Raw genomic sequence first — 56,763 nt, 5'->3', positions numbered from 1 at the left:
CACGATCTTGCCTTCCTTGTAGCTCGGCGTGCCGGTGGGGCGGCCGGTGTACGGCGAATGCGGCTCGCCGTCGACGGTTTCCGCTTCGCAGGCGATCAGCGCGTCGACGCCGAATGCGTGCGCGATCGGGCGGGTGATGAATTCGTTGGTGGCGGTGACCACGCAGCACAGGTCGCCGGCTTCCTGGTGCTGCTTCACCAACTCCTGCGCAACGGGGAAGATCGCCGGCTTGATGACTTCGTGCATGTACTGCGCGTGAAAGTCGGCGAGCTGCGCGCGCGTGTACTTCGACAGCGGCGTGAGCATGGCGATCAGATAGGCGTGAATGTCGAGCCGGCCGGCCTTGTAGTCGGCGAAAAAGCGGTCGTTTTCACGGGCGAAGTTTTCGGCGTCGACCATGCCGTGTTTCACCATGAAGCGGCCCCATTCGTGGTCGCTGTCGGTGGGGATGAGCGTGTGGTCGAGGTCGAAGAGTGCGAGGTTAGCCATGGGGGCCTATTTTACTTGAAGCGGCGGGTGAAGCGGATGCGGCGGGCGCGGCGCGCCGTTCTTCGGCGTCGGGTGAAGCCAGCATGGTACGCAACAGCGGCAGCGTGACCGCGCGTTTCTGTTCGAGCGAGAAGCGGTCGAGCGCGTCGAGCAGCGCCATCAGACTGGGCATGTCGCGGCGAAAATGCGTGAGCAGGTAAGCCGGCACGTCGTCGGCGAGCATGATGCCGCGCTCGCGCGCCGCGTGTTTGAGCACCGCGGCCTTGCCTTCGTCCGGCAGCGGCGCGAGATGGAACACGAGGCCCCAGCCGAGGCGCGTGCGTAAATCCTCGCGCACCGTCATGCCGATGGGCGGCGCGTTGCCCGCGGCGACCAGTGCGCTGGTGGGATGCGCGCGCACTTCGTTGAACAGGTTGAAGACGGCGATCTGCTGCGCGGCCGACAGGCCGTCGCAATCGTCGATTGCGTAGAGGGCGACGCGCGGGTCGAAGCTGAAGGCGGCAAGACTGCTCTGCGGTCCGGCGAAGCGCGCGTGTCCCGGCGACGCCTCGTGCACAAGCGCCTGCAGCAGGTGCGTGCGGCCGCTGCCGGACTCGCCCCAGATATAGAAGGTGCGATCGGCGACCGGCCCGGCGGCGAGCGCGTTCTCGAGCTCGCGCAGGCGCGTGACCAGTTCGGCGTTGGCGCCGGCGAAGAAATTGTCGAATGTCGATGGCGGCGGGGTGCCGAGATCGAGCGTCAGTTGACGAAGCACAGTAGGTTAATGCCGAAAATGAGGCTAAGCCGCAAATGGCCCGTATCTCGGGCCGGAATAGTCAACAAGCAGTCAGTTCTTATAGAGCGTGCTCGCCAGATAGCTTTGCCGCAACTCTCGCATGGCGACCGACAGAATCGCGCTGACCGGCAACGCCATCAATACGCCGAAAAAGCCGAACAGTTGCCCGAAAGCGAGCAACGCGAAAATCACCGCGAGCGGGTGCAGGCCGATCCGCTCGCCCACCAGGCGCGGCGTGAGAAAAAAGCTCTCCAGGATCTGACCGACACCGTAGATCACCGCGACCGCGCCGAAGCCGTACCAGTCGCCGAATTGCAGCAGCGCCGCGAGCAGCGCCAGCGCGAGGCCGATCGCAAAACCGATGTACGGGATGAACACCGCGAGCCCCGTAAAAATACCGACCGGCAACGCGATCTCGAAGCGCGCGAGGCTCAGCGCAATCGCGTAGTACGCGGCGAGCACGCCCATCACGAGCAACTGGCCGCGCAGGTACTGCGACAGCATCTGGTCCATGTCGCGCGCGAGCTGCAGCGTCTTGTCGAGCCAGCGGCGCGGCACCACGCTCTGCGTGCGGGCGAGCATGCGGTTCCAGTCGTACAGCAGGTAGAACAGCACGAGCGGCACGAGGACCACGTTGCCGATCACCGTCATCATCACGTTGCCGCTCGTGCGAATGGAGGTCCACACATACAGCGCCACGGTCTGAGCGCTGCCTTCGAGCTGCCCCGTGACGAGATCGCGGATGCTGGCGAAGTCGAGCGAATCGGCGAGTCCCAGCACGGCCAGCTTGGGTTGCAGCCACCCGTTGACGTGCGCGAACAGCACGGGCACCTGCTGCCGCAACTGCGGTCCTTCTTTCTGCACGACGGCCAGCACCAGCAGGACGAGCAGCGTCATCAGCAGCGTGAAGAGCAGCATCATCAGCAAGGCGGCCACCGCGCGCGGCACGCGCCGGCGCACCATCCACGCCACGCCCGGCTGCAGAATGTACGCGAGAATCGCACCGAGCAGAAACGGCGTGAGAACCGGACTGAGCAGCCACAGCAGAATGCCGATGCCCAGCGCGATCGCCACCCACGTGAAGGCGCGGCGCTGGACGGGCGTCAGAATCGAGGAGTTCTCTTGCAAGGTTGTTTCCCAGGTGTCGTCGGGACCGGATGATTCAAATTCCAGCCAGACGGCCGGCATCGGGTAAAATCGCATTTTACCGACCTTCGAGCTCGTCCCCATGAATCAACCGAAATCCGCCCCGAATTCAACTGGTTCGGCCCAAGGTTTGTCGTATCGCGACGCCGGCGTGGACATCGACGCGGGCGACGCCCTTGTCGATGCGATCAAGCCCTTTGCCAAAAAGACGATGCGCGACGGCGTGCTGGGTGGCATCGGCGGGTTCGGCGCGCTGTTCGAAGTGCCGAAGAAGTATAAGGAGCCGGTGCTGGTGTCCGGCACCGACGGCGTCGGCACCAAGCTGCGCCTCGCCTTTCAGCTGAACAAACACGACACCGTCGGCCAGGATCTGGTGGCGATGAGCGTGAACGACATTCTCGTGCAGGGCGCCGAGCCGCTGTTCTTCCTCGACTATTTCGCGTGCGGCAAGCTGGACGTGGCCACCGCGGCAACGGTCGTGAAGGGTATCGCGCATGGCTGCGAACTGTCGGGCTGCGCGCTGATCGGCGGCGAGACGGCGGAAATGCCGGGCATGTACCCTGACGGCGAATACGATCTGGCCGGTTTCGCGGTCGGCGCGGTGGAAAAGAGCAAGATTATCGACGGCAGCACGATCGCCCCCGGCGACGTGGTGCTGGGTCTCGCTTCGAGCGGCATCCATTCGAACGGTTTTTCGCTGGTGCGCAAGATCATCGAGCGCGCACAGCCTGATCTGAACGCGGATTTCGACGGCCGCTCGCTCGCCGACGCGCTGATGGCGCCCACCCATATCTACGTGAAGCCGCTGCTGGCGCTGATGCAGCAGATCGCGGTGAAGGGTATGGCGCATATCACGGGCGGCGGGCTGGTTGAAAATATTCCGCGCGTGTTGCGTGAAGGTTTGACGGCCGAGCTGGATCATCGCGCGTGGCCGCTGCCGCCGCTGTTCTCGTGGCTGCAAAAGCACGGCGGCGTGGCGGATGCGGAAATGCATCGCGTGTTCAACTGCGGCATCGGCATGGCCGTGGTGGTGTCCGCTGCGGATGCTGACGCTGCAATCGGTTTGCTGTCCGCCGCCGGTGAGCAAGTCTGGAAGATCGGCGTGATTCGCGAAAGCGCGGCCGGTGAAGCTCAGACCGTCGTGGTCTAAAGTCTTCAGGACCTGCGCGGCGGGCGCGTTCAGCATGCGCCGCGCGGGTTCGAATTTCAAAGTTTCAAAGCAACACTTCAATCGCTTCAAGCACCCGCGCCGTTGCGTGCGGATCGCAGCAGTCCACCACCATCCGCTCCGTCATGCTTCGCAGCCATGTGAGCTGCCGCTTGCACAATTGCCGCGTCGCAAAGACGCCCTTGTCGCGCATGGTCGAATAATCGACCGCGCCATCCAGATATTCCCAGACCTGCCGGTAGCCCACGCAACGCATGGACGGCATCTCGGGCAATAAGTCGCCGCGTTCGCGCAACCTCACCACTTCCTCGACGAAACCGCCGGCCAGCATCGCATCGAAGCGCTTCTCGATGCGTGCATGCAGCACGCCGCGATCGGACGGCTCCAGCGCGATCGGCACGAAACGCCACGCGGCTGCGGCGTCATCCACTCGGGCCGGCGCGGCCAGCAACGCGGACATGGCTTGCCCGCTCAGCATAAAAACCTCGAGCGCCCGCTGAATCCGCTGCGAATCGTTCGGCGCGAGGCGCGCGGCCGTCACGGGATCGACCGCCGCAAGCCGCGCATGCATGGCCGGCCAGCCTTCGCGTGCGGCGTCCGCATCGAGCGTGGCGCGCAGCTCGGCGTCGGCGGCGGGCAGATCGTTGAGGCCTTGGGTGAGCGCCTTGTAGTACAACATGGTTCCGCCGACCAGCAACGGCACGCGCCCGCGCGCGTGGATCTCGCCGGTGAGCCGCAAGGTGTCGGCGCGAAATTGCGCGGCGGAATAGGCGTCGGTCGGATCGACGATATCGATCAGATGATGCGGCGCCACCGCGCGCTCTTCAGCGGTTGGCTTGGCGGTGCCGATATCCATCTCGCGATACACCAGCGCCGAATCGACGCTGATGATTTCCACCGGGCGCCGCGCGGCCAGCGCGAGCGCGGCGGCCGTCTTGCCGGAGGCGGTCGGGCCGAGCAGGCAAGGCACGGTCGTGGGCATGCGTGATTTCATAGGCAAGCGGGCGCGCGGCGCAGCGTCACGTCACTGACCACGCATGAACAGCCGATCGAGATCGGACAGCGTCAACTGATACCACGTGGGGCGCCCGTGATTGCATTGATCGGCGCGCTCGGTTGCCTCCATCTGACGCAGCAGCGCGTTCATTTCGTCGAGCGTCAGACGCCGGTTCGCACGCACCGCGTGATGGCACGCGAGCGTGCCGAGCAGTTCGTGCTGACGTTCGGTCAACACGCGCGAGCCGCCGAAGGCATGCAGGTCGGAGAGCACCGCGCGCGCCAACGCCTGCAGATCCGCGTCTTTCAGCAGCGCCGGCACGGCGCGGATCGCGAGCGTGGTCGGCGACAGCACGGCAAGGTCGAAACCGAGTGCGTCGAGCGTGTCGCGCTCTTCTTCCACGGTGCCGATTTCGATCGGGTCGGCCTGCATCGACAGCGGGATCAGTAGCGGTTGCACGGCGATCGTGCGATCGGCCAGCGCGTTCTTGAACTGCTCGTACAGAATGCGCTCGTGCGCGGCGTGCATGTCGACGATCACCAGACCGTGCGCGTTCTGCGCCAGCACGTAGATGCCGTGGATCTGGCCGAGCGCGAAGCCGAGCGGTTGCTCGTCTGCGGCATGGAAAGCGGGTGCCGGGTAGGGCGCGGACGCGTTGTACGGCGACTGCGGGTCGGCGGCCGAATCGCGGACTTCGAACAGCGTGGCGCCTTCGGCCGTGCCCGCATTCGTGTCTTTGCGGCCGAAGAGCGCATCGTAAAACGCGAGCGGCTGGGCAACCGGCAGCGTGCCTTGCGTCATGCGTGCCTGGCGCATCCACGTATTGCCGGGCTGCGAGGACGATCCGAATCCGCCCGATGCACCGCCCGATGCACCGCCCGAGCCGCCACCGAGACCTCCCGCACCGATGCTCCCTGCGCCGACGCCCGCACCGCCCAGCGGCGTCGCGCCGAACGAAGCCGGCCCGCTACCGGACGGCGCCAGATGCGCCGCATGCCCGCCCGCGGTCGTTTCCGGCGATGCGCCCGCATGCCGCGCCAGCGCGCGCTGCACGGCATGGAAGACGAACTGGTGGATCGAACGCGAATCGCGAAACCGCACTTCGATTTTCGACGGATGCACGTTCACATCGACCGCTTCAGGCGGCAGATCGAGGAACAGCACATAGGACGGATACCGCTCGCCGTGCAGCACGTCTTCATAAGCGGCGCGCACGGCGTGCGTGAGCAGCTTGTCGCGCACAAAGCGGCCGTTGACGAAGAAGTACTGCTGATCGGCACGTCCGCGGCTCGCAGTCGGCAGGCCTGCGCAACCATAGACCGCAAGCGGTCCTGCGGATTCGTCGAGTGGCAGATGAGCTGTGGCAAACGTGTCGCCGAGAATCTTCGCGACCCGCACGGGAGGCTCGCTTGCGTTCCAGTGTTCGACCGCCTTGCCGTTATGCAGCACCGAGATCGCGACATCCGGCCGCGCCAGCGCCGCACGCCGGATCTGTTCGAGACAGTGGCCGAGTTCGGTCTGCTCGCTCTTCAGGAATTTGCGGCGCGCCGGCGTGTTGAAGTACAACTCGCGCACTTCAATCGTGGTGCCCTGGGTGCCGGCCGCGGGGCTCAGCACGCCGGTTTGCGCGTCCACGCGCACGGCGTGCGCCGCATTGGCCGTGCGGCTCGTGATGGTCATCTGTGCGACTGACGCGATCGAGGCCAACGCCTCGCCGCGGAACCCCAGCGTGGCCACCGCCTCCAGTTCGGCGAGCGAGCGGATTTTGCTGGTCGCGTGGCGCATCAGCGCTAACGCGAGTTCGTTCTCGGGAATGCCGCAACCGTCGTCGGTGATCGAAATGCGCTTCACGCCGCCTTCGTCGAGCAGGATGCGAAGCGACTGCGCACCGGCGTCGAGCGCATTTTCCAGCAGTTCCTTGACGACCGAGGCCGGCCGCTCGACCACTTCGCCGGCGGCAATCTGACTGATCAGCTGATCGGGAAGGGGTTGGATCGCGCGCAACGGGCGTGGAGCGGGCGCGGCGGCGGATGCCGCGGTCGCGGCATCGAGGCCGGCAGGCGTTTCGGAGAATTCGGACATGGCGAAATTATAGCGATTCGGCGCGACAGGCTCGCGGCGCGGGCGAGCGCGCCTGAGCACGGCAGATTTTTAATCGCCGCCGGGCACTTTCTGTATCATGACGCGGTCAATTCGCGGCGGCGAGCGAGCGCTTGCCGCCATCGCTGCAGGCCTGCCGATACGGCCGTTTCCGCCACCGTCACATTCGCTTAATAAAGGACTCTCTTTGGACACGTTGCTACATTTCGTCAACCTTGTCTTGCACATCGACAAGTTCCTCGGAGACTTTATTCACGTGTACGGCGCCTGGGTCTATGCGGTGCTGTTTCTGATCGTGTTCTGCGAAACCGGGCTGGTCATTCTGCCGTTTCTGCCGGGCGATTCGCTGTTGTTCATCGGCGGCGCTTTTTGCGCGACCGGGGAGATGAACATCGGTTTGTTGATTGTGTTGCTGCTTGTGGCGGCCATTAGCGGCAATACCGTCAATTACATGATCGGGCGGGCCATCGGGCCGCGGGTGTTCAATTCGCACATTCCTTTTCTCGAACGCTTTCTCGACCGCAGCGCGCTGCAGAAGACGCATAACTTCTATGAAAAGCATGGCGGCAAGACCATCGTGCTGGCGCGTTTCATTCCGGTGGTGCGCACCTTCGCGCCGTTCGTTGCGGGTGCATCTGAAATGACGGTGAGCCGGTTCCAGTTGTTCAATTTTGCCGGCGCGCTTTTCTGGGTGTTGCTGTTGACGTTGCTCGGCTATTTCTTCGGCAACATTCCGTTTATCCGTCAATACCTGAATGTGATCGTGCTGGTGGGTATCGGCGCGGCCGTTGTGCCGGTCGTACTCGGCGCGTTGTGGAAGATGATGCGCAAGAATGCGTCGAATGCAGGCGGTCGCTAAGGTCTTGCCGCAAGACTAGCCGGACAAAAAACGGCGTCGCGAGATTCGCGACGCCGTTTTCGTTGGCGCTTCCGAATCCCGCGGATTTGACAATGAACAATTGGCGATGCGATGAATCCGCGCCGTGTCAGCCCGCGGCGATTCCCGTCACGCGAGATGCTTGGCTCAGCTCACCGCACGCGGCGCGAGCGGCGTTTCCGGTGTCGGGTAGCCGGCTTCCTTGAAGGTCTGGATGATCGCGCGATTGGTGTCGAAGTAGACCTGCCAGTAGTTCTCGTTGTGCGCGTACGGCCGCACGCAGAGCAGCGGGCCTTCCGGCGTGAAGCCCAGCACTTCGATGTCCGGCGCGGGACTCTCGGCCACGTTCGGAATCTGCGTGACGGCTGCCTTCAACCGGTTCATCGCATCGGTCGGATCGACGCCGTTGGCGATCTTCGCCGTTAGCTCGACGCGGCGCACAGGCAGAAGGCTGTAGTTCGAGATCGTGTCGGAAAAGATCTTGTTGTTGCCGACGATCGTCGTCACGTTGTCCGGCGTCACGATGGTGGTGCCGAACAGGCCCAGCTCCGAGACTGTGCCGGTGACCCCGCCTGCGGTGACGAAATCGCCGACCTTGAACGGCCGCAGCACCTGCATGAACACGCCCGCGGCGAAGTGGGCCAGCAGACCGCCCCAGGCGGTACCGATCGCGAGGCCAAGGCCGGCCAGCAGCGCGGCGAACGACGTGGTTTGCACGCCGAACACCTGCAGGATCGCGAGGATCAGAAGCAGGTTCAGCAATGCGCCGAGAATCGAGCCGAGATAATGCGCCAACGTGGGATCGACCCGGCCGTTGCGCGCCAGCATCTTACGCAGAAAGCCGGTGATCAGGCCAATGAGCCAGCGGCCGACAATCCACAGGACGATCGCCCCGACGACCTTGGTGCCGAGGTCGATACCCCGGGTCATGATGAAGACGCGAACTGTATCGAGATCCAAGATGTTCCTCGTTGAGTGAATTGCCTTCGACTGATTGAACTGCGGTGGTGCAATACAGCGGCAAATGCCCGGCGATGGGCGCAAACGGTAACATCGGTCTTCGGAAGTTATAGGCGACGGGGCGCGCATGCGCAAGGAGCGTTCCCGTTGCCTGATGGCTTGTCTGGCGGGAAAAGTCGGCCGCGTGGCGGACGCGTTCGAAGCGATGGTGACGGGGACGCGACTACATCGGCAGATGCGATTTCGAGTACGGCGAAGTGTGGATGACGAGCGGCGCGCCGGTACTTGCCTTCGCGATGTGCGAGCGGCGCGCTGCGCGGCGCCAGGCGAGCGCGGCGATGATCGCGAGCCAGTACGCGCAGGCGCGCTCGAAGAACGCCGTTGATGTGCTGAGGTGGCCGTAGCGGTTCTGCGAGTCGGCGAACACCAGAAAGGTCAGCGCTGCATCGAGCAGAAATGCGATACACGCCAGCACGGCGAAAATATGCGAACCATTGAGCGAAGCGCCGGGTATGCGGCGATTGCACAGACGACAAACGGCCAGCACGAAGGCCAGCAAAGCCAGGTTCGAGAGGAGATCGAACAGAAAATTGGTCATATGGGTGGAATGAAAGCGCGGGGCTGCGGCATTGGCAAAGCGTTTGCTTACGCAGCGGTCTCAGCGTGTCTCGCTGGACTGGCGGCGATCATTGCACGTCTTTATGTCTCAATAAATGTTCAGATTCGGAGTCCGTTGTTTCCTGTCCATGCCAGGAAGATGTGCCCAGGAAATTGCCGGTTGCGTCGAGCGAAATGGTGGAACGCGTCGCGAGAAAATTCTGGTGACAGCGTTCTCTCGTGAATGTCTGCATTGCCCGACTTCATCGCCTAGTCTCGATCGGCACGGCATTTCGATTATCGCGTCACCGGTCCAGCGCAGCGGCGAGAGGCGGCGTTTCGCAGCGCGCGCGGCCAGACGCCGGAAGCGCGCCTTCCTATGCTTTTCGTCGAAATGGGCTGTGTCTGAGGCGCGGTTACGAGGTTCTGCTGATTGAAGGTCGGGCGACCGAAAAATACTTGGACGACGCTTCTGTAGAGGCGCTTGATCTCGGAAAACTCACCGATTCGATATCGGCGAAGAGCGTCCGCGTTTCTTCTGCCCGGGGGGGGGGTTGCGGAGCGCGTCAGGAATTGCGGAGCAAAGAAAAAGGGCCTAGCGCGAACGCTAAGCCCTTGAATCTTTTGGTAGGCCGTACGGGATTCGAACCTGTGACCAACGGATTAAAAGTCCGCTGCTCTACCAGCTGAGCTAACGACCCAAAAGAGAAGCGAAATTATAGCGATAGCGTTACCGGGCTGTCAACCCATCGCGCCCATCCGGGCTATGGGCACTTCAGATAGTGAAAAGCCCGGGTAGCGATACCCGGGCTTTTCAGCGAGAGGCGCGCGTGGCTATAACATCGGACACTGCGCGTTACTGCCAGCTACTTGATCTGCGACAGCTTGCTCTGGGCCGATTGCGCGACGTCCGAGCCGCCATACTGCGCGACGATCTGCTCCAGCGTCTTCTTGGCCGCGGCCTTCTGACCCTGTTCGAGCTGATTGTTCGCAATGGCCAGCAGCGCTTCCGGCGCACGCGGATGCTGCGGATAGTTCTTCACCACACCTTGCCAGGTCGCCGTCGAGCCCTTGTAGTCGCGCAACGCATACAACGCGTTGCCCAGCCAGTACTGCGCGGTCGGCTGGTAAGGGCTGTTTGGGAACTTGGAGATGAAGGTGCGGAACGACGCCGCCGCATTCTTGAAGTCGCCGTTGCGGAACTGCTGCGAAGCCGCGTTGAACGACTCGGTCTCACCCGGCTGCACCTCGCCCTGGACGCCGTCCACCGTTTGCTGCTGCGGCTCGAATTTCTTCAGGCGCGTATCCAGGTCGGTGTAGTAGTCCTTTTGCTGCTTTTGCAGCGTGGCGAGCTGATTGCCCATGTCCTCGTTCTGTCCACGCAGCGTTGCGACCTGCTGATTGAGCTGGTCGAGACGATTGGACTGATCGAGGATCGTGCGTTGGGCGGCCGACAACTGACTCGACAGGCTATCGGTCTTCGAACGCAGATCGAGAATGGCCTGGCGGGCCTGATCGTCGTCGAAGATGCCCGCATGCGCAGGCACAGCCGCGAGGGCCGTGCCTGCGACGCAGGCCGCTGCGGCAAACCGCAGCCAGGAGAAACGATGCGTCATTCGGCTCATCACCCGTTACTTACTGTTGGTACACGAGGTCGGCGCGGCGGTTTTGTGCCCACGACGATTCGTCATGACCCGTAGCTTGCGGCTTTTCCTTGCCGAGGCTCACGGCTTCCATTTGCGAGTCCGTCACGCCCATCAGCGACAGCGAACGGCGCACAGCTTCAGCGCGCTTCTGGCCGAGTGCCAGGTTGTACTCGCTGGTGCCGCGTTCGTCGGTGTTGCCCTGGATCAGGACGTGGCGTTGCGGATGGCTCTTCAGGTATTGCGCGTGTTGTTGCAGCAGCGATTGGTAGTCGTCCTTCACCGAGTAGCTGTCGAAGTCGAAGTAGATGCTGCGCTTGGCGAGCGGGCTGTTCGGATCGTTCAGCGGATCGACATTGACCGTTGCGACATCGTTCGGGTTCGGCTGTGCCGAGACCGAGCCGCCCTTGTTAGCGTTTTCGTCGAGCTTGACGCCCGAGTGACATGCGGCCAGCGCACCGACCATCAATACAGCAAAAGCGAAGCGAAGTTTTGACATCATTTGGTTACTCTCCTTGTGTTATTGCATCAACGTTATTGCATAAACGGGCCCCAGGACGGCTCGCGTACGCTGCCACCCTGAACGGACAGGACCTGCCGAGTGCGACCGTCGGTCGATACTGCGGCCAACACGCCACGGCCGTTCACCTGTGTGGCGTAAAGAATGTACTGACCGTTCGCCGCGAAGCTCGGCGATTCGTCATGTGTCGTGTCCGTCAGGCCTGTGGCCGTGTTGCCTTGCAGGTCCTGGATATAAAGCTTGAACCCGCCGCCGACGCGGGAGATATAAGCGAGCTGTTTGCCGTCCGGGCTCACGCGCGGGCTGGTGTTGTAGCTGCCCGTGAACGTGACGCGCTGTGCGGCGCCGGCGTTTTCGCCTTGGGCCGACATCTTGTAGATTTGCGGCTGGCCGCCACGGTCGCTGGTGAAATAGATCGACTGGCCGTCAGGCGAGAAGCACGGCTCGGTGTCGATCGAGCTGCCTTGCGTGAGACGGCGCAGGCCGCTGCCGTCCGCATTGACGGCGAAGATCTGCGTGTTGCCGGTGCGCGAGAGCGCGACGGCCAGCGTGCGTCCGTCCGGCGACCACGCCGGCGCACTGTTGTTGCCCTTCTGGTCCGAAACCACGATGCGGCGACCCGTGGGCAGATCGTGAATGTAGACGATCGGCTTTTTCTTTTCGAACGAAACGTAAGCGACCTTGGTGCCGTCAGGCGACCATGCCGGCGAGATGATCGGCTCGGGGCTCGACAGCGCGATGTGCGCGTCCTGGCCGTCCGAGTCGGAGATCTGCAACTGATAACGGCCGCCCGTCTTGATGACGTACGACAGGCGTGTGGCGAACACGCCGCGGCCGCCCATCAGCTTCGCGTAGATGTAGTCCGCGACCTTGTGCGCGCTCATGCGCAAGCCGCTTTCCGGGCTCACGAGTACGAGACCGCCGAGGCTTTCGCCCTTGACGGTGTCGTACAGCTTGAAGCGCACTTCATATTGGCCGTTCGGCAAACGGTTCACGCTGCCCGACACGAATGCGTTGGCGCCCTTGGCCTTCCAGCTGCCGAGGTCGACGGAATCCGTTTCGGCAACCGGCGTGGAGCCCGCGTCGATGTTCGTGAATTTGCCGCTGCGCTGCAGATCCTGACGCACGATCGTGCTGACCTGCTGTGGCGAGTTCGCTTCATTGGCGAAATTCGCCGTGGCGATCGGAAACTGGGTGGACCCGACGCCCGTTACGAGGACGTTGAGTTGTGCGTTGGCAGCGCCGCCGACGGCGATCAGGCACGACGCTACAAGTGTCCGCAGGCCTAGCTTGGTCATCAAACTCATGCTGTATGGATTCCCCAAAAACGGTTTTACTAACGCTTCAAGACAGCAGACAGACCCGAAAAGAACTAATTCGTTCCCAAGCGCGCCCCGGTGGGCGAAGCGCTGTGTCTGCCGTCAACTGACTGTCAAACTGCTGGAATCAACTGGCCGGGCGCAACGTGATCAGGAAGCTGGTCGGTGTCTTGCCATTGATGTCCTGAGGCATCGGATCAGTACGCTGGACGGCCCGCAGCGCTGCGTCGTCCCACGCCGCATTGCCGCTGCTGCGCGAAATCGATGCGCCAAGCAAGGTGCCAGTCGGCGAGCAGCGCACGGAAACGACCGTCTCCAGACCGCTGGTCTCACCGCCCCACGTGATGTTCGGGCGCACTGCGCGACGCACCTTGTCCGAGTAGCCCGGCGAGGTCGCCGTGCCACCCGAGCCGCTGCCCGTGCCACTCTTTCCAAGCCCGTCGCTGGTGGTCGAGCCGGTGCCGGCGGCGGCGAGGCCCTGCATCTGCGCGAGCCGCGCGCGACGCTCCGCATCCAGTTTCTTCGCTTGCGCCGCGGCGTCGGCTTGCGCCTTTGCCTTCGCGGCTTTCTGCGCGTCGGCCTTCTTCTGCGCTTCAGCCTCGGCTTGCTTCTGTTGCTGTTCCTGCTGCTGTTCTTTCAACTGCTGCTGCTTTTGCTGTTCGGCCAGTTGCTGTTGCTTCAGCTTGCTGGCTTCCTGTTGTTGCTGTTGTTGCTGCAGTTGTTTCTGTTTGGCTGCCGCAGCTTTCTGCGCGGCGAGTTGCGCGGCCTGTTCCGCCGCTAGCTGCTGCTGGCGCCTGGCCTCGGCTTCCTGCTGGGCCTGCAGCTTCTGTTGACGTTGCTGTTCGGCCAACTGAGCCTGGCGAGCCGCTTCCTGTTGCTGCCGTTTCTTCTCCTGCAACGCAATGTCGGCCTGTTCGTCGCGCACCGGCGGAGCGGGGGCGACCGGCACGGGCGGTGGCGGAACGGGACGCGGGATTGCCGTATCGGGCACTTCGGTCCACAGCTCCGCTTCCGCGCCTTCGGGCGTACTGTTTTGCCACTGAATGCCGTGATACAGAAAGAACCCGAGCAGCGCGTGCATCACCAGCGCGAACGCAAAGGCTCGCCCGGTGCCGCGTTCACGCGGTGGCTGGAGCGGGTATTCGGAGTTCTTGCGGATCATTGCGATTTGACGAGCAATCCAACGCGCTTGACGCCGCGAGCCTTGAGCTCGGACATCACGTTCATCACGACTTCGTATTTGACCGTCTTGTCGGCGGCGATGACGACGGGCTGATCAGGATGCGACTGCGCGCGCTCGGCGATGAAGCCGTTCAGATCGGCCTTCGTCATGTCTTCCTGCTGCTGCGCACCCGAATCGTCCTTATATTTGACGCTCATGTTGCCGTCCGCGCGAATATTCACGATGACGGGCGGTGTTTGCTGCTGCGGCGCGGCGCCACCGACGGTCGGCAGATTGACGATCGACGGAGCGACGAGCGGCGCGGTCACCATGAAGATCACGAGCAGCACGAGCATCACGTCGATATACGGCACGACGTTGATGTCGGCCATCGCGCGGCGCGAGCGGCTGCCGCGCATGCTGGAGGAGCGAGAGCCTGCCATCGTGAACTCCTTACTGTGCCTGACGCTGCAAGATGTTCGAGAATTCTTCGATGAAGGTCTCGAAGCGGATCGCCAGACGGTCGATGTCGTGCGCGTAGCGATTGTAGGCAACCACGGCCGGAATCGCAGCGAACAGGCCAATTGCGGTAGCGGTCAGCGCTTCGGCGATGCCCGGCGCGACGTTCGCCAGCGTGGCCTGCTGTACGTTGGCGAGGCCGCGAAACGCATTCATGATCCCCCATACCGTGCCGAACAGACCGATATACGGGCTGACCGAACCGACCGACGCGAGAAAGGCGAGATTGGCTTCGAGCACGTCCATTTCACGCTGGAACGCCGCACGCATGGCGCGCCGTGCGCCGTCGAGAATCGCACCGGAATCGTTCAGGCGCTTTTCCTTGCCTTTCAGGAATTCGCGCATGCCGGACTCGAAAATCCGCTCCAGCGCGCCGATCGTGTGACGGTTGTTCGCGGCGCTCTGATAAAGCGCCTGCAGGTCGCCACCCGACCAGAAATCGCGTTCGAAGCGTTCAGTTTGCGCGCGCGCCCGGCGGATCGCAAACCACTTGCGGAAGATGAAGGTCCACGACAACAGCGACAACAACAGCAGCAGCGCCATCACGGCCTGCGCCAGCAGGCTCGCATTGAGTACGAGGGAAACGATCGACAGATCTTGTGTAGTGTTCATAAAGGTTCGTTTTAACGTCCCGGGAAGGGGGCGTCCGGCTGCAAGGCCAATCGAAGCTTGCCGTGAGCAAAACGGAAGCGTCGGCGATATTGCAAGCCGAACCATGCTTTGTGTTGCTGGATCGTTACGAGTTCACTGGCCCCTTAACAACGGGGTTCAGTCATGGTCCGTTGACACCGCCGGCGCTCATGCCCGGCCCGCGCCGCAAAGCGGCGAGGACCGGTGGAGGAATCGCGGCCGGCCGCAGCGCAATGCGGTCGACGCAACCTACGCGGATGGAACCGGTAGCAAGCAGCGTGCCGTCGCGCCACGCTTCCTGCGCGAAATCGACCGATGCTCTGCCAAGACGCTCGATCCGGCTGACCACGTTGACCACGTCGTCGAGCCGGGCCGGCGCCCGATAATCGACCGCGGTGCTGCGGACGATGAAGATCGCGCCCGATTCTTCCACGAGCCGATTCTGGTCGACGCCACATGCGCGCAGCCATTCGGTGCGCGCCCGTTCAAAAAATTTCAGATAGTTCGCGTAAAACACGATGCCGCCGGCGTCGGTATCTTCGTAGTACACGCGAATGGGCCACGTGTAGCCGATTTCCGTGCCGGGCTGGCTGGTCGACATATTCATGCGGCGCATTTTACCGGAACGCACACTCGGAGGTCTGTTTCAAGATGTGCGCCCCGTCTGGCGGCCTTTAGCCGCGATAAACGGACAAAGCGGCGAACGATTGAGCCACCGGCATCAGCTCGATCGTGTTGATATTCACGTGCGCCGGGCGAGTGGCGATCCAGTAGATCGAGTCCGCGATGTCTTCGGGCGTCAGCGGCTGGACGTTCTCGTACATTTTGGCGGCTTTGCCGTCGTCGCCGCGAAAACGGACGTTCGAGAACTCGGTGCCGCCGCACAGGCCGGGTTCGACGTTGGTCACCCGCAGCGCGGTGCCGGCCACGTCGGCGCGCAGATTCAGGCTGAACTGATGCACGAACGCCTTGGTGGCCCCGTAAACGTTGCCACCCGCATACGGCCAGCTGCCGGCCGCCGAGCCCAGATTGAAAATGTGGCCGCGATTGCGCTCCACCATGCCGGGCAGCAACGCATGCGTGACCTGCACGAGGCCCGTGCAATTGGTCTCGATCATGGTGTTCCATTCGTCGAGACTCGCTTTCTGCGCCGGCTCGATGCCGAGCGCGAGGCCGGCGTTGTTGACCAGCACGTCGATTGCGGCGAAATCCGCCGGCAGCGAGGCCGGAACGGCTTCGACGGCGGCGCGGTCGCGCACGTCGAGCTCATACGGCAGAAGTGCGTCGCCGAGCTCGTCGGCAAGTGCCTGCAGGCGGTCCTTGCGGCGTGCCGTGGCGACGACACGGTGGCCACCCTTGACAAAGGCACGAGCGATAGCGGCGCCGAATCCCGCGGACGCTCCGGTGACGAACACGATCATTGCAGTGGTTCCCTGGCTGGTAGGAGAGAAAGGTCCCAAGCCTACTTCCATTGTGGCGCTGCGGCAAGGGTAAACCAGCTGTACGAGGGGCCTTGGCAGGGATGCGCAGCGGCCCTGCGCAAGCTTTCCGACAGACTTTTGCGCGCCGCACAAGGTGCCGCGGGCGGTGCGGAGGGCCGGCGGGCGGGCAGCCGCGGCAGTGCCCGGAAGCCGGTTGCCTATTCGACCCTCTTCCAATAAACTAACGCGCTCACCCCTGCGTGACTGGCGATAGAACCGGTTCAAACAATCGGATTCAAGGTGGAGCAACCCACCGTGAAGCGCAGGGTGCCGTTTTGCCGTTCGCCTGGGCAGCCGTGATCCGCGCGCATTGATCTGCGCTGACGGTGGCTGTCCTGCCTCGCGTGTGCGGCGACTCTCCATCCGCCACGTCAGGGCTGGCCCAGCCGCCAGCAGCGCTGCGTACCCTCTACGCAAGATTCGGCGCACGATCCGGTCAACCTGAACACATTCAACGGAATCCGTATGTTTGACAGAGCCCAAAGCACCATCGCCAACGTCGATCCTGAACTCTGGAAGGTCATCGAGCAGGAAAACCGCCGTCAGGAAGAGCATATCGAACTGATCGCGTCGGAAAACTACACGAGCCCGGCTGTCATGGCTGCGCAAGGCTCGCAACTCACGAACAAGTACGCCGAAGGGTATCCGGGCAAGCGCTACTACGGCGGCTGCGAGTACGTGGACGTCGCCGAGCAGCTGGCGATCGACCGCGTGAAGCAACTGTTCGGCGCGGAAGCCGCCAACGTGCAGCCTAACTCCGGCTCGCAGGCCAACCAGGGTGTGTTCTTCGCCATGCTCAAGCCGGGCGACACGATCATGGGCATGAGCCTCGCGCACGGTGGCCACCTCACGCACGGTTCGCCGGTCAACATGTCGGGCAAGTGGTTCAACGTGGTCAGCTACGGTCTGAACGAGGCCGAAGACATCGACTACGATGCCGCGGAGAAGCTCGCTCAGGAGCACAAGCCGAAGCTGATCGTGGCGGGCGCATCCGCGTTCGCGCTGCGTATCGATTTCGAACGCTTCGCGAAAATCGCCAAGTCGGTCGGCGCGTACTTCATGGTCGACATGGCGCATTACGCCGGTCTGATCGCCGCCGGCGTGTATCCGAACCCGGTGCCGCACGCCGATTTCGTCACCACCACCACGCACAAGAGCCTGCGCGGCCCGCGTGGCGGCGTGATCCTGATGAAGGCCGAGTTCGAAAAGCAGATCAACTCGGCCATCTTCCCGGGTATTCAGGGCGGACCTCTGATGCACGTGATCGCCGGCAAGGCTGTCGCGTTCAAGGAAGCGCTGTCGCCGGAGTTCAAGGCATACCAGCAGCAAGTCGTCGAAAATGCGCGCGTGCTGGCGGAGACGCTGGTCAAGCGTGGTCTGCGTATCGTGTCGGGCCGCACGGAAAGCCACGTGATGCTCGTCGACCTGCGCGCGAAGAAGATCACCGGCAAGGCTGCGGAAGCCGCGCTGGGCGCCGCTCACATCACGGTCAACAAGAACGCGATCCCGAACGATCCGGAAAAGCCGTTCGTCACGAGCGGCGTGCGCCTCGGCTCGCCGGCCATGACCACGCGCGGCTTCGGCGCGAAGGAAGCCGAGCAGGTGGGTAACCTGATCGCCGACGTGCTGGACAACCCGGAAGACGCCGCCACGATCGAACGTGTGCGCGCGCAGGTGGCCGAGCTGACCCAGCGCTTCCCGGTTTACCGTTAAGCCGCCATGCACTGCCCCTTCTGCCGTCACGCCGATACGCAGGTTGTCGACTCGCGCGTATCCGAAGACGGCGCAACGATTCGCCGGCGCCGCCGCTGCCCAGCCTGCGACAAACGTTTCACGACGTATGAGCGGGTCGAGCTGGCGTTGCCGTCGGTCGTCAAGAAGGATGGCAGCCGCACCGAATTCGACCGCCGCAAGATCGTCGCGAGCATGCAACTGGCGCTGCGCAAGCGCCCGGTGGCAGCAGACGCGATCGACGCGGCGGTTGCCCGCATCGAGTATCAGTTGCTCGGCAGCGGCGAGCGCGAAGTGCGCAGCGAGCGCCTCGGCGAACTCGTGATGAACGAGTTGCGGGCGCTCGATACCATTGCCTACGTGCGTTTTGCTTCTGTTTACCGGCGCTTTGAAGACGTCTCCGAATTCGAGGACGTGATCGAAGAATTCCGCCGCGCCTCTTCTCCCCCCAAGCCTTCCCGCAAACGCTAAACGCAGTCGCATCTCGCGTTGCGTTTGAGTTGCCGTTTTCCCCTGCGTGGTTTCGCGCATCCGTATCTCCCGCTGCCGTTATGGTTCGTCGCGTGCATTTTTGCGCGGGATAACGTCTGAGTGCCACCTGGCCATTCGGCCGATTGTTGAGGGATCCGCGAATCGTTAGATTGGCTGCATTCTTCGAATCGATCAGGGATGCAGATGAAATGGAATGCCGTTCGCCCGCCGCGATGCCGCGGCTTCACGCTTGTCGAAATGCTGGCCGTCGTCGCGCTGCTGGCCGTGATCGCTGTAATGGGTACGCCGTCGTTCGTAGCGTGGTACGTGCGCGATCAGGTCGACGCCCGCGCGAGGGTGCTTGCTTCGACGCTTGCTTATGCGCGCAGTGAAGCATTGCGCCAGGGCGCACGTGTCACGGTGTGCCGGACCGACACGGCACGGCATTGCCTTGCCGCAGGGCAGCCGTGCGGCAATGGCGTGGCTGACTGGTCCTGTGGTTGGGCTGTGCTGGCCGAGCGAGGCGGCACGTTATCGCTATTGCGCGCGCAGCCTTTGCTCGCGGCCGTGAGCATTACCGGCACACAGACGAATCTCACGTTCACGCCACCGGCGGGGCAATTGATCGGCACGTTTCGCAGTTTCGATGTCGCGCCGCGTGCACCGTCAAGGGCCACCCAAGGGGCCAAGTGGCGGCGCTGCATTCGCATTGCAGCGGGCGGCCGGGCGCGGACGACCGAGGGCGCGTGCGGAGCGGCGTCATGAGCCAATCCACGCAGAAGCGGCACTCGCGCCGCTGCGAGTCGACGTGTGGCGGCAGCTCACTGATCGAGGTCATGCTGGCTGTCGCCTTGATGGCGGTCACGGCGTTAGGCTTGATCGGCGGTCAATTGTGGACCGCGCGTGAAGCCCGTGCGATGTCCGTGCGCGAACACGCCGTGTGGATCGCCGATTCCGTCGCGGAAGCGGCGTGCGCGCCCTCCGCGGCGGACTCTGCAATCAGGCAATGGAGCGCGCGGGCAACACTGGTTCTACCGCATGGCGTTGCCGCGGTGCGCGAGAACGCCGGTGTGTCCGCCGCACGCGTCACGTGGGCCGCGTTGCCCGATATGCCGCGTCCCGACGACGTGATCGACAAGCCAGCACCCTGCGGCGGAGCGGATATTCCCGTGGGCGCGTCGTGCGTAGCACTGGCGTTTGCAAAATGAGGCGGCGACCGAATCGTGCTCGCGGCCACACGCTGGTCGAATTTGCGATTGCTATGGCGCTTGGGCTGCTGGTGAGCGCGGGTGCCGTCTCGCTTTATACGACGCAGCGCAGCGCATTCGAACATGCGAGCGATGCAATGCGGATCCGCGAAGCCGGTCTGATTGCGCTGACGCTGATCGGCCAGCAATTGCAAATGGCCGGCTTCGTACCCGCGGATGTCGCACGGTACACCCGTCCCGCGCCGTTGTTCGGCTGTTCGGGTGGCCGCCCGGTCGGCGCCGACGACAGCCTTGCCTGCGAGACCCTGCCCAGTCATTCGGACGGTGTCGCGGTTCGCTATGTCGGTGACAACGTCTCCACATGGCCATCCGCCAGCGGACAGACAACCGACTGCCTCGGGCAGGCCGTGACCGGCGCCAGCGCGGCGCTCGGCGACAAGGGCGTGCAGGTCGTGAATCGGTACTTCGCCAGAGTCAGCGGTTCGTCCGGTGAGCCGGAGCTTTACTGTGAAGGCAACGGTAAGACCGGGTCCGCGCAGCCGCTGGTCGAAGGTGTCGAGCGCGTGCGGATCAAGTACTGGGTGGCCGGCGCGCTGGCTGCGCTCGACGCGTCGGCTGTGTCTGCCGATCAATGGGCGAGGATCGTCGCGGTCGATCTCTGCGTGCTCGTGCGCGGCGCGCCACAAGGACAGCGTTCGCGCTACGTCGATTGCGACGGCGTGAGCGCTTCAGCCGCCGATTTCCGGCCGCGCCAGGCGTTCTCACGGCGTGTGGCGATACGCAATCACGCGGAGGACTCGCCGTGAGGAAACGACGAACCGGAAAGCGGAAGCATCATCCAATTGGGCAATGCGCCACATGCCGCGTTCACGTGGAGAACTTTCCATGGCGCGGTCGACAGGACCGCCACCGCTCAAGCACACGCACCCGGCAACTCGGCGTGGTCCTGCCAATCGTCCTGTTGATTTCAGCGATGATGTTGGCTACTTCCGCGGTCTGGTTCGAGACATCGCTCGCTGCGGCGCGCAGCGCCACCAACGTTCGCGAATACCTGCAAGCTTTTCATGCCGCGGATTCGGCGTTGACATTGTGTGCCCGCAATGTAATTGCAGCGGCAGCCGTCCAGAGCGCACCGTTGCCGTACGCATCGGGCGAGCCGACCCAGTGGAAACTCGAAGCCGCGTTCGACGCCGGCGCCATGACGCCGGTGGCGCAATGGCCCGACTCGTTACGCGCGCCGCAATGTCTGATCGAGGCCTGGCGTCTTGCCGCTCGCGCCGATGCTCGGGCGTATTTATTGACTTCGCGCGGCTTCGGCCGGACGAAGGAGTCACAGGTGTGGTTGCAGATGGAACTGGTAATCGATGGCGAGAAGATCGAACGTCATTGGCGCCGCGTCGCCGCCAGGCCTTTTTGATGGAGGTGTCATGAAGCTGTCGTCTACATCCGGCTTTACGTTGCTCGAATTGATGATCGCGCTGGCGATCACGGCCGCGCTGGCGGTGTTTGCAGTGCCTTCGTACCGTAGCCATGTCGCGCGAACTCATCGAATCGATGCAGCCTCCGCGCTCTATCGCGCAGCCCAATTCGTCGAGGGAGTGACGAGCGACAGCGTCCCGGTATTGCCGCCGGGCCTCGACCAGGCGCCGCAATTCGGCACGCCAGTCTACCGCCTGCACGTACTGCCCGCGGACGATGCTAATGGCGGCTATGCCATAGAGGCGGCGCCGAGTGACTCCGGCCCGATGCACGATGATCCATGCGGCATTTTCACACTCGATGCGACAGGATTACGCGGCAATAAAAGCGAGGCAAATGGCGGGGTGAGCGGCGGGGCAAACGGCGGGGCAAACAGCGAGAAAAGCGTTTTGCCACCCGCGAGCGGCGACTGCTGGAACACAAGCTAGCGAATCGCCCCGATCGCGGCCAGCGTCACGCTTCAATAACCGCTGTCCGTCGAGTCGGCCTTATCGCCTGGCGCCGCGGCGGAGTCCCGTTTCATCTGTTGCCAGATTCGATACGCTTCCCAGCCGGCCAGGGCGAGACTGCCCCACTTGAACACGGGTTTGGCGCCGGCTGCGACCGTTGCGCGCAGCGGCTTGGCGAGGATGATCGAAACGATAGAACTGATGAGCGGATACTGCTTGAGCAGGGCGCCGATGCTCCCCGCGTTGAGAAAGCTTGTCTTCGAGCCGTGGCCCACGCGCATGCCGCCAAAACCCGGCAGGATGAACTTGAGCCAGCTGAAGTGCGTGACCGCTTGCCGTAGATCCATGGTCGCCTGAGCAAGTTCCATACGCTCGACGTCCGCGCGCACCAGCAGCAGTTCCTTGCGCAGCGCTCGCAGATGGGGTGCGCTCAGATCTTTGGCCTGGTGGCGCTTGTTACGGAATGCGGTATCGGAATGGGTCTGGCTCATGGCGTGTCGGCGGCAGTGAAGGTGGAGCAGTAGAGCGACGCTGCAAATCGCGCGAGATTCTCAAGGAAGACGCAGGGCACGCCGTTGCGTCTTCCGGATCACGGTTTGCGGAACACGTCGCGGTCTTTTTCGAACTCGGCAATGGTCGCTTCGAACACCATCGGCGCATTGCGCAAGCCGCTGCGGGCTTTCAGCGCACAGGCCAGTCCCGCAATCGCATAGACCGCGGTGATGCTGGCAAGCGCCTGCCAGCGGTAGGTGTCCCAGAATGCGATGGCGATCAGCGCTGTGAGCGCGATCAAGGCCATGGTGGCGAGCATCATGGCGGCAAGGCCGAGGAACAGCACGCCTAGCAAACGGTCCTTTTCTTCGGCGAGTTCGATGCCAACCAGTTCCAGCCGCGTTTGCAGAATGGCAAACACGGAACCGATGATGCGGCGTAACGGACTATGTTCTCCGCGCTGCGATTGTGTGTCGATCGTCATGGCTGTGGGCGTTGCGCGTGAAGGCCTAACCGGCGCGCGCACGCGCCAGAAGAAGCGGACCGGCCAGGCCTGCGCCGGTCAACTCGTTTCGCTGGTGCGCCGGGCGTGATGTGCCCGGCGCCGTCGCCAGTGTTACTTGCGGTTGATCAACAGCCCGAGCAGCACACCGGCGCCCGCGGCGATGCCGATGGATGCCCACGGATGCTCGTGCACGTAGTCGTCGGTGGCGCGGGCCGCTTTCTTGCCTTTTTCGACCACGACGACCTGAACGTCAGCCGCCTTTTCTTTAGCCTGCTTCAGGCGCGTCAGCGCCGTTTCACGAAGTTCCGAAGCGCGCTCGCCGGTGGCGCTCGCGGCCTGTTTCAGCAGATCTTCAGCGTCCGCGAGGACGGTTTTGATATCCGACATCAATCTCTCCTTGTTGATTTCCGACATTGACAGCTCCCCTTCGTCTCACGCCACGCGTGAATCGTAACCAAAGAAACGGCCGCTGGCGAGCGCAGGGCTCGGTTGGTTGACAACTTCGCACGAACCGTTCCCGGGTGAAGCATAGCCACAAAAACCCCGCCGCCTGCAAAATGTGCGACAAAGTTTGCTTAAGATGGAGTTGATCTGTCCCGCAAAGTTTCCACTAAATCGGCGAAAATTACAAAAACGCATAAAGTAGTGACGCGATGTTCGTTCGTCATATACCGTCGCTCCCGTATGCTTTATCTTTGCGGGGCGCCGTGGATGAATGCTCGCGCGGCAATGTCCAAACCTTTAGGAGATGCATGATGAGTCTACGTCTTGGCGATATCGCGCCGGATTTCGAGCAACAATCGAGTGTCGGCCCGATCAAATTTCATGAATGGCTGGGCGATAGTTGGGGCGTGTTGTTTTCGCATCCCGCTGACTTCACGCCGGTCTGCACGACCGAACTCGGCTTGACCGCGAAGCTGGCTAGCGAATTTGAGAAGCGAAATGTGAAGACCATCGCGTTGTCGGTCGACAGCGCCGAGTCGCACAAGGAGTGGATTAAAGACATTAACGAGACTCAAGCCGCCAATGTCGGCTTTCCGATTCTCGCGGATGGCGACCGCAAGGTTTCCGAACTGTATGACATGATCCACCCGAACGCGAACGAAACGCTGACCGTGCGCTCGCTGTTCGTGATCGACCCGAACAAGAAGGTGCGTCTCATCATCACCTATCCGGCCAGCACGGGCCGTAACTTCGACGAAGTGCTGCGCGTGATCGATTCGCTGCAATTGACCGACAATCACTCGGTCGCCACGCCCGGCAACTGGAAGCAGGGCGATGACGTGGTGATCGTCCCGTCGCTGAAGGACGAGGAAGTCATCAAGCAGAAATTCCCGAAGGGCTACAAGGCGCTGCGCCCCTATCTGCGCATGACGCCGCAGCCGAACAAGTAAGCGGCAGTTGAGCCAGGAAGTGCGCCGTTGACTGCGGCGCGCCGCGCCGCGTCGGACGACAAAAAAGCCAGTTCACCTATGAACTGGCTTTTTTTATCGTGCTGCGCAGACCCCGGCACAGGTCGGCGGTGCCCGCGCATTACAACTTTCAGAAGAAAGCCTGAATGCCCGTCTGCGCGCGCCCGAGAATCAGCGCGTGAATGTCGTGCGTGCCTTCATAGGTGTTCACCACTTCCAGATTCACGAGATGTCGCGCGACGCCGAACTCGTCCGAGATGCCGTTGCCGCCGAGCATGTCGCGTGCGAGCCGCGCAATGTCCAGCGCCTTGCCGCATGAATTGCGCTTCATGATCGAGGTGATCTCGACAGCCGCGGTGCCTTCGTCCTTCATGCGGCCGAGACGCAGCACGCCTTGCAGTCCGAGCGTGATCTCGGTCTGCATGTCGGCGAGCTTTTTCTGAATCAACTGGTTCGCGGCGAGCGGCCGGCCGAACTGCTTGCGATCCAGCACATACTGACGCGCGGTGTGCCAGCACGCTTCGGCCGCGCCGAGCGCGCCCCAGGCAATGCCGTAGCGCGCCGAGTTCAGGCAGGTGAACGGGCCGCGCAAACCGCTGACTTCCGGGAAACGGTTCTCTTCCGGCACGAACACTTCGTCGAGCACGATTTCGCCGGTGATCGACGCACGCAAACCCACCTTGCTGTGGATGGTCGGCGCCGACAGTCCTTTCCAGCCCTTCTCGAGAATAAAGCCGCGAATCGCGTCCTTGCCGTCTTCTTCGAGCTTCGCCCACACGACGAACACGTCGGCGATCGGCGAATTGGTGATCCACATCTTCGAGCCGGACAGCGAATAGCCGCCGTCAACCTTTTTCGCCCGCGTCACCATGCTGCCGGGGTCTGAGCCGTGGTTCGGCTCAGTCAGGCCGAAGCAGCCGATCCATTCGCCGGTGGCGAGCTTCGGCAGGTACTTCTGCTTCTGCGCTTCCGATCCGAATGCGTGGATCGGCACCATGACGAGCGACGACTGCACCGACATCATCGACCGGTAGCCGGAATCGACGCGCTCCACTTCGCGCGCAATCAAGCCGTACGCCACGTAGTTCAGGCCGGGGCCGCCGTATTGTTCGGGAATCGTCGGGCCGAGCAGGCCGAGTTCGCCCATTTCGCGAAAGATCTCGATGTCGGTCTTTTCGTGGCGGAACGCCTCGAGCACGCGCGGCTGCAACTTGTCCTGCGCGTAAGCCGCGGCAGCGTCGCGCACCATCCGTTCGTCTTCGGTGAGCTGCTGATCCAGCAGCAGTGGGTCTTCCCAGTGAAACTGCGCGGCCTCGGCCATGACTTATCTCCTGATTCCTTGCTCGGCTAAACAGCCGTAAGCTTGACTTAAGTTCCGCTATGCGAAACAATGTTTTGCAAACCACGTCCGAGTGTATCACCCCATGACGCCTGCATCCACTCCCACAGAACCGCTGGACGAGCGCAAATTCGTCGTCGCCCTCGCACGGGGGCTGGATTTACTGCGCGCGTTCAAGCCGGGAGACACCCTGCTCGGCAACCGCGATTTCGTCGAACGCACCGGCTTGCCGAAGGCGACCGTCAACCGGCTTGCCTACACGCTGACCGTGCTCGGCTATCTGCGGCTCGACGAAACCCTGGGTAAATATGCGCTCGACGCGGGTGTGCTGTCGCTCGGTTTCGCGCTGCTCTCGGGCACGGACACGCTCGAACTGGCGCGCCCGCACATGCGCACGTTCGCACGCGAGGTGGGCGCGGCGGTCTCCCTCGGTTGCCGCGACGGGCTGGACATGATCTATCTCGAGACGATCCGCAGCGAGACCGCGTTGACGCTGGGGCTGGCTTCCGGTTCGAAACTGTCGATGCTGACGAGTTCAATGGGGCGCGCCTATCTCGCCGTGCAACCGCTCGACGTGCGCGCGGCGCTGCTGGCCGAACTGAAGAAGGCCGCGGGTGAGGATGGCGCGCAGCTGGTCGCCGACGCGCAGAAGGAGATCGCCGCCTTTGCCGCGCAGCGCTGCTGCTATTCGTTCCGCGCGTGGCACGACGATGTCAATGCGGTCGCAGTGCCGTTTCGCGAGCCGCGCGAAGGCCGCTGGCTGGTGCTGAGCTGCAGCGGGCCGGCTTCGTCGATGGGAGAGGAGGTGTTTCGTGACAATGTCGCGCCGCGGCTGAAAGCGCTCGCGCGGCGTTTGGGCGATACGGGCTGAAGCGGCGGCGCGGGGTTGCTATATCAACCGGCTCACGCCTACGCAACCGGCTCGGCCAGGTCAAGCCGCTCAAACCGCCCGGTCGTGATAATGCGCGTTGAACAACGGCCCTTGCACGAAGCGCACGTCATACTGCTGCAACGCATCGAACTGCGCTTCGTCCACCACACGGTTGAAGATCAGCGGAATCCGCAACCGGCCGGCATAACCGACTAGTGGTTTAACCGTTGCATCGCGCAAAGCGGTTCCCGCATCCATCTTGATGAAGTCGAGCCGCGCGGTTTCCGACACCGACAGAATCTGCCCCGCGTTGGACAGATTGCCTGCCACCTTGAAGCCATAGTGCTGATAGCTCTTGGTCAGATAGCCGAGAAAGGTTTTGTGCGCGACCGCCGCCGCCGGCAACTCGATCACCACCCGCGACGGGTTCAATCCGAGCGACACCAGCACCGTCGAAAAATGCCGCCCGTGGTCGTACTTCACACTCTTGAGCAGCCGCTCGTGCACGCGCAGAAAGAGCAACCCATGCCGCTGCGCGCCGAAGAAATTGATGGCATGCAGCGCGCGCGACATGCGGTCGAGTTCAACGAGATCCCGATCGTCGGCGATCCGGTCGAACGGATCGAACGCGTCGGACGGCGGACCGTCGAGCAGATGCGTGACCGCCTGAAAGCCGAGTTCGTCGCCGAAACGGTCCACTCCCTCGGCACCCGATGAAAGCGACTGCGCCAACGCATGCACGCTGATATCGAAGATCGGTTCGTAGGTGCTGGCGAGTTCCAGACCGTCGAATCTCGCCAGCGCGACGTCGTGATGCAGGCCTTGCCCCATCGCCAGATGCGCGCCGAGAAACGGATGATCGGCGGCGCGGGCAATCAGGGCGGGGATGGTCGGCGGAATCATGTAGACGTATGGATGGCGAGAGAGAGGCGCTCGGCAACGCTATTCAATTGCCGCATCCATTGATGGTAGCAGTCCGCCAGGCGCTCACATGAACAAATTGCTCATAACGTTATCCGCCATACGCTCGTATCCACGAGCCACAGCGGGCGGCTGAGTCATTCTCTAGGGTATACGTTAATTTCACTATACGTAATTAGTTTTACTATACGTAAATCCTGGCGCAGCTGCCATGGCGGGACTGTGTGTGCCGCCGCGGGCCGCATGCGCCGAACAGGCGGCGGTTTCGGTCGCATCGCCGCCAAACCAACCAGTCAGGAAGAGGGGACGACCCATTGAGCGCGACACCCACCGCAGCCGCCGCCAACGTAATCGAAGTCGAGCGTGTGCTCGCCGAAACGCATCACCCGGCATTTCAGTGGATGCTGCTCATGCTATGCGGGCTGTGCCTCGTGATCGACGGGTTCGACGCGCAGGCCATGGGCTACGTCGCGCCGAGCGTGATCGCCGAATGGCGCGTATCGAAGGCAGCGCTCGGTCCGGTGTTCAGCGCCAGTCTGTTCGGCATGCTGCTCGGCGCACTGGGGTTGTCGGTGCTGGCCGACCGCGTTGGCCGCCGCCCGGTGCTGATCGGCTCGACGTTCTTCTTCGCGCTGTCGATGCTCGCCACACCTTTCGTCACGACCGTCCCCGCTTTGATCGCGCTGCGCTTCATCACCGGTCTCGGGCTCGGTTGCATCATGCCGAACGCAATGGCGCTGGTCGGCGAATTCTCCACGCCGGCGCATCGCGTCAAGCGCATGATGCTGGTGTCGTGCGGCTTCACGCTGGGCGCGGCGCTCGGCGGCTTTATCAGCGCCGCGCTGATTCCGGTCTACGGCTGGCGCGCGGTTTTCTGGGTAGGCGGCGCGGCGCCGCTGCTGCTCGCGCTGGCGATGCTTGCCGTGCTGCCCGAGTCGCTGCAATTCCTCGTCCTCAAGGGCCGCAGCGAGCGCGCATTGCGCTGGCTCGCGAAGTTCAACCCGGCGCTGCCGATCGATGCGAACACGCGTCTCGTCGTGCGGGAGAAGGGTAACGAAGGCGCGCCGGTCGCTGAATTGTTCCGCGCGGGCCGCGGCCCGGTGACGTTGATCCTGTGGGCGATCAGTTTCATGAACCTGATCGATCTGTATTTCCTGTCCAACTGGCTGCCTACCGTGATGCGCGACGCCGGCTATTCGCCGGGCACGGCCGTGATCGTCGGCACCGTGCTGCAGACGGGCGGCGTGGTCGGCACCTTGCTGCTCGGCTGGTTCATCGAACGCTTTGGCTTTGTCCGCGTGCTGTTCGTCTGTTTCGTGGGCGCGGCGCTGGCGGTCGGCACGATCGGCACGGTGGCGCATGCATTGCCGTGGCTGTTGATCGTCGTGTTCGCGGGCGGTTTCTGCGTGGTCGGCGGACAGCCGGCGGTCAACGCGCTGGCCGGCCATTTTTATCCGACCACGCTGCGCTCGACAGGGATCGGCTGGAGCCTCGGCATCGGCCGGATCGGCTCGGTAATCGGGCCGCTGATCGGCGGTGAACTGATCGCGCTGAACTGGTCGAACGCGTCGCTGTTCCATGCGGCGGCCGTGCCGGTGCTGTGCTCCGCGCTGCTGGTGATCGCGCTGGCCGCGGCGACGCGCCAACGCCGCCGCCCGTCCGAGCCGCGGACCGCGTGAGATGACGAGATCGAGTATCAACGGAGAACTTTGCATGGATACCCAAACACGTACGCCGAACACCGCCAGTTCGCGGCTTGAAATCGAGCCGGGCTACCAGTCGGGCTTCGCGAACGAATTCGCCACGGAGGCCTTGCCGGGCGCATTGCCGGAAGGGCGCAACTCGCCGCAACGCGCGGCCTATGGTCTGTACGCCGAACAGGTGTCGGGCACGGCGTTCACCGCGCCGCGCGGCCACAATCGCCGCTCGTGGCTGTACCGGATTCGTCCGGCGGCCGTGCATAAGCCGTTCACGCTGCTGCCTTCGGAGCGGCTCGTCGCCAACTTCGCCGAGGTGCCGCCGACACCGCCAAACCAGTTGCGCTGGGACCCGCTGCCGATGCCGGCCGAGCCGACTGACTTCATCGACGGCTGGGTGACGATGGCGGGCAACGGCGCGGCGGAATCGATGAGCGGTTGCGCGATTCATCTGTACGCGGCGAACCGCTCGATGCAGGACCGCTTCTTCTACAGCGCCGACGGCGAATTGCTGATCGTGCCGCAGGAAGGGCGTCTCCATATCGCCACCGAAATGGGCCGGCTCGAAGTCGAGCCGTTCGAGATCGTGGTGATTCCGCGCGGCATACGCTTCGCGGTGAGCCTGCCGGATGGTGACGCGCGCGGTTATATCTGCGAGAACTTCGGGGCGTTGCTGCGTTTGCCGGATCTTGGCCCGATCGGCTCGAACGGCCTCGCCAATCCGCGCGATTTCCTCACGCCGCATGCGGCCTACGAGGATCGTGAAGGCAAGTTCGAACTCGTCGCCAAGCTGAACGGCAACCTGTGGCGCGCGGACATCGGCCATTCGCCGCTCGACGTGGTGGCGTGGCACGGCAACTACGCACCGTACAAGTACGATCTGCGCCGCTTCAACACGATCGGCTCGATCAGCTTCGACCATCCGGACCCGTCGATCTTTCTGGTGCTGCAATCGCAAAGCGACACGCCGGGCGTCGACGCGATCGACTTCGTGATCTTCCCGCCGCGCTGGCTGGCCGCCGAAGATACGTTCCGCCCGCCCTGGTTCCATCGCAACGTCGCGAGCGAGTTCATGGGTCTCGTGCACGGCGTGTACGACGCGAAGGCCGAGGGTTTCTTGCCGGGCGGCGGGAGTCTGCATAACTGCATGACGGGTCACGGCCCGGACGCGGACACGTTCGAAAAAGCCTCGCATGGCGACACGTCGAAGCCGATGAAAGTCGGCGACACGATGGCGTTCATGTTCGAGACGCGCACGCTGATCAAGCCGACCCGTTTCGCGCTCGAAACCGCGCAATTGCAGGCGCATTACTACGAGTGCTGGCAAGGTCTCAAGAAACACTTCAATCCGGAGCAACGATGAACGCATTGAGCGATCTTCAGGCGACGCTCGATCCGTCGCGTAAAAGCTGGGTCGAGTCGGCCAACGACTCGACCAACGATTTTTCGATTCAGAATCTGCCGTTCGGCATTTTCAGCGACGCTCTGAATGCGACGCGCCGCGTGGGCGTGGCGATCGGCGACCGCATCGTCGACCTGGCCGCGCTCGAAAGCGCGGGGCTGCTGAGCGTGCCTTCATCTGGCGCGGGCGAGAGCGTGTTTGTACGCGACACGTTGAACGATTTCATCGCGCTCGGCCGCGACGCATGGCGCAGCGTGCGCATCCAGTTGAGCAAGCTGCTGTCGCGCGACAACGCGACGCTGCGCGACGACGCCGAGCTGCGCAGCCGCGCGCTGATTCGCCAGGCCGACGCGCAATTGCATTTGCCGGTGCAGATTCCTGGCTACACCGATTTCTATTCGTCGAAGGAGCATGCGACGAATGTCGGCTCCATGTTCCGCGATCCGAAGAACGCGCTGCTGCCGAACTGGTCGGAGATGCCGATCGGTTACAACGGCCGCGCGTCGTCGGTGGTGGTGAGCGGCACGCCGGTGCGTCGTCCTAACGGACAGTTGAAGCTGCCGGATCAGGAGCGTCCGGTGTTCGGCGCGTGCCGCAAGCTGGATATCGAGCTCGAAACGGGCTTCGTGATCGGCGCTGGCAACGCCCTGGGCGAGCCGGTTGCGTGCGCGGATGCCGAAGCGCATATCTTCGGCATGGTGCTGCTGAACGACTGGAGCGCGCGCGATATCCAGCAATGGGAATATGTGCCGCTCGGGCCGTTCAACGCGAAGACATTCGCGACCACGATCTCGCCGTGGATCGTGACGCTCGACGCGCTCGAACCGTTTCGCGTCGCACAGCCGGCGCAAGATCCGCAGCCGCTCGACTACCTGCGCCACGACGGCGAGCATGCTTTCGACATCACGCTGGAAGTGACGCTGCGCCCAAAGCAGGCAGAGCGGGCGAGCACGATTACGCGGACCAACTTCAAGCACATGTACTGGACGATGGCGCAGCAGCTCGCGCATCACACGGTATCGGGCTGCAATACGCGCGTGGGCGACCTGATGGGCTCGGGCACGATCAGCGGGCCGACGGAAGATTCGTTCGGCAGCCTGCTCGAGTTGACGTGGAACGGCAAGAAGCCGGTGGAGTTGCAGGAAGGCGGCACGCGCAGTTTCATCGAGGACGGCGACGAGTTGACGCTGGCCGGCTGGTGCCAGGGCGACGGGTATCGGGTGGGCTTCGGGGTGTGCGTCGGGGAGATTTTGCCGGCGTTGAAGTGACGCTGAAAGACCGCGCGAGCAGCATGCAAGCCGCATGACGAAAAACGGGGAAGCCAGGATGAACGGCTTCCCCGTTTTGCTATTCGCGCATCATCACGCGGCGACACCGCGTCAAAGTCTGCTATCAGCCGACGCTCCCCACCGGCGCATGCCGCTTCTCCCACCAGGCCGCGCCGAGAAACGCCAACGCCGCAGCGAGCAGCACGCCGACCATCGCGTCGTTACCCACACTCTTCATCAGCGCACCGGCCACCAGCGGGCCGCCGAAACTGGCCGCGCTCCACGAGGCGCCCACCAGCGAGCTGGCCGACACCAGCGCGACACCGCGAAAGCGTTCACCGCAGGCCACCAGCGAGAGCGTGTAGATCGCGCCTGCCGCCGCGCCGAGCACATAGAGCAGCGGCCAGCAAAGCCACGGTGAAGTGGCCGCCCAAGGCAAAAACGGCAGCAACGCTACGACGACCACACCGCAACCGATATGCACCCGCTCGCGGCCGAGCCGGTCGGCGAGCCAGCCGATCGGAAACTGCATCGTCGTATCGCCAAGGAGCAGAGCCGAGGCGAACAGCACGGCCACCTCGCTCGTGATGCCGTGCGACATCGCGAAGAGCGGCAGCAACGAGAGCGCGATCGTGTCGAACAACGCGAAGAAGCCAGTGCCGATCACGAGCGCCGGCATCTGCGGTAAGACACGACGCCAGCTGCCGTGCGCCGCGTGCTCGTCGTCGGAGGCTTGGGGCGTCGTGCGGATCGCGGCGAGCATCGGCAGCGCCAGCAGGAAGATCGCGCCGCACAGCAGGAAGCGCCAGTGCGCGAAGCCCGCGATCTGACTCACCAGCACCGGCCCCGCCATCTGGAACAGCGTGAAGTTGGTGGCGTAGATGGCGACGACGCGGCCGCGCGAGGCGTCGTCGGCCAACTGGTTGACCCAGGCTTCGCCGATCGTGAAGAGGAGCATCAGTGCCGCGCCGCACAGCACGCGCAACACGGCCCAGAGCCACAGGTTCGCGGTGAGTTGCATCAGCGCGGTGGCGAGCGCCACCACCAGCACGGCACCGACGATCACCTGGCGGCCGCCGAAGCGCGCCGCGATCCAGCCGGCGAGCGGCACGATGACGAGGCCGCCGCCTGCTTGCGCGGCCGTCAGCAGACCGACCACGTCGGTGCCATAGCCGGCTTGCGTGAGCGCGAGGGCCGTGAGGGGAAGTGTCGCGCCGCTGCCGAGTCCGACAACGGCGACACTGAGGATCAAAGCGAGGAAATCGCGAGTGAGGATGACTTTCATCGGCCGAGATGCTACTACGGCCGCGAGTCATGCGCAGTCTGGATCGAGGTTGCGATGTGAGCCGTTGCTGCGCCGGCTGGCCGGCACGAGTGTGGCGGTGAGTCGTCGCGCAGGGTACGGATAAGCGCCGATAAGAGCGCCGATCAGGCCAATCAGCCCGCCACGGCGACCCGTTGCGCGCGCCGGTCGATCGACACCGACCACAGCGTCAGCACGAGCGCGCCGATCGAGGTCGCCACACCGACCCACGGCAGCGTCGTGAGCGGTGCGCCCGCGCCGATCGCCATGCCGCCGAGCCACGCGCCCGTCGCATTGCCGAGGTTGAAGGCGCCCTGGTTCAAGGTCGAAGCCAGATTCGGCGCATGACTCGCGCGGTCGACGATCAGCATTTGCAGCGGCGGCACGATGGCGAAGGCCAGAACACCCCACGCGAAAATCGTGATCATCGCCGGGATCTCCGCATGCATGGTGCCGGCAAAGATGGTCAGAATCACGACGATGGCGAGCAGAAACGCCACCAGCGACGGCATCAGCCGCCAGTCGGCCAGCTTGCCGCCGAGCGTGCTGCCCACCGTCAGACCCAGGCCGAACAGCAGCAGCACGAGGGTGACCGCATGCGGCGTAAAGCCGGTCACGTCTTCGAGAATCGGCGTGATGTACGTGAAGGTAGAAAAGAGACTCGCCGACGCGAGCACGCTGATGCCGAGCACCATCAGCACTTGCGGGTTCTTCAGCACGCTGAATTCACGGACGAGGCTCGCCTTCTGCGTCTCGATCTTCGCCGGCAGGCACACGGCGAGCGCGGCCGCCGCGACGAGGCCGATGCCCGTGACCGCCCAGAAGGTGGCGCGCCAACCCACCGCCTGGCCGAGCGCGGTGCCGAGCGGCACGCCCAGCACGTTGGCAAGCGTGAGGCCCGTGAACATCAGCGCGATGGCTTGCGCGCGGCGGTTCGGCGCGACGAGGCCCGCGGCCACCACCGAGCCGATGCCGAAGAACGCACCGTGGCAGAACGCCGTGACGATGCGCGCGGCCATCAGCACCGCGTAACCCGGCGCCACCGCGCACAGCAGATTGCCGACGATGAACACGCCGATCAGACTCATCAGCGCCTTCTTGCGCGGCATGTTGGCGACCGCGATCGCGACGATCGGCGCGCCGATGGTGACGCCGAGCGCGTACGCCGACACCAGCATGCCGGCCGCCGGAATCGAGACGGCCAGGTCGCGCGCGACATCGGGCAGCAATCCCATGATCACGAATTCGGTGGTACCGATTCCAAAAGCGGCAACGGCAAGGGCGAGCAGGGGCAAAGGCATGATGAAGGGAGCGTGCATCGGCGCGGCGGGGAGCGTCGCGCGGCCGGCGCGCGTTTTCGGGGCGAGAACGCGTGCGCCGGACAAGGGGTAAAGCAGTAGGGGATTCTACCTAAGTCAAAACAGCCTTGCTGACCGTAGCCGCAGTTGTTGTTTTTTGCTGAAGGCTGCGGCGGCGCTATTCTCGTGGCACATCGCGGCGCGTCTAGCGCGTGCCGTCGCCGGTATCGAGGGTGTTGCCGTGGCGGCCGGCGCCTTCGGCGAAACGCGCCGCGCCAGCGACCCCTTCGTCGAAGACGGCGCGAAAGCCCCCGGCGCCTTCCCGACGCAAAGCTTTGGCGAAATCGTCGAGCATGCTGTTTTCGAGCGCGGAGCGGCGGTCCGCAAGCAACGCCGCCTGCGGCAACGCGGCCAGTTCGGCGGCCAACTGTTCGGCCGCCGCGCGGGCCGTGCCTTTGGCTACGACGCGGTTGGCGAGACCGAAGCCGAGCGCTTCCTGCGCGCTCACCGCGCGCCCGGTCAGAATCAGGTCCAGCGCGCGTGACAGGCCGATCAGACGCGGCAGCCGGATCGTGCCGCCGTCGATCAGCGGAATCCCCACGCGCCGGCAGAACACGCCGAGCACCGCGTCGTCTTCGACCACTCTCAGATCGCACAGCGCAGCCAGCTCCAGACCGCCCGCGACCGCGTAGCCGGCAATCGCGGCAATGACCGGCTTGCTGAAGCTCATGCGCGTCGGGCCCATCGGGCCGGGCCCGCTGCCGTCGGCGTGCAGTTCGTTGCGGCGGGTGTCGTCGGCGAGTGCGCTCAGATCCGCGCCGGCGCAGAAGGTGCCGCCCGCGCCGAACAGCACCGCCGCGCGCCACGCCGGCTCCGCTTCGAAACGGGCGAACGCCGCGCTGAGCGCCTGCGCGACCGGGCGGTCGACAGCATTACGGCGCGCGGGCCGCTCAAGAACGATCGTGGCGACGCCGATAGCCTCGTTAGCTTCGATGCGCACGTGGTCATTGAAATTGAGCGTGGTTGACATCGTTGTCTCCGTAGCGGCGCGTCACCTCGTCGTACGGGGTTTCGCGCAAGGTGCTCATGCAGCGTAGTTAATACCGTGGCCTGTCATGCTTCTTTCACAATCGGCTCGTAGCTTTAGCGCTCTCCTAACGCGCTGGCGATTTTTCGCCAGCTTATCGAGCCTGCCTTTGCCCTTGTCCAACTCATCGTCAACTGCCGCGCCGGCTTGTGCCGAGACGGTCTGGATCGTGCCGCTGCAAGAGCATTCATGGTACGACCATGTGCGCCTGAAGCGCGTTTTCGTCACGGACGGTACGCGCCATCAGGTGGTACTCGTCGACGTGCGCAAGCTGCTGGCCTGCGCCGATCGCGACAACACGGATTATGTTTTGAAGCCGGTCGCCGAATGGCATTCCGGCAAGGTGCGCGGCATTCGCGAGTTTCTCGATCCGGAGAACCCGCGCATTCCGCAGATGCCGTACGTGACGATCTCGACGCGTCGCGGGCCGGGTCTGCTCGGCTGGGTGGGGCTGGAGCGCGAAGGGGTGGTGGCGTTTCGCAACGGCCAGCACCGCGCGCGCTACCTGGCCGCCGCGGGTGCGCGCTGGTTTCCGGTGGAAGTGCATGAGCGCGAGGCGACGTTGCTGCGTGAGCTTTGCGGCGCGGCCGACGATGCGCGCACGGTCGTCCGCGCGACTCCGCTGGGTGGCAGTGGCGGCGTCTGAGCGGGCGCACGAACAGTGGTCCGCTCCGCTCCGCTGATCCAGCGCCGGCGTCCAGGCAGGCGCACGAACAGTGGTCCGCGCGGCTGCGCTGACCAACAGCCGCGGCGCTTAAGCCGTCGCGCGCACCACGTTGCGCGGCGTGCCGGCCTGCCACGCCGCGACGTTCGCGAGCGTGGTCTGGGCGATCTCGCTCATCGCCTCGCGGGTGAAGAACGCCTGGTGCGCGGTGACGATCACGTTCGGGAACATCAGCAGACGCGCCAGCACGTCGTCCTGCAAGGGCAGGTTCGAGTGATCCTCGAAGAACAGGCCGCCTTCCTCCTCGTACACGTCGAGCCCGAGGTGACCGAGCTGGCCGTCCTTCAACGCACCGATCAGCGCATTGCTTTCGACGAGACCGCCGCGGCCCGTGTTGATCAGCATCGCGCCGCGCTTCATTTTTGCAAGCGCGGGGCCGTCGATCAGATGGTACGTGCCCGCCACCAGCGGACAATGCAGGCTGACGACATCGGACTCGGCGAGCAACGTGTCGAGCGGCACGTAGCGAGCGCCTAGCGCGAGCAGGTCGCCGGCGGGCGTGCCGGGGTCGTGCGCGAGCACCTGCATGCCGAAGCCTGCCATGATGCGGCCGAACACGCGACCGATCATGCCGGTGCCGATCACGCCCACGGTCTTGCCGTGCAGATCGAAGCCGAGCAGTCCGTGCAGCGAAAAGTCGCCTTCGCGCGTGCGTGCGGCGGCGCGCGGCAGGCGCCGGTTCAGCGCCAGAATCAAACCGACCGCATGTTCGGCCACCGCGTGCGGCGAGTAGGCCGGCACCCGCGCGACCGTGATGCCGAGACGCTCGGCCGCGGCCAGATCGACGTGATTGAAGCCCGCCGAGCGCAACGCGATCATGCGCGTGCCGCCGGCGTGGAGCCGCTCCAGCACGGCCGCGTCGACGCGATCGTTGACGAACGGACACACCACTTCATAGCCTTGAGCGAGGACGGCGGTCTCGCTGTCGAGGTGCGATTCCTGGAAATGCAATTCATAGCGATGCGCCGCATTGGCCTCGCTGAACGTGTCGCTGTCGTATTGGCGGCTGCTGAACAGAATCACGCGCATGTCGGGCTCCAAAGAAATGCGTGCCATTGCTAAAGATCATTTTTTGCGAAGACGAATCGGCCGCGAGTTGAAAATAATATTGACAGCCTTGTCGAACTACAATATTTATTAAAAATGCAATTCAAGAATGCATGTTCATTTTGCTGTTGCAATTGGCCTTTTGCTGTTGTAATTGGCCATCAGCAGCCTAGGTCTTTTTCACGGCGTTAGGCAACTTCGCGAGGAAAGCGTGACTGTCGAACTAACGGAAAGCCATCTTCACCGCCGCCGTCGCTGCAATGCGGCATGTTCCTTCGGACGCGACTCGCGTCATTCTATTGCCATAAATTGTGTTTTTACTCAATCATTATGCCGGTTGGGTAATGCGTGCGTCATAGGGGAAAAATGACTTCATTAGCATTTCTGCAATGAATTCTTCAGCCCCCTGCTAATAAACCAGAAAATCGGCGAGCCCACATGATCGGTGAATTGCTGAGATCTCAACCCGAGATCGCGCTGTTCGCAAGCCTTGCAATCGGATATTTCATTGGTTCTTTCCGCATCGGGCCCATTCAGCTGGGCGGCGTATGCGGGACGTTGATCGTTGCGTTGCTATTGGGTCAGACCGGCGCACGCCTTGCGCCCGACCTGAAGAACATCGCGTTTGCGTTGTTCATCTTCGCACTGGGCTTCACCGGCGGACCGCAGTTCTTCGCCAACATCGGGCGCGGCTGGCGCTACGGTCTGCTGTCGGTGGTCGAGATCGTCTCGGTGCTGGCGTTGATCATGATCGCGGTGGCCGTCATGCGGCTCGACGCCGGCACGGCGGCCGGCCTGCTGGCCGGCGCCGCGACGGAGTCCGCCGTGATCGGCACGGCGTCCGAGGCGATTGCCAAGCTCGGCTTCAGCGACGCCGAAACGCTGCGCCTGCAGGCGAACATCGTGACCGCGTACAGCGTGAGCTACCTGTTCGGGCTGATCACCATCGTGCTCTTCACCAGCCAGTTCGCACCGTTGCTGCTGCGCGTCAATCTGCGCGACGAGGCCGAGCGCGTGTGGCGCAAGCTCGGCGGTGAAGGCGCGTACGGCGAGGGGCAGCGCGCCGCGGCGCCGGCACTGGTGGGCCGCGCGTTCCACGTGGGCGCGGCAGCCGGCACGACGATCCGCGCGTTCGAGCAGCAGTACGGCTTCAACCTGACGGTCGAGCGCGTGCGGCGCAACGGCGCTGAAGTGCCGGCCGAGCCGCAACTCACGCTCGCGCCCGGCGACGTCATTCTGGTGGGCGGGCGGCGCGAAGCGATCGTGGCGGCCGCGGCCGGTCTCGGTGAAGAAGTGGACGGCGCGGAGTTCGGCCAGGTGATGGCCGAGAAGCTCGACGTGGTGCTGACGCGCCGCGATCTGCACGGCCTGACCGTCGCGCAGGTACGCGATCAGGCGACGCCGGAAAACGGCCGCGGCATCTACATCGCGGCGGTCACCCGGCTCGAGACCACGGTGCCCGCGCTGCCCGGCACCGAACTCAATCGCGGCGACGTGCTGACGCTGGTGGGCGCAAAGGCGGATGTCCAGCGCGGTGCGAAGCTCCTCGGCTACATGGTGGTGGCCACGCAGAAGACCGACTTCGTTTATCTGGGACTCGGCGTGCTGGTCGGCATGGCGATCGGTCATCTCGGCGGGCGGGTCGGCGGCGTGTCGCTCGCGCTCGGCACCGGCGGCGGCTGTCTGCTGTCAGGGCTGCTGTTCGGCTGGATCCGTTCGCGTTACCCGGTGATCGGTTCGTTGCCTTCGGCGGCGGCGCAGATCCTCAAGGACTTCGGCCTTGCCACTTTCATCGCCGCGGTGGGTTTGTCGGCGGGACCGGACGCCATCAAGCTGGTGCGCGAGTACGGGCTGGCATTGCCGCTGGCGGGGATTCTGATGGTGCTCGTACCCGGCCTGCTGTCGCTATGGATTGGCCGCATGTTCCTCAAGCTCGAGGCGCCCATGCTGCTCGGCGCGATTGCCGGCCAGCAATGCAGCACGCCCGCGATCAGCGCACTGGTGGGCGTCACCGGCAACTCCACCCCGGTGATCGGCTACACGATCACGTATGCACTCTCGAACATTCTGTTGCCGCTGATGGGACCAGTGGTAGTCGGCCTCGCCGGGAAATTCCACTAGGCGGGCGGATAGGCCGGGGTGACGTGTCGCCTTCGGCCGATGCAGCAGACGGCGCACGCAGCGCGACTGAAGCGGGCCGCGCAGGCGCAGGCAGCAACCCGTACTCAGTATCGCAAACTATCCAGCGAGGGCACGATGGACTGGCTACATCACATTTTTCAGAAATCACCGGAAATGGCGCTGTTTCTGTCGCTTGCGGCGGGCTACTTCATCGGACAGATCAACTTCGGCAAGTTTCAGCTGGGCGGCGTGGGCGGGTCGTTGCTGGCCGCGGTGGTCATCAGTCAGGCGGGTGTGACGATCGACAACGGCGTGAAGTCGGTCATGTTCGCGGTCTTCATCTACGCGGTGGGCTACGACTCCGGTCCGGGCTTCTTCAATTCGCTGAACCGCAAGACGCTGCGCGAGATCGCGATGGCCGTGTTTCTGGCGGTCACCGCGCTGATTACCGTGGTGGTGTGCGCGAAGCTGTTCCACCTCAACAAGGGGCTCGCCGCCGGACTGGCGGGCGGCGCGCTGACGCAATCGGCGATCATCGGCACGGCGGGCGACGCGATCGCGCGTCTCGGCCTGCCCGCCGATCAGGTCAAGTCGCTGCAATCGGACGTGGCGATCGCCTATGCGGTCACCTACGTGTTCGGCTCGCTGGGCGCGATCATCGTATGCGTGAATATTCTGCCGAAATTCATGGGGCAAAGTTTGCGCGATGCCTCGCTCGAAGTGGAGCGTGAGTTGGCCTCGGGTGCGACGGCCACCGGGCCGGGGCAACTCTCGGCGTTGCCCGAAATGGTCGGCCGCGCGTACAAGATCGATGTCAGCGCCGGCAAAACGGTGAAGGCGGTCGAGACGCTGCATCGCGATCTGTTGACGATCGAGCGGATCAAGCGTGACGGCCAGCCGCTCGATCCGGCGCCCGATCTGGTGCTCAAGCCCAACGACGTGGTGCTGGTGGTCGGCCGCCGCGAGGCGGTGGTCGAATTCGGCGCGGCGGGCGGCGAGGTGGCCACCGTCGAAGATGTCGGCGTCGTCATGCAGACGCGCGAAGGCGTGTTCACGCGCAAGGGCATGAACCACACGACGATCGCCGCCGCGCGGCAAGTGGTGGATCGCGATATGCGGCACGGCGTCTACATCCAGAGTATTTCGCGTGCCGGTCAGCCACTGCCGGTCCTGCCGGAAACCATCCTGGAGCACGGCGATGTCATCACTTTCTACGGTTCGCCGAAAGACACCAAGCGCGCCGTCGAGGCAGCCGGCTACGAGCTGCCGTATACCAACAAGACCGACTTCATCTATATGGGCGTCGGCCTCGTGCTCGGTCTGTTGATCGGGCTGATCGTCGTCGATGTCGCCGGCATTCCGCTCACGCTCGGCTCGGGTGGCGGCTGCCTGCTGGCCGGTCTGCTGTTCGGCTGGATGCGCGGCAAGTATCCGATGTATGGCGTGATGCCGACAGCGGCCTCGCAACTGCTGAAGGACTTCGGCCTCGCGGCCTTCGTGGCGGTGGTCGGTTTGAACTCCGGCCTGCAGGCCGTGGTCACCGTCAAACAGAGCGGCATGACGATCTTCCTGCTCGGCGTGTTCGTCACGTTGTTTCCGCTGTTGCTCACCATGCTGTTCGGCCGCTACGTGCTGAAGTACGACAACGCGGCCATTCTGGCCGGCGCGCTGACCGGCTCGCGCAGTGCGAATCCGGCGTTCGGCGGCGTGCTCGACAAGGCGGAAAGCGCCGTGCCGACCGTGCCGTTCGCGATCACGTACGCGATCGCGAACGTCGCGTTGACGCTGCTCGGACCGCTCGTGGTCGGCCTCGTCTAGCGCACGCCTCTATCGATCTCTGTTACGCCGGCGCCAACCGGGCGATTGTTCGCCGCGCCGGCATCTTTCACCTGGTTCATTGGAGAACGCATCATGGCAAAAGAGAAGGGCGACAAGAAACACGTGGATATGGCGCAACCGGGCATGTCGGCGCTGAGTCCGTTCGAGTTGAAGGACGAACTGATCAAGGCCGCCGGCGGCAGCGCCGTGGAGCGGCCCGCCAACGTGTCGATGCTGAACGCCGGGCGCGGCAACCCGAATTTTCTCGCGACCATTCCGCGCCACGGTTTCTGGCAACTCGGCCTCTTTGCGATGCGCGAATCGGAGCGCTCGTTCGCATACATGCCAGAGGGCGTGGGCGGCTTTCCGCGGCACGACGGCCTCGAGGAACGCTTCGATCTGTTCCTGCGCGAGAACAAGGGCGTGGCCGGCATCGACTTTCTGCGCGGTGCGGTGTCGTACGTGCGCGATCAGCTGGGTTACTCGGCCGGCGACTTTCTCTACGAAATGTGCGAGGGCATTCTCGCCTCGAACTACCCGGTGCCGGACCGCATGCTGAAGCTGTCCGAACTGATCGTCGGGCAGTATCTGCGCAAGGAGATGATCGGCGACCATCCTTTTGTCGGCGAATTCGACATATTCGCGGTGGAAGGCGGCACGGCCGCGATGACGTACATCTTCAACACCCTGCGCGAGAATCACCTGATCAAGGCGGGCGACACGATCGCGCTCGGCATGCCGATCTTCACGCCGTACATCGAGATTCCGCGCTTGAACGACTACCGGTTGAACGTCGTCAATCTCGAAGCCGACGTGGCCAATGGCTGGCAGTATTCGAAGAAGGAACTCGACAAGCTGCGCGATCCGAAGGTGAAGGCGTTCTTTCTCGTGAACCCGAGCAATCCGCCTTCGGTGAAGATCAATGACGAAAGCCTTCAATACATTGCCGAGATCGTCAAGGAACGGCCCGATCTGATCCTGCTGACCGACGACGTGTACGGCACCTTTGCCGACGACTTCGTCTCGTTGTTCGCACTCGCGCCGAAGAACACCATTCTCGTGTATTCGTACTCGAAATATTTCGGTGCGACCGGCTGGCGCCTCGGCACCATCGCGACGCATCGCGACAACGTGCTCGACAGGCTGATCGCCGAGTTGCCGAAAGACACGAAGAAGCAGTTGCACGAGCGTTACGAATCGATCACGACGGAGCCGGACAAGCTCAAGTTCATCGACCGGCTGGTGGCCGACAGCCGCACGGTCGCGCTGAATCACACCGCGGGTCTGTCGACGCCGCAGCAGGTGCAGATGGTGCTGTTTTCGCTGTTCTCGCTGATGGACACGCCGGACGCCTACAAGAACGCGTTGAAGCGTTTGATTCGCAAGCGCAAGCAGGCGCTTTACGAAGAGGTCGGCATTTCCTTCGAGGACGACGATCCGAATCAGGTCGACTACTACACGATCCTCGACGTCGAGTTCCTCGGCGAGCGGATGTTCGGGCGTGAGTTCGTCGACTGGCTGTTGAAGAACACCCAGCCTTCCGAAATGCTGTTCCGCCTCGCTCGCGAGGCGCGGGTCGTGCTGCTGCCGGGGCTTGGCTTCGGCACGCAGCATCCGTCGGGGCGCGTGTCGTTGGCGAACCTGAACGAAGCCGACTACCGGCAGATCGGGCGCGCGTTGCGCAAGCTGATCGAGGAGTATGTCGAGCGTTTCAACGCGGCGACCGGCAAGAAACTCGATAAGACAGCGGTGAAATGACGGTTTTGCCGGTTGTGTCGCGGGGTCAGGCATAGTCAAAAAACTTGCGCAACTGCGCGGATCGGTGAATGATCGAACACGCGGCCTCGCCAGCGTCAACGCTGGCGGGGCCGTTTGCTCCTTTGCGTTCTGACATTCACGTACCGATCATCATGCCGACTTCATCCATCACATCCGCATTTTCCGCAGTGCCCTGTCCGGTTGTCGAGTCGCTCGACGCCATTCTTCCCGAAGAGCCGCTCCTGATGATGGGCGCCGGCCCCGTGCCGATTCCCGCGGCGGTGGCCAAGGCCAACGCGATCGTGATCAATCACCTGGGCGAAACGATGGTGAAGGTGATCGGCCAGGTGAAGTCGATGGCGCGCTACGTGTTCCAGACGAACTCGAAATGGGTGCTGGGTGTGGCCGGACCTGGCTCGGCCGCGATGGAAATGGCGATCTCGAACCTTGCGTGGGATGGCACGCGTGTGCTGTCCATCAAGAACGGTTTCTTCAGCGAACGGATGGCGGAAATGGGCCGGCGCGTGGGTGCGCGGGTCAGCACGCTCGATGTCGCCGACCGCTCTGTGGCGAGCCTCGAAGAGATTGCCGAGGCGATCCGGCGTGAGCGTCCGGAGATCGTGACGGTGGTGCAGGGCGAGACGTCCAATACGGTGTGGAATTATCGGCTGAAGGAGATTGCCGCTTTGGCGAAAGCGGCCGGCGCGCTGGTGATCGTCGATGCGGTTTGCACGTTGAGCACGATGCCGTTGGAGATGGATGCCTGGGGGATCGATGCGGTGATTACGGGTGGGCAGAAGGGGTTGTCGTCGATTCCGGGCGTGTCGTTGATTGCGTTTTCAGATGCGGCGTGGGAGAGGGTAAAGGGGCGCACGGCGCCGAACGCTCATTGGTGTCTGGATGCGAGGCTTGCTGAGAATTTTTGGCATAACGCGGGGTATCACTATACGGCGCCTGTTTCTGGGGTTCTGGCTTTGCATGAGGCTTTGCGGCTGGTGTGTGCCGAGACGCTCGAGAAGCGCTTTGCCCGGCATTTGAGGTGTTCGCTGGCGTTGCAGGATGGGGTGGTGGCGATGGGGTTGCGGTTGTATGCGCCGCAGGCTTGTCGGTTGAATTCTGTTGTCGGGATTGAGGTGCCTGATGGGCTCAGTCCTGCGGATGTTTGTGCGCATATCTCGCGGATGCATCAGGTGGAGATTTCGGGGTCGTTTGGGTTGCCGATTGTTCGCGTCGGGCAGATGGGGGAGCAGTGTCGGGAACATAATCTTTTTCGTACTGTGCATGCGCTCGGGCGGACTATGGTTGATCTCGGGGTTAAGGTGGATTTGCCGGCGGGGGTTGCGGCTTTGGAGAGAGGGTTGTCGGGGGGGAGGTGAAGGTTTGTTTGCCTGCTCGGCTTGGTGGTTTGCTTGGGTGGTTTTGGGGTTTTGGCCTTTCCTTGCTTTCTTAGTGGTCTATTAGCGTTGCCCCTGTGCGGGGCGGCACCTACTTTCTTTGCCGCGGCAAAGAAAGTAGGCAAAGAAAGCCGCTTTGAACGGACCTGTCCGCATTTTCGTGGGCGAGGCGGTTAAAAACCCTCGTGCTCAACGGGCCTGCGTAAATCGTTCACCGAACAGAATAGCAAACTGGTTCATCGCGGATTTCCAATCAAAGGTGCTCCGCACCGATTTCGCCAACATGTTGCGTAGCGCGAGCCAGAGCAGCTTGACGGCCGCCTCGTCGTTCGGGAAATGGCCTCGCGTCTTGATGATCTTGCGCAGTTGCATGTTCAAACTCTCAATGGCGTTGGTGGTGTACACCACCCGTCGAATGTCCGGGGGGAACACGAAGAACGGTATGACGTGCTCCCAGGCACGCTGCCAGCATTGGACGATCATCGGGTATTTGGCGCCCCATGGCCCTTCGGCGAAGTCGCGTAACGCTTGCTCTGCGGCCTCTGCGCTGGCGGCAGCATAGATCGGTCTCAACGCTTGGGCGAGCGCTTTGCGGTCCTTGTAGTTGGCAAATTCCAGGCTATTGCGGATCAAATGCACGATGCAGGTCTGCACGGTGGCACGGGGGTAGACCGCAGCGATTGCCTCGGGCAAACCCTTCAGACCATCCACCACGGCGATCAGGATGTCCTGACAGCCGCGCGTCTTGAGTTCGTTGAACACCTTGAGCCAGAACTTCGCGCCTTCGGTCTGCTCGATCCAGAGCCCCAGCACGTCGCGCTGGCCGTCGGCCTGGATGCCCAGCGCCAGGTACACGGCCTTATTGCTGACCATGCCGCCGTCGCGAATCTTGACCCGCAGCGCGTCGAAGAACACCACCGGATACATCGTCTCGAGCGGACGACTTTGCCAGGCGAAGGCTTCGGCCATGACTTCGTCGGTCACCGAACTGATGAAATCGGGCGAGACCTCGGTTCCGTAGCTCTCGGCTAGAAAAGCGCGGATCTCACGCACACTCATGCCACGCGCGTACATCGCGATGATGCGCTCGTCGAAGCCGGTAAAACGGCGCTCGTGCTTGGGAATGAGGATCGGCTCGAAGCTGCCGTCCCGGTCGCGTGGGATCTCGACCCGAACCGGGCCGCGGTCGGTCATGACGGTTTTGCCACTGGCGCCGTTGCGTTCGTTGACCTGACCGAGCGGCTTGACCTGGCCGGACGGGTAACCCAGATGCAGATTCATCTCGGCGCCCATCGCCCGTTCGATGATGGCCTTGTTGAATGCCAGCATCAGGTCTTGAACGTCGCCGGGCGACATAGGCCCTTTGACCAGTTGATCCATCAACTCATCTGGCAGTTCAGGCAGCGGCCCGCGGGCCGCTGCCTGAGACGCTGCTGTCCGTTTCTTTTTCATCGGCATATCCATGACCTTGATCCCTCATGATATGCCCCGCCCACGAAATCGCGGATAGGTCCCTTTGAACCGCTAGCTCATAAACGGGTCCCTCGCGCAGCCACTTTAGTGGTCCATCTGGAATCGGGGTTCTCGCACATTCGGCGGCAGTGACAAGGGCGTCATACTTCCCGCCTCGCGCTCCGCGCTCGCCGGAAGGGCTGTTCAAAACTAGTGGTTTTAGTTTTGCAGGGTGGGGGCCGTTGGCTTCGCCTCGGCGTTGGCGCTCGGCCTGTGATTTCAATGCGATCCACGCGCCAAATGCCTCTTGCATTCCAGCAGGACCGCGGCGGCGCATAATCAATTTGTGCGCGGTGGGAGCCGTCGGCTTTGCCTCGGCGTTGGCGCTCGGCCTGTGAGTTCAATGCGCCCCGCGCGCCAAACGCCTCTTGCATTCCAGCAGCACCGCGGCGGCCCATCATCAATTTGTGCGCGGCCGGGCCGTCGGCTTCGTCTCGGCCGTGGCGCTCGGCCCATAAGTTTCAAAGCGCCCCGCGCGCCAAACGCGCCTCTCATTCCAACACAACGGGGTTGGCCCATGTCAATTTGTGTGCGCCGCAGGCCGTCGGCTTCGACCCGCGGAGATCGCGCGGACGGTAAGGCTCAATGTGCTCCGCGCACCAAACGTGGCTCGCTCTTCAGCAGGGCACGTCGGTCCATGAATGGTCGCTGATTTTTGAAGGCAACTGGACGCATCTCGCCGCCCAGAAATGTCGTCAGGCATGAATTGATCATGCATCTCGCTAATGGGATTGGGCACGCGCCTCGCGAATCATTCGCTGCGGTATTTGCGGAAGTTTCTTCTGCGTCGTAGTCCTTTACTCTGGCAGATTATTGGGCAATTTCGGAATTGGTTGCCGCGTACGCGTTTTAGCTCGTTCGGGTGATCGCTCGTAACGCGATATGTTTAAACTCGTTTTGTCGTGTACTTCACGACAACAGGTTTCGCAGCCTGCCTCACACAGAATTCGCATGCTTGCACTAGCAAGTGCGCGGCTGCCTTTGCACGCCTGATCACAATGGGCGGGCCTTGGCGGGGGAGCCCCACGGCTCGCCGGTTCTTGGTTCTGTGTGCCGGTCTGCGAATCCCGTCAATGTGCCCGCTCACCACCGTACAAGCGCGAGGTGAGCGATCCAGACAAGTTTAGGGAGATCGCGCCATGAGTAAATCCGTCAAACGTACACGAACCATATCGCGGCCGCCCGTTGACGCGCTTCAATACGAGAAACTGGCGCTGTCCGCATTCGGATTGATCGAACGGCAATTAAGCCAATTAGACAAATTGGCGACGCTTGTGGCCTCGATAGTTAGGAGTCCGGCTGTGACAAGGGAGGAGAGACATCGCCAGCGACGGTTGCTTGAACTGTTGCTCGACACCGTTGAGGACTACCAATACGAAGTCGAGACTGACCGTGAGCTATATCAGGTCATTGCGCTGGACGCGAGGGGAGTGGTGCAAAGCCGGATCACAGCGCGCCATGCAGCGAAAGTTCTTGCCAAAGCGACGCGGAGGGCATCCGAAACCCGAGAAGACCGTAACGAAACGCAAGCCAAGCACCGCGAACCAGCACGATTCAAAACGATCGCTCGAACGAGAGCGACTGCGCATTGAGAGTCACGGAACACTGCTGCGCCGGACCGGACCGGACCGGACCGGACCGGACCGGAGCCAGGGCCAAGGGCCAAGGGCCAGGCGCCGGAAGCCGACCGTTCCGACGAGCGCGGAGCGCGAGGCGGGAGGTATGACGGCCTTGTCACTGAGGCGGAATGCGCGAGAACCCCGATTCCAGATGGACCACTACCGCGGCTGTGCGAGGGACCCGCTTATGAGCTAGCGGTTCAAAGCGGCTTTCTTTGCCTACTTTCTTTGCCGCGGCAAAGAAAGTAGGTGCCGCCCCGCACAGGGGCAACGCCAATAGACCACTAACAAAGCAAGGAAAGGCCAACCCCCGAAGATCACAAAAAGCCTAAACACCAAGCACCAAAAAAACCTCAAAGCGCCGCAGGCAAATTAGTGACCTTAGCATTCCGAAGATAAAGAAGAGTAGACAGCCCAACACCCGCAGCAGCGGCAACCGCCGCAAAAAGAAACACCGACCCATACCCAAACTCACCAGCGATATACCCGGCCAACGGCCCAGTAATCCCGAGCGAGAGATCGAGAAACACCGAATAAGCCGACAAAGCCGCCCCACGACTAGCCGGCGGCACAAGCCCAACCGCCTCGACCCCAAGAGCCGGAAACACCAAAGCAAACCCAAACCCAGTCAAAGCCGCGCCAGCAAGCGCAACATGAGGCTCAGGCGCAAGCCACAACATCAACAACCCGGCGCATTCAAACGAAAACGAAGCAATCGCGACCCGAAACCCGCCATAAGTCTTGATCGTATTGGCAAACAGCAACCGCGCCCCGATAAACAGCGTCCCGAACACCGTCAACGAGAGCGCCGCATTCGGCCAATGCTTCGCCGCATAAAACAGCGTAATGAAAGTCGCGATCGACCCAAACCCGACCGACCCGAGCGCCAACCCAATCCCATGCGGCAGCACGCGAGTAAACACACTGCGGTATGACATCCGCTCGCCATGCACGATCGGCACCGGCGCGATCGGACGGGCGAGATAAAACCCGAGCGCCGCCAGCAGAATCACCAGAATTCCCAACGCGGCAAATCCGACCGTGTGTTCGATCGCCACGCCCAGCGGCGCGCCGATCGCCAGCGCACCATACGTCGCGATACCGTTCCACGAGATCACCCGCGCATTGTTGCTCGTGCCCACCCGGCCGATGCCCCACAGAATCGCGCCCGTGCCACACAGGCTCTCGCCGAATCCCAACACGAGCCGGCTGCAGACCAGCAGCCCCAGGCTCAGCACGGGCCAGCGCCCGCACAGCACAGCCAGCAACAACAGAACTCCGCTCGCGCCACAACCCATCAAACCAATCGTCACCGTCCGCTTCGGCCCCAACGTGTCCGCGGAACGGCCAGCCAGCGGCCGCGACGCCAGCGTCGCCAGATACTGCACGCTGATGGCGGCACCAGCCAGCACGGCGCTGTAACCGAGGTCGTCGTGGACGTAGCCCGGCAACACCGCAAGCGGAATTCCGATCGTCAGATAGCAAAGAAACGTGAAAAAGACGACCGGAATGATCTGCATGGTCGTCGCAAATTCGCTGCGAGGTGTCGCTGAGTCGGTGGACATGGGGAAAACGAGACTTGAATTCGGCGGGAAGGCGTGATTTTCCCATGGAACCGGTTTTCTTGCAGGACATGCTTAATAATTCATCGGACAAGAACGCTTTCCGGGAATCTCATAGTGGTCCATTTCTGACCCGTTGGCGCCTACTTTTTCAGCATGGCTGCCCGAAACACGTGGACGCGAAATGGCTGTTCGTCAATATAAAATATAAAAATACGGCAAAAATTCAAAATCACCATAAGTCAACAGCCCCTCAAACCCATCTCGATATCGTTTTGCGGATATGTCCCGCATGCGATCGCCGCTATGGGTTGTATTTATTGACGGTGATAGTTTTCGAACCATCCCTGCTGCACGTCCCACGGACACAGAACATTCGAGAGTAACGAGACATGACTGAGCCGATTCGCTTCTATCACCGCAACGCGATCCGCGAGATCAAGGACGCGCCCGTCACCCGCACCGTGCTGCAGTATCTGCGCGAGGACGCGCATTGCACGGGCACGAAGGAAGGCTGCGCCGAAGGCGACTGCGGCGCGTGCACGGTCGTGATCGGCGAGCGCAACGAAGCGGGCGGCGTCGACTTCAAGGCGGTCAACGCCTGCATTCAGTTCGTGCCGACGCTCGACGGCAAGGCGCTCTTCACCGTCGAAGACCTGCGCCAGCCGGACGGGTCGCTCCATCCCGTGCAGGAAGCGATGGTCGAATGTCACGGCTCGCAGTGCGGCTTCTGCACGCCGGGCTTCGTCATGTCGATGTGGTCGCTCTATGAAAAGCACGGTCACGAGCACAGCTGCGCGAACAAGACGGTGCCGTCGCGCGAGGCGATCAGCAATGCGCTGACGGGCAACCTGTGCCGCTGCACGGGCTACCGCCCGATCGTCGACGCGGCGGTGCGCATGTTCGAAGCGCCCGCGCCGAAAGCGCCGGTCAATGTCGAGGCGCTCGCCACCACGCTCGCCACGCTCGAGCGCAAGGACACCTTCCACTACCAGCACGCCGGCCAGCAGTTCGACGCGCCGCGCACGGTCGAAGCACTCGCCAGGATCAAGGAAGCCGAACCGGCCGCGCGCATTCTCGCCGGCAGCACGGACATCGGCCTGTGGGTCACCAAGCAGATGCGCGAGCTCGGCAACATCGTCTACGTGGGACAGATCACCGAGTTGCAGAAGCTGGAGACCAACGACGAATGGATCGAGATCGGCGCGGGTGTCAGCGTCGAAAAAGCCTACGCGGAGATCGCGAAGCAATATCCCGAACTGATTGAAATGTGGCAACGCTTCGCGTCGCTGCCGATTCGCAATGCCGGCACGCTGGGCGGCAATATCGCCAACGGCTCGCCGATCGGCGATTCGATGCCAGGCCTGATCGCGCTCGGCGCGCGCGTGATCGTGCGCGGCGGCGAGATCGAGCGCGAGATGCCGCTCGAAGACCTGTACCTCGCGTATCAGAAGAAGGACATGGCGGAGCATGAGTTCGTCGTCGGCCTGAAAGTGCCGACGCGCACCGGCGTGCGTCGGAACCTGCAATTCCGTACCTACAAACTGTCGAAGCGTTTCGATTCGGATATCTCGGCGGTGTGTGCCGCGTTCGCGTTCATCGCCGACGGCAACCTGATCCGCGAGCCGCGCATCGCGTTCGGCGGCATGGCCGCCACGTCCAAGCGCGCGACCCACGCGGAAGCCGTGCTGCGCGACGCCGAATGGCACGAAGCCACCGCGCAGGCCGCGATGCTCGCGCTCGGCAACGACTACGCGCCGCTGTCGGACATGCGCGCGACCAGCCACTATCGCCTCGAATCGGCGAAGAACACGTTGTACCGCTTCTGGCTCGAAACGCGTCCGAACAACCCGCTGCCGAAGAGCGCGCTGGATGTGCGCGCGGTCGCTGCGGCCTGCGCACCGGTCGGCGCCTGAGACGACGAAAGGATACGGAGAACACAACAATGAATCAGCACGCCGAACCGTTCCTGAAAGACCTTCAGGATCTCGAGGACTTCACCCAGGTCCACATCTCGCGTCCGCACGAGTCCGCGCATCTGCACGTAAGCGGCCGAGCTACCTATACAGACGACATTCCGACGCTCGCCGGCACGCTGCACGCGGCGCTCGGCCTGTCGTCGAAAGCCCACGCGAAAATCGTCTCGATGTCGCTCGACAAGGTGCGCGCCACGCCGGGCGTGGTCGCGATCTTCACCGCGGACGACATCCCGGGCGTCAACGACGTCGGCCCGATCATCCACGGCGACGATCCGATTCTCGCCGACGGCCTCGTGCAATACGTCGGCCAGCCGATCTTCATCGTGGTCGCGACATCGCATGAAACGGCGCGCCTCGCGGCGCGCCGCGCGGAAATCGTCTACGAAGAATTGCCGGCGATTCTCACCGCACAGCAGGCCCGCGCCGCGAACCAGCACGTCCTGCCGCCGATAAAACTCGCGCGCGGCGAAGCCGGCACGAAGATCGCCCGCGCCGCGCATCGCGAAGCCGGCGAGATGCTGCTCGGCGGTCAGGAGCAGTTCTATCTGGAAGGCCAGATTTCGTACGCGGTGCCGAAGGACGACGACGGCATGCACGTTTACTGTTCGACGCAGCATCCGACCGAAATGCAACACATGGTCGCGCACGCGTTGGGCGTGGCGTCGCACAACGTGCTGATCGAATGCCGCCGGATGGGCGGCGGTTTCGGCGGCAAGGAATCGCAATCGGGTCTGTTCGCGTGCTGCGCGGCGCTCGCCGCATGGAAACTGCTGTGCCCGGTAAAACTGCGACCGGACCGCGACGACGACATGATGGTCACGGGCAAGCGCCACGATTTCCACTACACGTACGAAGTCGGCTACGACGACAAGGGCGTGATCGACGGCGTCACGGTCGACATGACCTCGCGCTGCGGTTTTTCCGCCGACCTGTCCGGTCCGGTGATGACGCGCGCGCTGTGCCACTTCGACAACGCTTACTGGCTCTCGGATGTCACGATCGACGGCTTCTGCGGCAAGACCAACACGCAGTCGAACACGGCGTTCCGCGGCTTCGGCGGCCCGCAAGGCGCGTTCGCGATCGAATACATCATGGACAACGTGGCGCGCTCGGTGGGCGAGGATTCGCTCGACGTGCGCCGCCGCAATCTGTACGGCAAGACCGAGCGTAACCAGACGCCGTATGGCCAGATCGTCGAAGACAATGTGATTCACGAACTGATCGACGAACTCGAAGCAACGAGTGAATACCGCGCGCGGCGCGCCGCGATCAACGAGTTCAACGCGAACAACGAAATACTGAAGAAGGGCATGGCGCTCACGCCGGTCAAGTTCGGTATCGCGTTCAACGTGACCCACTTCAACCAGGCCGGCGCGCTCGTGCACATCTACACCGACGGCTCGGTGCTGGTGAATCACGGCGGCACCGAAATGGGCCAGGGCTTGAACACGAAGGTCGCGCAGGTCGTCGCGCATGAACTGGGCATCGGCTTCAACCGCATTCGCGTCACCGCGACCGACACCAGCAAGATCGCCAACACGTCGGCGACGGCGGCCTCGACGGGCTCCGATTTGAACGGCAAGGCCGCGCAGGACGCCGCGCGCCAGTTGCGCGAACGTCTGTCGGCGTTTGCCGCCGAGCGCTTCGGCGCGGGGCAGGTGAGCGCGTCGGAAGTGCGCTTCGTGCACGACCGCGTGGTGGTCGGCGAGTCGATCGTGCCGTTCGAAGAACTGATCGCGAAGGCTTACGTGGCGCGTATCCAGCTCTGGTCGGACGGTTTCTATGCGACGCCCAAGCTCTACTGGGATCAATCGAAGCTGCAAGGCCGGCCGTTCTACTACTACTCGTACGGCGCGGCGGTGTCGGAAGTGGTGATCGACACGTTGACCGGCGAAATGCGCGTGCTGCGCGCGGACGCATTGCACGACGTGGGCGCCTCGTTGAATCCGGCGCTCGACGTCGGTCAGGTGGAGGGCGCCTTCATTCAGGGCATGGGCTGGCTCACGACCGAAGAGCTGTGGTGGAACGCGGGCGGCAAGCTGATGACGCACGCGCCGTCCACCTACAAGATTCCGACCGTCAACGATACGCCGCCCGACTTCCGCGTGCGGCTCTTCAAGAACCGCAATGCGGAGGACAGCATCCATCGTTCGAAGGCGACCGGCGAGCCGCCGCTGCTGCTGCCGTTCTCGGTGTTCTTCGCGGTGCGCGATGCTGTGTCTGCAGTGGGCGATCATAAGGTCAATCCGCCGCTGAACGCGCCCGCGACCAGCGAGGAAATCCTCAAGGCGGTCAGCGCGGTGCGTGCCGCGACCGCGGCGGCACGCCAAAAAGCGGATCAATAAGCGGATCAATAAGCGGATCAATAAGCGGCTCGCAATCGCAGTGGCAATGAGCCGGGAAAGCAACGCGTGGACAACACACTCACTGGAATTGGAATGATCGCCATGAACGAATTTTCATCCGTTCAGATCGGCCAGCGCAGCGGCTTGCAAACGCCGCGTCCGGCGCCGATGCATATCGTGCTGTTCGGCGCGGGGCACGTCGGGCATGCGCTCGTCAAGCTGCTCGGCAGCTTGCCGTGCGTGGTCCAGTGGGTCGACGAGCGCGACGAACTGTTCCCCGACGAAACGCCCGCCAACGTGCAGATCGAAGCGACCGACACGCCGGATGCGATCGTCGACACGGCGCCGCCCGGCGCCTATTTTCTGGTGATGACGCACAACCACGCGCTCGATTTCTCGCTGGCCGTGCGCATCATGCGGCGGCGTGATTTCACTTACTTCGGCATGATCGGTTCGAAGACGAAGCGCGTGAAATTCGAGCGCCGTTTGCTCGATCGCGGCGTGGATCTGGACCGCCTGGTGGAGATGACGTGTCCGATCGGTGTGGCCGGTATCGTCGACAAGGCGCCTGCGGCGATCGCCGTGGCGGTGTGCGCGGAGTTGCTGCAGATCCGTTCGCGGCAGGTCGTGGCGCAAGTGGCAACGCAGAAGCTCTGCGCGGCTGTCTGATCAGCGGAACCAAGCGCCGGCCAGGATGCGGCGCGCAAACAGCGCACAAGCAGCGCCCTTCGAGCCGCAAACCCCAAACGTCAGCCCGTCGCGGCTGACGTTTCCTTTTTCGGCGCCCGTTTTGGTGCCCGTTTCGCGCGCCGCACCTTCTGCGCGACCAGCCCGTCCGACACCTGGGACATCAGCGCACGCAGCCAGCCGACATCGCTCGGTCGATCCGGCTGCGGATGCCAGAGCTGATAGCACTTGATGCGCGGAAACGGAATCGGTACCTCGACCACCGCGAGCGGCAGCATGTCGGCGTAGTGCATCGCGAAACGGCGTGTCGTCGTGAAGATCAGATCGGATTGCAGCAGCGTCTGCGGCACCAGGCCGAAGTAGGGCAGCGTGGCGACGATGCGGCGCTCGGCGCGAGCCCGCGTGAAGCCCATGTCGATGGCGCCGCTGCTCGCCCCGCTATACGGCGTCGGCGCGAGATGCGGCGCGGCGAGATACGCTTCGCGCGTAAGCGGCATGCGCGTGAGCGGATGATCGGCGCGCATCATACATACGACCGTATCGGAGAACAGGTCGCTGCGCCCGAAGCGCGGGTCGGGCTTGGGCCAGTTGCCGATCACCAGATCGAGTTCGCCGGCGTCGAGCGCGGCGGAATGATCGAGCATCGGACTCAGCGAATCGATCTCGAGCCGCGCGTGCGGCGCCGCCTCGCGAAACTGCGCGATCACCGTCGGCATGAAGAAGTCGTTCAGATAATCCGGCGCGGCGACGCGAAAGGTGCGGCGCGAGCGGCCGGGATCGAAGTCGCCATGCGGCGTCGCGACAAAATCCACCTCGCGCAGCACGCGTTGCGCGGAGGCGAGCAGCGATTCGCCGTATTCGGTGGGCACCATGCCCGACTTGCCGCGCACGAGAATCGGGTCGTTCAGCGTCTCGCGCAGTTTGCGCAGCGCGGTGCTGATAGCCGGCTGGGTCTGATTCAGACGCAGCGCGGTCTGCGTGACGCTGCGCTCGACCAGCAGCGTGCGCAGCACGCGCACGAGCCAGATATCGAGGGAGGCGGCGGTGTCGTCCATGAGTTGAGCGAGGCGGGCAAGCGGATCGGATCCGATGAAGCGTCGTACGGAGCCGCCCGCGAGACGGCTCGCGACGGCTCGCGAGAGCGGGGCGCCAACGCGCACGAAGCAAAGGTCATAACCTTAGGCCCGAACGCGGTGTAGCGGCATAGCAGGCACGGTATGGCCGGCATCAGCAGCACGGTTTTGCCGCGCCCAAGCCGCCGGAGCGGCGTGGGACGCGCCCCGCGCTCGCTTCAGGCCGACGTTTTGCCTACGTCGGGTTATCCACGAGCCCCGACGGCAGCGTACTGATGCGTTTCACTTCTTTCGATTCGAGCCAGTTCGGCGTGCGCGCGCAGTACAGCACCATGGGCAGCGCATCTTCACCCCAGAACAACTGATCGTTCAGACGGAAGGTCGGCACGCCGTACACACCCAGGCCGATCGCGTCCGCGGTGTTGCGCTGCAATTGCGCTTTCACTTCCGGGCTCTTGATGAGTTCCGGGCCGTCAGGCAGGCCGACGCGCTCGCACAATTCCGCAAAGGCCACGTCGGTCGACGGATCGCGGCCTTCACGCCAGATGAAGCGGAAGATCTCGCGCACGAAATTGACGTCGCCGTTCGCCGCGGTGGCGAGCAATAGCGGCTTCGTGGAATCGAAGGGATGGGCGGGCGGCATCTTGTACGGAATGCCGAGCTGTTCCGCGCGAAACAGCGCGTGCCGGTACATGAAGGTGCGTTTAGAGGGCACGCCGTAAGCCGGCCGCTGACCCCAGTGACGGTAAAGGTCGTTCAGCACGACCGGCGTGAAGACGAAGTCGAAGCCCGGCCATTTGTCGTGTTGCTCGAGCAACAGGTACGTGAACGGCGAGACAAAGTCGTAAAACCACAGCGGCTGCCTGGCGTCGATGCCAACGGTCATAAATGTCTCCCGGATTGCTATTCCGAACGGCCCGTCTGCTGGACCGTCGAAATTGTAATGATCTTACGCGGTGCAGCCGCGGCTTGCATCCGTCAATAGGGTTTCGCGGCGTCGTCGTTGGGCGTTTCGCCGATTTCGGCCGCTTCGTTCGCGGCGGACGGCTCGGACGGCGTGGACGAAGCGCCTGCTTCGCCGGTCTCGCCGCGCCCGCTGTCCGCGCCTTGCGCCTCATCCCCGGCGCCGTCGCGCTGCGCCTCGCGGGGCTGCGTGAGCCGCTGGCGCACGAAGCCGATGTGCTCGCGCAGCACGTAGAACTGATCCGCATAGGCAAGCGGCATCTTCAGACCGTTGACGGATTCCTCGATGGCGTCGAGCCGTTCGAGCAACGAGGCGCGTTCGGCGGGCGAATGATCGCTGAGGGCGCTGCGTTCGATCGCGATCAGCGCGCCGTACCAGCGGTAAATGCGCGATTTCACCCGCCATGCATACAGCGACGGGACGAGCCGCAAGGCCGGCACCAGCAACACGATCAGCGGCACCACGACCACCAGCAGCCGGTCGGCGAGACTCGCGAGCCAGAACGGCAGGATCCGGTAGAGGAAGCTCTTGCCCGACTTGTAGTAGCGGGCGGCGTCGTCGCTGATCGGGAAATCGTGGGCGAGCGGCGCGGGGAATTCGCCGGCCCGCTGCAGGATGTTCGCCTTGCCGTGCACCTCGCGCGCGGCTTCGATCAACAGGTCGGAAAGCGCGGGGTGCAGCGAGTCGCGCGCCACCAGTTCGACTGTCGGCGCCACCATGTGAATCGGCGCGGACGGCAGGTTCTTGCCGAGGTCGAACGCGCCCATCGGCATCATCAGCTCTGTCAGATAGGGAAAGCGGCGTGTGTAGGCGTCGGCCTGCGAGAAATCGTAGAACTGCACGT

The 56,763-nt window shown here is 63.4% G+C and carries 52 protein-coding genes, 1 tRNA gene and 1 riboswitch (2 of these 54 cut by a window edge); of the genes, 23 read left to right on the top strand and 30 right to left on the bottom strand.

Annotated elements, in window-relative coordinates; genetic code table 11:
• The 3 genes from CJU94_RS02510 to CJU94_RS02500 form a co-directional block, all read right to left on the bottom strand.
• Positions 1-489: the 5' portion of a histidinol-phosphatase gene (locus tag CJU94_RS02510; protein ID WP_095417412.1), read on the bottom strand. The gene continues 198 nt to the left of window position 1, outside the view; 489 of the gene's 687 nt are visible here — the first part of the coding sequence; its start codon is at positions 487-489; the stop codon falls past the left edge of the window.
• Positions 482-1,243, bottom strand: coding sequence for a DnaA regulatory inactivator Hda (gene hda / locus CJU94_RS02505; RefSeq protein ID WP_095417411.1), 762 nt, complete (start codon positions 1,241-1,243; stop codon positions 482-484). The genes CJU94_RS02510 and hda overlap by 8 nt, the downstream gene beginning before the upstream one ends.
• Before the next feature lie 72 nt (positions 1,244-1,315).
• Complete coding sequence (locus tag CJU94_RS02500) at positions 1,316-2,392, bottom strand: AI-2E family transporter (RefSeq protein ID WP_095420193.1); 1,077 nt, start codon at positions 2,390-2,392, stop codon at positions 1,316-1,318.
• Positions 2,393-2,492: 100 nt separating this feature from the next.
• Between CJU94_RS02500 and purM the strand changes: the two genes are divergently transcribed.
• Positions 2,493-3,560: a phosphoribosylformylglycinamidine cyclo-ligase gene (gene purM, locus CJU94_RS02495; RefSeq protein WP_095417410.1), complete on the top strand. Its 1,068-nt coding sequence runs from the start codon at positions 2,493-2,495 to the stop codon at positions 3,558-3,560.
• A 64-nt stretch (positions 3,561-3,624) separates the two neighbouring features.
• On the opposite strand, the gene miaA is transcribed toward purM, so the two are convergent.
• Both miaA and mutL read right to left on the bottom strand, forming a co-directional pair.
• Complete coding sequence (miaA, locus tag CJU94_RS02490) at positions 3,625-4,572, bottom strand: tRNA (adenosine(37)-N6)-dimethylallyltransferase MiaA (RefSeq protein WP_095417409.1); 948 nt, start codon at positions 4,570-4,572, stop codon at positions 3,625-3,627.
• Between the two features lie 30 nt (positions 4,573-4,602).
• Positions 4,603-6,657, bottom strand: coding sequence for a DNA mismatch repair endonuclease MutL (gene mutL / locus CJU94_RS02485; protein WP_095417408.1), 2,055 nt, complete (start codon positions 6,655-6,657; stop codon positions 4,603-4,605).
• 205 nt (positions 6,658-6,862) lie between these two features.
• Between mutL and CJU94_RS02480 the strand changes: the two genes are divergently transcribed.
• A complete protein-coding gene (locus CJU94_RS02480) occupies positions 6,863-7,534 on the top strand; it encodes a DedA family protein (protein WP_095417407.1) in 672 nt (223 codons plus the stop codon).
• A 165-nt stretch (positions 7,535-7,699) separates the two neighbouring features.
• On the opposite strand, the gene CJU94_RS02475 is transcribed toward CJU94_RS02480, so the two are convergent.
• The 11 genes from CJU94_RS02475 to ydfG form a co-directional block, all read right to left on the bottom strand.
• The gene (locus tag CJU94_RS02475; RefSeq protein WP_095417406.1) at positions 7,700-8,512 is read right to left on the bottom strand and encodes a mechanosensitive ion channel family protein; all 813 of its coding nucleotides are present in this window, start codon (positions 8,510-8,512) and stop codon (positions 7,700-7,702) included.
• 223 nt (positions 8,513-8,735) lie between these two features.
• Positions 8,736-9,110: a hypothetical protein gene (locus CJU94_RS02470; protein ID WP_095417405.1), complete on the bottom strand. Its 375-nt coding sequence runs from the start codon at positions 9,108-9,110 to the stop codon at positions 8,736-8,738.
• 624 nt (positions 9,111-9,734) lie between these two features.
• Positions 9,735-9,810, bottom strand: a tRNA-Lys gene (locus CJU94_RS02465).
• Between the two features lie 165 nt (positions 9,811-9,975).
• Positions 9,976-10,725, bottom strand: a complete 750-nt coding sequence (gene ybgF / locus CJU94_RS02460; protein ID WP_095417404.1) for a tol-pal system protein YbgF — start codon at positions 10,723-10,725, stop codon at positions 9,976-9,978.
• A 19-nt stretch (positions 10,726-10,744) separates the two neighbouring features.
• Entirely contained in the window at positions 10,745-11,254 is a 510-nt protein-coding gene (gene pal / locus CJU94_RS02455; RefSeq protein ID WP_007179123.1) for a peptidoglycan-associated lipoprotein Pal, read from the bottom strand.
• 32 nt (positions 11,255-11,286) lie between these two features.
• Complete coding sequence (gene tolB / locus CJU94_RS02450; RefSeq protein WP_091796650.1) at positions 11,287-12,579, bottom strand: Tol-Pal system beta propeller repeat protein TolB; 1,293 nt, start codon at positions 12,577-12,579, stop codon at positions 11,287-11,289.
• A gap of 139 nt (positions 12,580-12,718) precedes the next feature.
• Positions 12,719-13,753 carry a cell envelope integrity protein TolA gene (gene tolA / locus CJU94_RS02445; protein ID WP_095417403.1) on the bottom strand — a complete coding sequence of 345 codons (1,035 nt, stop codon included), beginning with the start codon at positions 13,751-13,753 and terminating at the stop codon, positions 12,719-12,721.
• Positions 13,750-14,196: a protein TolR gene (gene tolR / locus CJU94_RS02440; protein ID WP_007179120.1), complete on the bottom strand. Its 447-nt coding sequence runs from the start codon at positions 14,194-14,196 to the stop codon at positions 13,750-13,752. Before tolR ends, tolA begins: the two co-directional genes overlap by 4 nt.
• A gap of 10 nt (positions 14,197-14,206) precedes the next feature.
• Positions 14,207-14,884, bottom strand: coding sequence for a protein TolQ (tolQ, locus tag CJU94_RS02435; protein ID WP_012431821.1), 678 nt, complete (start codon positions 14,882-14,884; stop codon positions 14,207-14,209).
• A gap of 160 nt (positions 14,885-15,044) precedes the next feature.
• The gene (ybgC, locus tag CJU94_RS02430) at positions 15,045-15,518 is read right to left on the bottom strand and encodes a tol-pal system-associated acyl-CoA thioesterase (RefSeq protein ID WP_095417402.1); all 474 of its coding nucleotides are present in this window, start codon (positions 15,516-15,518) and stop codon (positions 15,045-15,047) included.
• Between the two features lie 58 nt (positions 15,519-15,576).
• On the bottom strand, positions 15,577-16,323 hold the full coding sequence (ydfG, locus tag CJU94_RS02425) for a bifunctional NADP-dependent 3-hydroxy acid dehydrogenase/3-hydroxypropionate dehydrogenase YdfG (RefSeq protein WP_095417401.1): 747 nt from the start codon (positions 16,321-16,323) through the stop codon (positions 15,577-15,579).
• 250 nt (positions 16,324-16,573) lie between these two features.
• Positions 16,574-16,682, top strand: a riboswitch (ZMP/ZTP riboswitch).
• Between the two features lie 166 nt (positions 16,683-16,848).
• On the opposite strand from ydfG, the gene glyA reads away from it, so the two are divergent.
• The 7 genes from glyA to CJU94_RS02385 all read left to right on the top strand — a co-directional run bounded on the left by glyA (position 16,849) and on the right by CJU94_RS02385 (position 21,700).
• Positions 16,849-18,096: a serine hydroxymethyltransferase gene (gene glyA / locus CJU94_RS02415; protein ID WP_095417400.1), complete on the top strand. Its 1,248-nt coding sequence runs from the start codon at positions 16,849-16,851 to the stop codon at positions 18,094-18,096.
• A gap of 6 nt (positions 18,097-18,102) precedes the next feature.
• On the top strand, positions 18,103-18,585 hold the full coding sequence (nrdR, locus tag CJU94_RS02410) for a transcriptional regulator NrdR (protein ID WP_027799387.1): 483 nt from the start codon (positions 18,103-18,105) through the stop codon (positions 18,583-18,585).
• Positions 18,586-18,789: 204 nt separating this feature from the next.
• Positions 18,790-19,350, top strand: a complete 561-nt coding sequence (locus CJU94_RS02405) for a GspH/FimT family pseudopilin (protein WP_208645341.1) — start codon at positions 18,790-18,792, stop codon at positions 19,348-19,350.
• Positions 19,347-19,793: a type IV pilus modification PilV family protein gene (locus CJU94_RS02400; protein ID WP_095417398.1), complete on the top strand. Its 447-nt coding sequence runs from the start codon at positions 19,347-19,349 to the stop codon at positions 19,791-19,793. Before CJU94_RS02405 ends, CJU94_RS02400 begins: the two co-directional genes overlap by 4 nt.
• Positions 19,790-20,599: a PilW family protein gene (locus tag CJU94_RS02395; RefSeq protein ID WP_095417397.1), complete on the top strand. Its 810-nt coding sequence runs from the start codon at positions 19,790-19,792 to the stop codon at positions 20,597-20,599. Before CJU94_RS02400 ends, CJU94_RS02395 begins: the two co-directional genes overlap by 4 nt.
• Positions 20,600-20,766: 167 nt before the next feature.
• Positions 20,767-21,210, top strand: a complete 444-nt coding sequence (locus tag CJU94_RS02390) for a pilus assembly PilX family protein (RefSeq protein WP_095420192.1) — start codon at positions 20,767-20,769, stop codon at positions 21,208-21,210.
• Positions 21,211-21,220: 10 nt separating this feature from the next.
• Positions 21,221-21,700, top strand: a complete 480-nt coding sequence (locus CJU94_RS02385) for a type IV pilin protein (protein WP_095417396.1) — start codon at positions 21,221-21,223, stop codon at positions 21,698-21,700.
• A 32-nt stretch (positions 21,701-21,732) separates the two neighbouring features.
• Here CJU94_RS02385 and CJU94_RS02380 read toward each other — a convergent pair whose 3' ends face one another.
• The 3 genes from CJU94_RS02380 to CJU94_RS02370 all read right to left on the bottom strand — a co-directional run bounded on the left by CJU94_RS02380 (position 21,733) and on the right by CJU94_RS02370 (position 23,132).
• The gene (locus CJU94_RS02380) at positions 21,733-22,212 is read right to left on the bottom strand and encodes a DUF3318 domain-containing protein (protein WP_095417395.1); all 480 of its coding nucleotides are present in this window, start codon (positions 22,210-22,212) and stop codon (positions 21,733-21,735) included.
• A 98-nt stretch (positions 22,213-22,310) separates the two neighbouring features.
• On the bottom strand, positions 22,311-22,697 hold the full coding sequence (locus CJU94_RS02375; RefSeq protein ID WP_095417394.1) for a phage holin family protein: 387 nt from the start codon (positions 22,695-22,697) through the stop codon (positions 22,311-22,313).
• A gap of 132 nt (positions 22,698-22,829) precedes the next feature.
• A complete protein-coding gene (locus CJU94_RS02370) occupies positions 22,830-23,132 on the bottom strand; it encodes an ElaB/YgaM/YqjD family protein (RefSeq protein ID WP_007179108.1) in 303 nt (100 codons plus the stop codon).
• A gap of 341 nt (positions 23,133-23,473) precedes the next feature.
• On the opposite strand from CJU94_RS02370, the gene CJU94_RS02365 reads away from it, so the two are divergent.
• Positions 23,474-24,112: a peroxiredoxin gene (locus CJU94_RS02365; protein WP_095417393.1), complete on the top strand. Its 639-nt coding sequence runs from the start codon at positions 23,474-23,476 to the stop codon at positions 24,110-24,112.
• 148 nt (positions 24,113-24,260) lie between these two features.
• On the opposite strand, the gene CJU94_RS02360 is transcribed toward CJU94_RS02365, so the two are convergent.
• Positions 24,261-25,451 (bottom strand): acyl-CoA dehydrogenase, encoded by a 1,191-nt coding sequence (locus CJU94_RS02360; RefSeq protein ID WP_091796639.1) that lies wholly within the window; start codon positions 25,449-25,451, stop codon positions 24,261-24,263.
• A gap of 103 nt (positions 25,452-25,554) precedes the next feature.
• On the opposite strand from CJU94_RS02360, the gene CJU94_RS02355 reads away from it, so the two are divergent.
• Positions 25,555-26,340: an IclR family transcriptional regulator gene (locus tag CJU94_RS02355; protein WP_095417392.1), complete on the top strand. Its 786-nt coding sequence runs from the start codon at positions 25,555-25,557 to the stop codon at positions 26,338-26,340.
• A gap of 69 nt (positions 26,341-26,409) precedes the next feature.
• Here the strand turns inward: CJU94_RS02355 and CJU94_RS02350 are convergent, their stop codons facing one another.
• The gene (locus CJU94_RS02350) at positions 26,410-27,243 is read right to left on the bottom strand and encodes an EAL domain-containing protein (protein WP_095417391.1); all 834 of its coding nucleotides are present in this window, start codon (positions 27,241-27,243) and stop codon (positions 26,410-26,412) included.
• 332 nt (positions 27,244-27,575) lie between these two features.
• Here CJU94_RS02350 and CJU94_RS02345 point away from each other — a divergent pair, with 332 nt between their 5' ends.
• The 3 genes from CJU94_RS02345 to fahA are packed head-to-tail and all read left to right on the top strand — an operon-like array spanning position 27,576 to position 31,628.
• The gene (locus tag CJU94_RS02345) at positions 27,576-28,940 is read left to right on the top strand and encodes an MFS transporter (protein WP_095417390.1); all 1,365 of its coding nucleotides are present in this window, start codon (positions 27,576-27,578) and stop codon (positions 28,938-28,940) included.
• A gap of 34 nt (positions 28,941-28,974) precedes the next feature.
• Complete coding sequence (gene hmgA / locus CJU94_RS02340) at positions 28,975-30,321, top strand: homogentisate 1,2-dioxygenase (protein ID WP_095417389.1); 1,347 nt, start codon at positions 28,975-28,977, stop codon at positions 30,319-30,321.
• Complete coding sequence (gene fahA / locus CJU94_RS02335; RefSeq protein ID WP_095417388.1) at positions 30,318-31,628, top strand: fumarylacetoacetase; 1,311 nt, start codon at positions 30,318-30,320, stop codon at positions 31,626-31,628. Before hmgA ends, fahA begins: the two co-directional genes overlap by 4 nt.
• Before the next feature lie 124 nt (positions 31,629-31,752).
• On the opposite strand, the gene CJU94_RS02330 is transcribed toward fahA, so the two are convergent.
• From CJU94_RS02330 to CJU94_RS02320, 3 genes are all read right to left on the bottom strand, one after another.
• Positions 31,753-32,913 carry an MFS transporter gene (locus tag CJU94_RS02330; RefSeq protein ID WP_095417387.1) on the bottom strand — a complete coding sequence of 387 codons (1,161 nt, stop codon included), beginning with the start codon at positions 32,911-32,913 and terminating at the stop codon, positions 31,753-31,755.
• A 152-nt stretch (positions 32,914-33,065) separates the two neighbouring features.
• Positions 33,066-34,232, bottom strand: a complete 1,167-nt coding sequence (locus tag CJU94_RS02325) for an MFS transporter (protein ID WP_095420191.1) — start codon at positions 34,230-34,232, stop codon at positions 33,066-33,068.
• 202 nt (positions 34,233-34,434) lie between these two features.
• Positions 34,435-35,259 carry a crotonase/enoyl-CoA hydratase family protein gene (locus CJU94_RS02320; RefSeq protein ID WP_095417386.1) on the bottom strand — a complete coding sequence of 275 codons (825 nt, stop codon included), beginning with the start codon at positions 35,257-35,259 and terminating at the stop codon, positions 34,435-34,437.
• Positions 35,260-35,344: 85 nt separating this feature from the next.
• Here CJU94_RS02320 and CJU94_RS02315 point away from each other — a divergent pair, with 85 nt between their 5' ends.
• Positions 35,345-35,962, top strand: coding sequence for a plasmid fertility inhibition factor family protein (locus CJU94_RS02315; RefSeq protein WP_095417385.1), 618 nt, complete (start codon positions 35,345-35,347; stop codon positions 35,960-35,962).
• A gap of 108 nt (positions 35,963-36,070) precedes the next feature.
• On the opposite strand, the gene CJU94_RS02310 is transcribed toward CJU94_RS02315, so the two are convergent.
• Positions 36,071-37,069: a 2-hydroxyacid dehydrogenase gene (locus CJU94_RS02310; RefSeq protein ID WP_095420190.1), complete on the bottom strand. Its 999-nt coding sequence runs from the start codon at positions 37,067-37,069 to the stop codon at positions 36,071-36,073.
• Between the two features lie 456 nt (positions 37,070-37,525).
• On the opposite strand from CJU94_RS02310, the gene aspT (CJU94_RS02305) reads away from it, so the two are divergent.
• The 4 genes from aspT (CJU94_RS02305) (at position 37,526) to CJU94_RS02290 (ending at position 44,160) form a co-directional block, all read left to right on the top strand.
• A complete protein-coding gene (aspT, locus tag CJU94_RS02305) occupies positions 37,526-39,208 on the top strand; it encodes an aspartate-alanine antiporter (protein ID WP_095417384.1) in 1,683 nt (560 codons plus the stop codon).
• 135 nt (positions 39,209-39,343) lie between these two features.
• Positions 39,344-41,026 carry an aspartate-alanine antiporter gene (gene aspT / locus CJU94_RS02300; RefSeq protein ID WP_095420189.1) on the top strand — a complete coding sequence of 561 codons (1,683 nt, stop codon included), beginning with the start codon at positions 39,344-39,346 and terminating at the stop codon, positions 41,024-41,026.
• A gap of 93 nt (positions 41,027-41,119) precedes the next feature.
• Positions 41,120-42,784, top strand: a complete 1,665-nt coding sequence (locus tag CJU94_RS02295; RefSeq protein WP_095420188.1) for a bifunctional aspartate transaminase/aspartate 4-decarboxylase — start codon at positions 41,120-41,122, stop codon at positions 42,782-42,784.
• 152 nt (positions 42,785-42,936) lie between these two features.
• Complete coding sequence (locus CJU94_RS02290) at positions 42,937-44,160, top strand: pyridoxal-phosphate-dependent aminotransferase family protein (RefSeq protein WP_095420187.1); 1,224 nt, start codon at positions 42,937-42,939, stop codon at positions 44,158-44,160.
• 207 nt (positions 44,161-44,367) lie between these two features.
• On the opposite strand, the gene CJU94_RS02285 is transcribed toward CJU94_RS02290, so the two are convergent.
• Complete coding sequence (locus CJU94_RS02285; RefSeq protein ID WP_425272189.1) at positions 44,368-45,636, bottom strand: IS256 family transposase; 1,269 nt, start codon at positions 45,634-45,636, stop codon at positions 44,368-44,370.
• Positions 45,637-46,829: 1,193 nt separating this feature from the next.
• On the opposite strand from CJU94_RS02285, the gene CJU94_RS02280 reads away from it, so the two are divergent.
• Positions 46,830-47,282, top strand: a complete 453-nt coding sequence (locus CJU94_RS02280; protein ID WP_095417383.1) for a hypothetical protein — start codon at positions 46,830-46,832, stop codon at positions 47,280-47,282.
• A 380-nt stretch (positions 47,283-47,662) separates the two neighbouring features.
• Here CJU94_RS02280 and CJU94_RS02275 read toward each other — a convergent pair whose 3' ends face one another.
• Entirely contained in the window at positions 47,663-48,874 is a 1,212-nt protein-coding gene (locus CJU94_RS02275) for an MFS transporter (RefSeq protein ID WP_095417382.1), read from the bottom strand.
• A gap of 389 nt (positions 48,875-49,263) precedes the next feature.
• Here CJU94_RS02275 and xdhA point away from each other — a divergent pair, with 389 nt between their 5' ends.
• The 3 genes from xdhA (at position 49,264) to xdhC (ending at position 53,864) form a co-directional block, all read left to right on the top strand.
• Positions 49,264-50,787, top strand: coding sequence for a xanthine dehydrogenase small subunit (gene xdhA, locus CJU94_RS02270; protein WP_095417381.1), 1,524 nt, complete (start codon positions 49,264-49,266; stop codon positions 50,785-50,787).
• 29 nt (positions 50,788-50,816) lie between these two features.
• The gene (gene xdhB, locus CJU94_RS02265; protein ID WP_095417380.1) at positions 50,817-53,195 is read left to right on the top strand and encodes a xanthine dehydrogenase molybdopterin binding subunit; all 2,379 of its coding nucleotides are present in this window, start codon (positions 50,817-50,819) and stop codon (positions 53,193-53,195) included.
• A gap of 102 nt (positions 53,196-53,297) precedes the next feature.
• Positions 53,298-53,864, top strand: coding sequence for a xanthine dehydrogenase accessory protein XdhC (gene xdhC / locus CJU94_RS02260; protein WP_095420185.1), 567 nt, complete (start codon positions 53,298-53,300; stop codon positions 53,862-53,864).
• Positions 53,865-53,944: 80 nt separating this feature from the next.
• Here the strand turns inward: xdhC and CJU94_RS02255 are convergent, their stop codons facing one another.
• The 3 genes from CJU94_RS02255 to CJU94_RS02245 form a co-directional block, all read right to left on the bottom strand.
• A complete protein-coding gene (locus CJU94_RS02255) occupies positions 53,945-54,937 on the bottom strand; it encodes a LysR substrate-binding domain-containing protein (protein ID WP_095417379.1) in 993 nt (330 codons plus the stop codon).
• Between the two features lie 253 nt (positions 54,938-55,190).
• Positions 55,191-55,841, bottom strand: a complete 651-nt coding sequence (locus tag CJU94_RS02250) for a 2-hydroxychromene-2-carboxylate isomerase (protein WP_095417378.1) — start codon at positions 55,839-55,841, stop codon at positions 55,191-55,193.
• 92 nt (positions 55,842-55,933) lie between these two features.
• Positions 55,934-56,763, bottom strand: partial view of a TAXI family TRAP transporter solute-binding subunit gene (locus CJU94_RS02245; protein WP_095420184.1) — the 3' portion only. The gene runs 673 nt beyond the window's last position; 830 of the gene's 1,503 nt are visible here — the last part of the coding sequence; its start codon lies beyond the right edge, outside the window; it ends in the stop codon at positions 55,934-55,936.

Source organism: Paraburkholderia aromaticivorans (genome assembly GCF_002278075.1).
GTDB classification, from domain to species: Bacteria; Pseudomonadota; Gammaproteobacteria; order Burkholderiales; family Burkholderiaceae; genus Paraburkholderia; species Paraburkholderia aromaticivorans.
The sequence above is the reverse complement of the archived record's forward strand: the minus strand, read 5'-3'. Positions and strand labels throughout refer to the sequence as shown.

Coding starts and splice junctions, on each gene's coding strand:
- CJU94_RS02320 (WP_095417386.1), bottom strand. CDS start 35,259: ATGTCAACCACGCTCAATTTCAATGACCACGTGCGCATCGAAGCTAAC.
- ybgC (WP_095417402.1), bottom strand. CDS start 15,518: ATGCGCCGCATGAATATGTCGACCAGCCAGCCCGGCACGGAAATCGGC.
- ydfG (WP_095417401.1), bottom strand. CDS start 16,323: ATGATCGTGTTCGTCACCGGAGCGTCCGCGGGATTCGGCGCCGCTATC.
- CJU94_RS02325 (WP_095420191.1), bottom strand. CDS start 34,232: ATGCCTTTGCCCCTGCTCGCCCTTGCCGTTGCCGCTTTTGGAATCGGT.
- CJU94_RS02380 (WP_095417395.1), bottom strand. CDS start 22,212: ATGAGCCAGACCCATTCCGATACCGCATTCCGTAACAAGCGCCACCAG.
- CJU94_RS02290 (WP_095420187.1), top strand. CDS start 42,937: ATGCCGACTTCATCCATCACATCCGCATTTTCCGCAGTGCCCTGTCCG.
- xdhB (WP_095417380.1), top strand. CDS start 50,817: ATGAATCAGCACGCCGAACCGTTCCTGAAAGACCTTCAGGATCTCGAG.
- CJU94_RS02470 (WP_095417405.1), bottom strand. CDS start 9,110: ATGACCAATTTTCTGTTCGATCTCCTCTCGAACCTGGCTTTGCTGGCC.
- CJU94_RS02395 (WP_095417397.1), top strand. CDS start 19,790: ATGAGGCGGCGACCGAATCGTGCTCGCGGCCACACGCTGGTCGAATTT.
- ybgF (WP_095417404.1), bottom strand. CDS start 10,725: ATGACGCATCGTTTCTCCTGGCTGCGGTTTGCCGCAGCGGCCTGCGTC.
- CJU94_RS02365 (WP_095417393.1), top strand. CDS start 23,474: ATGAGTCTACGTCTTGGCGATATCGCGCCGGATTTCGAGCAACAATCG.
- aspT (WP_095417384.1), top strand. CDS start 37,526: ATGATCGGTGAATTGCTGAGATCTCAACCCGAGATCGCGCTGTTCGCA.
- CJU94_RS02385 (WP_095417396.1), top strand. CDS start 21,221: ATGAAGCTGTCGTCTACATCCGGCTTTACGTTGCTCGAATTGATGATC.
- hmgA (WP_095417389.1), top strand. CDS start 28,975: ATGGATACCCAAACACGTACGCCGAACACCGCCAGTTCGCGGCTTGAA.
- miaA (WP_095417409.1), bottom strand. CDS start 4,572: ATGAAATCACGCATGCCCACGACCGTGCCTTGCCTGCTCGGCCCGACC.
- CJU94_RS02280 (WP_095417383.1), top strand. CDS start 46,830: ATGAGTAAATCCGTCAAACGTACACGAACCATATCGCGGCCGCCCGTT.
- CJU94_RS02255 (WP_095417379.1), bottom strand. CDS start 54,937: ATGGACGACACCGCCGCCTCCCTCGATATCTGGCTCGTGCGCGTGCTG.
- CJU94_RS02275 (WP_095417382.1), bottom strand. CDS start 48,874: ATGTCCACCGACTCAGCGACACCTCGCAGCGAATTTGCGACGACCATG.
- pal (WP_007179123.1), bottom strand. CDS start 11,254: ATGATGTCAAAACTTCGCTTCGCTTTTGCTGTATTGATGGTCGGTGCG.
- mutL (WP_095417408.1), bottom strand. CDS start 6,657: ATGTCCGAATTCTCCGAAACGCCTGCCGGCCTCGATGCCGCGACCGCG.
- xdhC (WP_095420185.1), top strand. CDS start 53,298: ATGAACGAATTTTCATCCGTTCAGATCGGCCAGCGCAGCGGCTTGCAA.
- tolR (WP_007179120.1), bottom strand. CDS start 14,196: ATGGCAGGCTCTCGCTCCTCCAGCATGCGCGGCAGCCGCTCGCGCCGC.
- CJU94_RS02250 (WP_095417378.1), bottom strand. CDS start 55,841: ATGACCGTTGGCATCGACGCCAGGCAGCCGCTGTGGTTTTACGACTTT.
- CJU94_RS02295 (WP_095420188.1), top strand. CDS start 41,120: ATGGCAAAAGAGAAGGGCGACAAGAAACACGTGGATATGGCGCAACCG.
- tolB (WP_091796650.1), bottom strand. CDS start 12,579: ATGAGTTTGATGACCAAGCTAGGCCTGCGGACACTTGTAGCGTCGTGC.
- CJU94_RS02390 (WP_095420192.1), top strand. CDS start 20,767: ATGATGTTGGCTACTTCCGCGGTCTGGTTCGAGACATCGCTCGCTGCG.
- nrdR (WP_027799387.1), top strand. CDS start 18,103: ATGCACTGCCCCTTCTGCCGTCACGCCGATACGCAGGTTGTCGACTCG.
- CJU94_RS02330 (WP_095417387.1), bottom strand. CDS start 32,913: ATGAAAGTCATCCTCACTCGCGATTTCCTCGCTTTGATCCTCAGTGTC.
- CJU94_RS02350 (WP_095417391.1), bottom strand. CDS start 27,243: ATGATTCCGCCGACCATCCCCGCCCTGATTGCCCGCGCCGCCGATCAT.
- CJU94_RS02405 (WP_208645341.1), top strand. CDS start 18,790: ATGAAATGGAATGCCGTTCGCCCGCCGCGATGCCGCGGCTTCACGCTT.
- CJU94_RS02355 (WP_095417392.1), top strand. CDS start 25,555: ATGACGCCTGCATCCACTCCCACAGAACCGCTGGACGAGCGCAAATTC.
- CJU94_RS02310 (WP_095420190.1), bottom strand. CDS start 37,069: ATGCGCGTGATTCTGTTCAGCAGCCGCCAATACGACAGCGACACGTTC.
- CJU94_RS02360 (WP_091796639.1), bottom strand. CDS start 25,451: ATGGCCGAGGCCGCGCAGTTTCACTGGGAAGACCCACTGCTGCTGGAT.
- CJU94_RS02400 (WP_095417398.1), top strand. CDS start 19,347: ATGAGCCAATCCACGCAGAAGCGGCACTCGCGCCGCTGCGAGTCGACG.
- tolQ (WP_012431821.1), bottom strand. CDS start 14,884: ATGAACACTACACAAGATCTGTCGATCGTTTCCCTCGTACTCAATGCG.
- glyA (WP_095417400.1), top strand. CDS start 16,849: ATGTTTGACAGAGCCCAAAGCACCATCGCCAACGTCGATCCTGAACTC.
- aspT (WP_095420189.1), top strand. CDS start 39,344: ATGGACTGGCTACATCACATTTTTCAGAAATCACCGGAAATGGCGCTG.
- tolA (WP_095417403.1), bottom strand. CDS start 13,753: ATGATCCGCAAGAACTCCGAATACCCGCTCCAGCCACCGCGTGAACGC.
- CJU94_RS02370 (WP_007179108.1), bottom strand. CDS start 23,132: ATGTCGGAAATCAACAAGGAGAGATTGATGTCGGATATCAAAACCGTC.
- CJU94_RS02315 (WP_095417385.1), top strand. CDS start 35,345: ATGCTTCTTTCACAATCGGCTCGTAGCTTTAGCGCTCTCCTAACGCGC.
- CJU94_RS02375 (WP_095417394.1), bottom strand. CDS start 22,697: ATGACGATCGACACACAATCGCAGCGCGGAGAACATAGTCCGTTACGC.
- xdhA (WP_095417381.1), top strand. CDS start 49,264: ATGACTGAGCCGATTCGCTTCTATCACCGCAACGCGATCCGCGAGATC.
- fahA (WP_095417388.1), top strand. CDS start 30,318: ATGAACGCATTGAGCGATCTTCAGGCGACGCTCGATCCGTCGCGTAAA.
- CJU94_RS02285 (WP_425272189.1), bottom strand. CDS start 45,636: ATGCCGATGAAAAAGAAACGGACAGCAGCGTCTCAGGCAGCGGCCCGC.
- purM (WP_095417410.1), top strand. CDS start 2,493: ATGAATCAACCGAAATCCGCCCCGAATTCAACTGGTTCGGCCCAAGGT.